A 55139-nucleotide genomic window follows, 5' to 3' on the forward strand; every position below is an offset into this window, starting at 1 on the left:
TATCTACTCCTACCTGACGGCCTCCGTCCCGCCCGATCTGCGCTACACCGATGACCACGCCGAGTTGCGGCGGCGATTCGGGCGATGGCATCAGCCGATCCCCGCGATGCTCGAAAGTGTCAGAAACGCGGAGATCCTGCGCCACGACATCTATCGGCTCCCGCCTCTTGATCGCTATGCCATCGGCCGTACCGTGCTGGTCGGCGACGCCGCCCACGCCATGACGCCGGACGTCGGCCAAGGCGGCGGGACCGCTCTCGAAGACGCTGTCGAACTCGCCGAGGTTCTCGATGAAATCGCAGACGTCGCTGCCGCGTTGGTTGCCTACGACCGCCGCAGACGCGGTCGCACGCAGGCGATAGCGCGCCAGTCAGCCTTGTTCGGTTCTGTCGCGCAATGGTCATTGCCGCCGTTGGCGATGTTGAGGAACGCCCTGCTCGGCCGGCTGCCGCCTGTGGTCCTGCTCCGCTCGTTGAAGCCGATGCTGAGTTGGCACACCTGACGTCGTCTCAGACTGCAACCTTGATCGCGCAGCCGCCATCAGTCTTGATCTGAGCTGTTGCCTGCAGCTTTGCTCCCGACGTCAGATCGAGTTTCGCGCCGCAGACCTGGCCGAGCGGCCCCAGGCCGTCCTCGCCCGTCGTTGGGCAGTCACCGGTACAAGGGCGGTGCCAGACGATCACGCGGTATACACCCGGCGGCAGCGCCCGGGTGACTGAGATTGGCTGGCCAGGGTAGGCCTGCTCCAGTAGTGGTTTGGCGGTCGTGTCCTCGATCCTCAAGTACCACAGGGTGTTAGGGGGCGCCTTGCCTTCCTGTGTGACTGTGACGGTTCCTGCGGCGACTGTCGCCAATGCGGCAGTGGGCGGCGCTGCCGAGGGGACCGGTTCGCTGGCGGCAGTGGTGGGCGACGAGAGGGGCGACCCGCCGCAGCCGCCCGTGAGGAGGACGGCTGCGGCGGAAAGCACCAGTGCGAGACGGTTCACTTCGCCCAGGTGATCATGGTGACAGTGCTGCCGGTCTTGATGGTCGTCACGCCTTTCGTCCCGGACGCGGCGGCGGCCTTGTCGGAGTGGGAGTAGATCGAGGCGAGCTGGTTGAAGTCGTGGCTGTTGGGGTGCTGGTTGGTGCCCCAGTTGTTGGTGTAGTCCATGCAGGTGCCGAGGTTGGGATTGTTGAAGTTCTCGTCCTGGTGTGCCAGACCGTAGGTGTGGCCGACTTCCTGGCACATCACGCCTTGCCGCTCGGCCGCGGGGGCGCCGGACTCGTAGGTGTCATTGAGCTTCACGCTGCCTCGGCTGATGTGACCGCCGGACAGATTGATGGACGCCAGACCGGCCCAGCCGTTGTTTCCGTAGGTGTAGTTGCAGACGCGGATCTGGCCGGTGGCCATCGGGCAGGAACTCCGGGTGCTGGTCGACGTGCTGCCCGCGACGACTCCGCTTTGGATGTAGGGGCTGGCGTTCCAGTCATCCTTGGCGACAGTGAGGTTGCCTGACCAGTTCGAGGTGACGCTGGAGATCAGCGGCGCCGTGACCTGGCCGCTCCGTGACCAGTGGTAGGTACCCCAGGAGTGGCTGGCCTGGGCGGGGAGTGCAGCCGCGGCGGCCGTGACGGCGAGCAGTGCCGCGGCAGGGATCGTGAGGATGCGAAGGAGTTTCATTGGGCGGTTCTCCTTTGGACGGTTCTCGCGATGGGCGGTGCGAGAGTGTCCAGGAAGTTACTACTAGCCAGCATAGTAGACCAGGGCGCAGTGCAAAGGTTCTCCCTAGAGATCAGCGGGACTGGCGAAGGAATGCCCTAATCCGCGGCGCGGTGCTGCCATCGGCGCGTCAGTGCCAGGCGCTGCTGGTGAAGTTGGCGTCTACTACGCCGCATCGTTGAGAAGGCCACTCGATGCCCGCGGCCGCCAACGATCCACAGGGCTGGGGAAAGGCCGTGACGATCGCTCTCGCCTTGCTCGCTACGTCGTTGCCATGTGCGCCGTCGGCGCCACAGTGTTGCTGTCAGTTGGTTGAGGACAGGAGTGATTGGCACGCGTCGCTGCAGCGCTGGCACGCCTCGCTGCAGATCCGGCAATGCTCGTGCATCTCGGCGTGATGCCGGCACTCGTCGCCGCACGCCGTACACGCCTGGATGCAGGCCTGGAGCAGGGCTCGGGTGACGTCAGCATCGTATGCGGTGTGGCGTGACAGCACGCGAGACGCGGTCGCGCAGATATCAGCGCAGTCGAGGTCGGTACGGATGCACTTGCGTAGCGGATCCACGTCCAGCTCCGAGAGACACGCATCCGCGCAGGCGGTACAGGCCTGGGTGCATTCGAGAAGGGCCTCGACCGCATCAGCCAGGAGAGTCCGGTCGAGGTTGATCGCTGCTGGGTAGGACTTGATCATTTCCCGTACGGACATGGCTCCTTCACCTCTCCAGTTGGTGGCAACATTCGGTACCCCGACGGAAAATTGGTATTCGTCAGCCGACACTGCCGCGCCGGGTACCGGCGCCGGCGCGCTTACTGCGCGCCTGCTGGTCTTGCCGCCGCCATCCGTAGCGGGTCAAACCCTGAGGCTTGAAGACCGACAAAATCAGGATGACCAGCAGCATCGACAAACCCCCGATGGAGTGCGGGAGCGTGCCGGGGAGTTGACGGGGATCGGCCGCGAATTGCGCTGTCTCACCGAGGTAGCGCACGGTCTGGGTCTCGATGAGCAACACCACTGTGGCGATCAAGGTCAGCAGGAACTTCACCAGCACCCAGTAGTGCCGCACCAGACCCCACGGCGTACCGAGCGCGTTAACGATCCCGATGACCACCGACGCAAGCGCGAGCGGCACGATGACATATCTAGCCACCAAAGCCATCGCCGAGTAGGCGCCGCGAACGGCATCGAGGTCCAGGCTCGTCACAGTGGTGACATCCAGCGCGAGGTACGCGACCACTGAGCCTAGCCAACCAACCGACGTGGCCACGTGAGCTGTAAGTACGACCTTCCGTAGCCTCGGGGGCATGGTCACCGGTCGGCCGGGCCGGCGTGACCATCCGTAGCTGATTGGACCGCTGTGACGCTGAACGGCGCGGCGCCGGTGTGCCGGCCAGGGCCGTGGCCGTCTCCTGCGCCGCTGAGCTTCAACGCGATGGCCGCAAGGATCAGGACAGCCACCACGATCGCCGAAATCTTCACCCAGCGCGGGGCCTTCGGTGGTCCGGCGGCAGGTCGACGGTGAGGCCCCGGAGAAGCGGCGCTGCCAGGGTCGGGGTGCCGGGTCGGTTCGGTCATCAGATCTCTCCAATTTTGCGAGACACTATGTCTGTATAGAATCATACTGTCGCTCACATGTCGTCCTGTATGCTTCAAGGGTGCCGAAGCTGTGGAGCGAGACGATCGATACCCATCGCCGTACCGTCCGGGACGCGATCCTGGAGGCCGGCTGGGCTCTGGTGAGCGAGCGCGGGCTGATGTCTGTGACGATGACGCAGATCGCGGAGAAGGCAGGTATCGGCCGCGCAACGTTGTACAAGTATTTCCCGGACGTCGAAACGGTTCTGGCCGCTCAGCACGAACGACATGTCGCCGCACATCTCGAACAACTCACAGCCCTTCGCGAGCAACCTGGTGGCCCAGCTCAGCGGCTCAAAGCGGTTCTCGAGCGCTACGCGCTCATCTGCTATCACCGCGAGAAACATGGCACCGAAGAATTCGCAGCTCTGCTGCACCGGGGGGAACACGTTGCCCACGCCGAGCAGCAACTGACCGCCCTGTTCGAGGAACTGCTGGTCGAAGCTGCCGCCAGTGGTGAGCTGCGAGACGACGTCCCCGCGGAGGAGCTCGCCAGCTACTGCCTGCACGCGCTGGCAGCTGCCGGCGGTCTCCCAACTGAACAGGCGGTCGCTCGACTTGTCTCGATCACGCTGACCGGGCTGGGCCTGTCTGTCTGACACTGCTGCCTGCCGATGAGTATCCGCGGTCGAGCTGGGCTTTCTACTGCAGTCGCCTTTTCCAGCGCGGCACGGCCAGGGAAAGGGCCGCGATGATGGTCGCGGCGGCGGCGATGCTGGTTCCGATCCACAGCGGTCCGCGGTCCACGGCGGCCCCGGCGACCGCACTGCCGGCCGCGAAGCCGAGCCAGTTGGCTGTCGTCAAGGCGGCGAAGGCCTGGGACTGTGCTTGGCGCGGCGTGTGGTGGGCGATGAGGAGCGCCTCGATGGCATCTGCTGGTCCGGTTGCTGCGCCGGCCAGGAACAGCAGCGCGATGGAGATCGCTTCGCCGGGACCGGTGCCGATGGCCACGATGAGAACGCCGTACAGCGCCAGCGCGATCGCGAGTTGTGCTGGCAGCGATCGGGGCAGGGCCAGGCCGCCGTAGGTGAAGCTGGCCAGTACTCCGCCGCAGGCTATGGCCGCAATGAACGGCCCAGGGTTGAGGTTGAGGTGAGCAGCCTGTGCTATGACGCTGACCTGTAGGGCACCGATGGCGACTGCGCTAAGGACCACGACGGCCAGTACGTGCAGCTGCCGACTGTCGAGGGTGGTACGGCGAGAACGCTCGCAGCGAGGGGTGTCCCGGTTGGTCGCGTCGAGGGAGCGGACGGCCGGGGCTGCGCGAAGCCACCAGACGCCCGCAAGCGCGACGACGGCCGTGATTGCTACAGCCAGGATCGGCTGGGTGACGGCGACGACGCCTCCGACGATCAGTGGACCGACGACGAAGACCATCTCGGCGAACAGCCCCGAGATGGAGAAGAGCGCCCGCCGGCTGTCCGGATCGTCGTACACCGCGAAGACCTTCTTCGCGATTGCCGACGCAGGCGGCGTGCAAGATCCGGCAGCTGCGGCGGTCGCGATGAGGACAAATGCGGGAGCGTCGACGAGCGTGGCAATGATGTAGCCGGCGAATGCGCTGAACTGTGCGGCGCTCGCGACACCGAGTGTCCACGAAGGGCCACGGTGATCGACGACGCGGCCCCAGACGGGGGCGGTGAGGGCCACCGCGACGGAGTAGGCGCCAACGACGGCGCCGGCGATGGTGTAGCTGCCGGTGCTGTGCGTGGTGCTGGTGAGTAGGGACAGGTTCACCATCCCGGCCAGCAAATAGCAGACCAGAACGGCGCCGACCACGCGAGCGACACCGGGAACGGCCAAGGCGGTGCGGTAGCTGGCCAGCACGTCATTGCCCGCTGGTCGGATGCACGACGGGCTTGATCAGCGTGCCTGCCAGTACCGCGGCCACGCCGGTCAACGCGGCGGCGACGAGCAGCGCCAGGCTCCAGCCGTCGGTGATTGACTGCTTGGATGCCGGGACGTTGGCTCCGGTGGCTGCTGCGCTGCTGATGGTCGTCAGGACCGCCAGACCGAGTGCTCCTCCGATCTGCTGCGCGGCGTTGAACAACGCAGAGGCGATGCCCGAGTCGGCGGGGCCGGCGCTGGACATCGCAGCTGTGGTCAGCGGGACGAATGTCAACCCCAGCCCGAGGCCGGCGACGACCAGACCAGGCAGCAGGGTAGCGACATAGCTGGACGCGGGATCGATCCTGACGAGCAGTGTCAGTCCGAGCGCCACCAATGCTGCTCCGGCCGCAGACAAGCGCCCTGGACTGACCCGGTCGGCCAGCGCTCCGGAGATCCGCGCGGCGACAGCGATCGCGACAGTCATCGGGACGAACGCCAACCCGACGTAGACCGGGTCCTTGCCCTGAATCGTGGACAGGAACAGGCTGACGAAGAAGAACAGTGCGTAGATAGCGACACCCAGGATCAGACCCACGACATCAGCAACGACGACGGTCCGGCTGCCGAGGATGCCGGCCGGAACGAGCGGCGCTCGGCGAGTGGCCTGCAGGATCACGAAAGCCGCCAGGAGTATGACCGCAGCGAACAGGACGAGCAGTGTCCCGGCCGTCCACCCGTGGTCGGCAGCTCTGGTCAGGCCGTAGACCAGGAGAACCAGACCGCCGGTGGCCGTCATCGCGCCGGCTACATCGATCCTCGAGGTGCGTGCTCCGCCGGACCGGGGCAGTACCAGGACGCCGAGCGTCACGACGACGGCCACGATCGGAACGTTGATCCACAGCACCCAGCGCCACGACATCGCCTCGGTTACGACCCCACCCAGCACAGAGCCCAGCGCTGTGCCGCCGGCCGTCACGCCGGCCCAGATGCCGAACGCCAGCACCCGGCCGCGACCCGGCGCGAACACATCCATCACCAGGGCCATCGCCGCCGGTGCCATCATCGCCGCGCCGGCACCTTGCACAGCCCGCGCACCGACCAGGACCAGTTCGTCTCCTGCGGCCCCACCGGCCAGCGATGCGAGACCGAACGCCAGCGCGCCGAGCAGGAACATCCGGCGGTGCCCGAACCGGTCCGCGACCCTGCCTCCGACAAGCAACAGCCCACCGAAAGCCAGCGTGTAGGCGGTGATCACCCACTGCAGTTGCGCATCGGTGAACCTCAGCCCGTCACGAATTGGGCCTAGCGCCACGTTGACGATCGTCGCGTCCACCACGATCAGCAGCTGACTACCTGCCAGCACGCCCAGCGCCACCGCCGCGCGTGCACCGATCCGGCCCGGCGCTGCCGCGCTCGCCACCGCATCCACTCCTCGCTTGTTCACTCAACGAGCGTAGAGCGAAGAACCTCTTTCGGTCAACGCGTGTAGAGTGAAGCTGTGGTGGAGGATGAACGGATCTCGCGCGCCGAGCGGCGCCGTCGCACGGAGGAAGCGATCGTGGCGGCTGCGCGCCGTCAATTCGGCGAGCTGGGCTATGAACGGACAAGTATCCGTGGGCTCGCTTCCGAAGCCGGGATCGATCCGGCGCTGGTGATGCAGCTGTTCGGCAACAAGGAACAGCTCTTCTCGACGGCCGCTACCTCAGGCATCGATCTCCAAGCACTGACCAGTGCCACCGCCGACAACCTGGCCGAGGCGGCCGCGGCACATCTGTTCGCCGATTTCGAGGATCCCGAACGGCGTACCGCGGCCGAAGCGCTTCTGCGTAGCTGCCTCACCCACCCCGCAGCGGCTGCCGCGCTGCGCGAACAAGTCATGGCGCCGGCGCAGTCAGCCGTGGCCGCGACGATCGGCGGCGACGACAGCGAACTCCGCGCCGCCGTGCTGAATGCCTGCACCCTGGGGGTGACGATCGCCCGGTACCTCCTGCGCGATCCCGTCCTCGCCGATGCCGACCGCCAGGATCTGGAACGGGTACTACGGCCCGCCCTGGAGGCCGTCATCGCAGCGAACTCCAGAAGCTGACCGTTTCGCCAGAGCCTGGCGACCAGGCGAGGAACTCGGCGATGCGCGCAGGTCCGTATCTCTGTCGCCGACTGGCAACCACTGGGCCTGACCTCCGGCCTAATCGATGAGGCGGGCGGTGTAGCCGGTGCTGGTGATTGCGTCGTGGATGGCGGATGGATTGATGCCCGTTGAGGCGATCTCGACGGTGGTGCGGCCGGTTCTTACGTCGGTGCTGGATGAGGTGACGCCGGCGACGTCCTCGACGGCGTCGTCGACGAGGAGTCCGCAGCTGGAGCAGTGCATTCCGGTGACTTCGAAGATCAGTTCAGCCATCACGGTCACGCCCCCTGAAAGGCGATGCGGCCGCCGTACATGCCCATTCCGCAGCTGTAGCTGAGGGTGCCCGGCTTCGGGGTCCCGAGGTCGATGGTGGCTTCGCCCGTCGGCTCCAGGACGAGTTGCTTGTCCAGGTCGGGGACGACGAACGATCGCACGCAGCCGCCGGTCTTGTTGGTGGCGACAACCAGGGTGGTGGGGATCCCGGCCTTGGCTGTGACGATTTCGGGCAGGTATCCGTTACTGCGGGCCTGGATGATGACGAGCTGGCGGCCGTCGGGCGCAGTACGGACAGCGTCTGCCGGTACTGTGCTCGCCGCCGCAGTGGTAGCGCCATCTGGCCACCAGCCGCCGAGCCGGATGCCGGAGGTCAGCGTCCAGAGCGCAACCGCGAGGATGACGACACCGGTAGCGATGCTGAGCCTGCCCTGCCACAGGCGTGCGGCGGAGCGCAGGACGACGCCGATGACGGCGAAGAGTGGCCCGGTGCCCAGGATGAATCCCGCCATCACGGCCGCGCCTGCAACTGGTGAACCGGAGGTGATCGCCACGAGCTCCATGCTCAAGGTGACGCCGCAGGGGATGAGGATGGTGAGGAATCCCAGGATGGCAGGGGCGGTGGCGCTGCTGGATTTTGCGGATCTGCGGACGCGCTTGCCCCACGCTGCCGGGGGATGCGGGACGAGGCGACGTACGGCGGAAACTCCTAGCAGGTCCAGCGCGAAAAGCACCATCAGGACGGCTGCCGCTATCAGCAGCAATGCCTGTACTTGAGGACTTGGCTGGATCGCAGCGCCCACGATGCCGAGTGCTGCGCCCGGCAGACTATGGGAGATGAGCTTCGCGCCGAGGAAGGCGCCTACGGGAGCGAACGGGCCGACGTGCCGGTGGTTCTCGTCGGACAAAGCGTCGTGGCGGCGAGTGACAGCACTGGCAAGCAGACCGCCTTGGACTGCGGCGCAGGAGGCGCCACCCGCGAGGAGACCGGTGGTGAGGCCCGTGAGGAACAAGGTCATGGAACTAGCCATCAAGCAGGATCCTTCTGTGTGCCGCGGGTACTGGTCGCCGCGGTGATATGGAACGAGGCAGGTGAGACAGCACCCACGAGGGATGCTGACTAACCTGCTAGGTCCGATTCACACAGAGCTGATGAATGTCGGGTGGTCTAGCCGCCGGCTGGTCAACACGAACAGGACACGTAGGGGCCACCAGCGTGGCGGTAGTCGCGTTGACGGAGAGATCTCCGAGCGGCGCAGACGCTGACCCGCCGTCCGGCGTGGCCGGGTGACACTGCTGGCTCGTGTCCATGCAGTGGCCGGTGGTCTCGCTTCCGTGATGATCGGCGAGGCCCATCGCCGGCTCGCCGTGCTGTTCCATCCCTGCCATCGTTGCCATTGGCGCCGAGGAGTCTTGGTGCGAGGGCGACCAGCCGATACCCGCAAAGCAGGCCAAGGTCAGTAGGCAGGCCACGACCGCCCAGCGAGCCTGAGCCGATACCCCCGCCGCCGACATACCTCAAATCGTAGATCAGCCGGATGCTCGGACCTCAACTGGTCCCGGTGAGAGGCGTCCGGAGGCGACCACCGCACGGGAGACATGCCACGGGAGGCGGTTGGCGAGCCGATCAGCTCACAGCGTTTGCGTCGGTGGCCGGGACGAGTTCGGCGATAAGGGCGCGGACCCTGGAGTCGATCTCGTCACGGATCGGCCGGACGGCGTCGATGCCCTGGCCCGCTGGGTCGTCGAGTTTCCAGTCGAGGTACCGCTTGCCGGGGAAGTAGGGGCATTCGTCGCCGCAGCCCATGGTGATGACGACGTCGGAGGCTTTGACGGCGTCGTCGGTCAGTGGCTTGGGGAACTCTTGGGAGATGTCGAGGCCGAGCTCTGCCATGGCTGCGACGACCGCTGGGTTGAGTTGGTCGGCGGGCTGGGAGCCGGCTGACCGTACGACGACGCGTCCGGCGGCGTGGTGGTCGAGCAGGGCAGCGGCCATTTGGGAGCGGCCGGCGTTATGGATGCAGACGAACAAGACCTCAGGCGTTGTCTCGGACATGGCGATTTCTCCTTGCGGGGAAGGTGGATCAGTTGACGGTGTCGGGGTAGAAGCGGCGCTTGGCCCACAGGGACACGTAGACCAGGGCGACCAGGACGGGAACCTCGATCAGTGGACCGACGACGCCGGCGAGGGCTTGGCCGGAGGTGACGCCGAAGGTGCCGATGGCAACGGCGATGGCGAGCTCGAAGTTGTTGCCCGCTGCGGTGAACGCGAGGGTTGCGGTCTTCGCGTAGCCGAGGCGCAGTTGGTGGCCGAGGGCAAACGAGCCTCCGAACATGATCACGAAGTAGGCCAGCAGTGGCAATGCGATCCGTACGACGTCGAGTGGTGCGCTGGTGATCGCGTCGCCTTGCAGTGCGAACAGCATGACGATGGTGAACAGCAGTCCGTACAGGGCGACCGGCCCGACCTTGGGCAGGAACCGTGACTCGTACCAGTCGCGGCCGCGCGTCTTCTCGCCGATCGTGCGCGTCAGGTAGCCGGCCAGCAGCGGAATGCCGAGGAACACCAGCACGCTCAGCGCGATGGCGCCGATCGAGAACTCCGCACTGGTGGTCTCCAGCCCCAGCCAGCCGGGCAGGGTTTGCAGGTAGAACCAGCCGAGTCCGGCGAAGGCGATGATCTGGAAGACGGAGTTGATGGCGACCAGTACGGCGGCCGCTTCGCGGTCTCCGCAGGACAGGTCGTTCCAGATCAGCACCATGGCAATGCATCTCGCCAGCCCCACGATGATCAGGCCGGTGCGGTATTCCGGCAGATCGGGCAGCAGCAGCCAGGCGAGCGCGAACATCAGTGCCGGGCCGAGCACCCAGTTCAGCACCAGGGAGGCGATCAGGAGTTTGCGGTCGCCGGTCACGCGACTGGTTTCGGTGTAACGGACCTTGGCCAGCACCGGGTACATCATCAGCAGCAGCCCGATCGCTATCGGCAGACTCACCGAACCGACCTTCACCGCGTCGAGCGCGTCGTCCAGACCGGGGATGATCCGGCCGAGGAGCAACCCGAGCGCCATGGCGGCAATGATCCAGACCGCCAGGTAGCGGTCGAGGAAGGACAGCTTCGCGACGACGGCGCTGTCGGTGGGCGTGGTGGCAGTGTCGGTCACGCGGTGACTCCCGGCTTCTGGTCGACGAGTTCGGCGAGCAGGGTCTGGACGCGGGTGTCGATGTCGTCGCGGATCCGCCGTATCGCAGCGGGGCTCTGTCCGGCGGGGTCGTCGATTGCCCAGTCGTAGTACCGCTTTCCTGGCAGGACCGGGCATGCGTCGCCGCAGCCCATCGTGACCACGACGTCGGCGGCGCGGACGACGTCGTCGGTCAGCGGCTTGGGGTAGGCCTGGTGAAGGTCGAGACCGAGCTCAGCCAGCGCGGCGGCGACCGGCGTCTCGATGTCTGCGGCGGGGTGAGACCCTGCCGACCGGACAGTCACAGCACCGGCAGCGTGGTGCGCCAGTAGAGCGGCAGCCATCTGGGAGCGCCCCGCGTTCGCGACACACAGGAACAGCACCTGCGGGACGGGGCTGGCGATCGCGCCCTTGGCGTGGGCCAGCGCCGCGAGCCGGTCGCTGGCAAAGTGTTCGGCCAGCGCCGAAAGGTGTCGGTGGACTCTGGCGGTGCGGTAGAGCGCGACGTAGGACTCGTGGACGACCCGGTCGACAGTCTCGGGACTGAAGATGCCGGTGTACTTGTCGGCGAGCCGCTCAGCGGCCCGACCGAGCACCATGTCGGTGTCGAGCAGTGCGAGTTCCTCAGCAGATGTGGGCATGACGGTTTCTCCCAGGTGAGGGCGGCGGTGAAACGAGGCAGCAGGCGGCGCTGTTGGGCTTAGCGGGCCAGCGCGGTGGTCTCAGGTACGGACAGCAGGGTGGAGATCCACTGCTGACGCTCCGGCAGCGGCCAGTAGTAGACCCACGTGCCGCGGCGCTCGCAGTCGACGAGCCCGGCCTCACGCAGTACCCGCAGGTGGTGAGAGATCGTCGGGCCCGACACGTTGAAGTGCGGGGTGATGTCGCAGACGCAGACCTCGGCGCCGGCCGAGGCGATGATCGACATCAGGCGCAGCCGGATCGGGTCCGACAGCGCCTTGAAGACCGCCGCACCCTCGGTCGCCGTGGCCTCGTCGAGAGCCGCGACCGAGATCGGCGTACAGCAGCCACCGCTGCGGCTGGTGGAGACGTCTTGTTTCGACATGTGTCTATCTTGACTTCTGTCTAAGCAAGATGCAAGGTGGGGATCGCTGTTTAGATGAAGATCAACTTAGTGCCCGGCCGGATGACCGGCCGTAGGCACGAGAGGGGCAGTCATGGTGAAGCTCATTCGGCGGCTCAGCCGTCGCGGGAGCGTGGAGTTCTGCGAGTCGTGCAGCGAGGTCTGTACCGCTGCGTGCCGCTCGCGAGCTCACCGCGACCGGATCCGCGCCAGCCACACCTACATCCAGTTCCCCCACTGACCGCCCGACGCGAAGGACACGATCATGGCTACCGAGACCACCCCCACGCCCGTCGGCGGCTTCGCCGGTGACCCGGCGCAAGCGTTCACACCCCCTTCGGCGGGCAGCTGCTGTGGAAGTTCCCCGACCGGGCAGGCCGCTGCCGAGTCCACCGGCGGCTGCTGCGGTACCGACACCGCGGTCGCTGCCGGCTCGTGCTGCGGATCCGAGCCGGCCACGGACAAGACGGCCTCTGGCGGGTGCTGCGGATGAGCACCGCGTCGCCCAGGCCGCTTGCGGCTGAGGCCGCCGCTGCCCGTGGCGGCGCTTCGGCCGAGGCCATGCTGGCCACGGTCCACGAACTCGCCTCCGACCACTACTCGGGCCGCCGGATCGGTACGCCGGGCGGCCAAGCCGCCGCGCTGTGGCTCGCCGAACAACTGCGCAGCCTGGGCGCCGCAGTCACCCTCGACAGCTTCGAGGCAAGTGGCGTGAAGGAACTGCAGGCAACGCCCACACTGACCGTCGGGCACCGGCAACTCGTCCATCGGCGCGACTTCGCTGAGCATCTCAGCTCTGCCGAAGTGACGGAACCGAGGTCAGGTCCGCTCTCGTCGGCCGACGCCGATTCGTGGCGCGGTGGCTGGATCGCTGTGACGGCGGCTGACGTGGAAACGGTGGCCAGAGCCGAGGCCGAGCAGGCCGCCGGCTTGCTGGTACGGCGCGGTGTCGACGAGGCGGGTTGGATGCCGAAGATGATCGCCGGTCCGCCGATGGGCCAGGTTGCGATCTTGTCGGTGCGCACCGAATTGCATGCCGAATTGGCCGGCAGCGCTGGTGCGATGGTGACGGCGTCAGCGCCGATGCGTACTGTCACCACGACCGGGACCAACGTGTGCGGCGTATTCGGTGAACCGCTGCCGGGCGGTGTTGCGGTGTTGCTGACGGCGCATTTCGATGGGGTGGGTGACGACCCGCTGCTGCGGCATCCTGCGGCGGGGGACAACGCCTCGGGCGTGGCTGTCGTTCTTGAAGCCGCTCGGTTGCTCTCGCCTCGCCTGTCGGGTGGCGTCGGGCTGGCGGTCGCGCTGCTCGACGGTGAAGAGGTCGGTGCCCGCGGTTCGGCGCATCACGCACCGCAGGTGGCTTCCGGCACGTACGTGATCAACGTCGACGGCGCAGCGCAGCTCGGTGCTGCTGCCGCGGTCGAGGCGGGTGGACCGGCTGAGCCTTTACTGGCTGCCGTTGACCAGGCAGGCCGTCTGACCGGTGTACCGCTGCAAGCCGGTGCGATGGCCTCGGACAACCGCCGCTACGCAGCCGTCGGCTTGCCCGCGATCGGTATCGGCATGGGAATGCCCGGTTATCAAACGACCGCCGAGACCCCCGACCGGGTCGAAGGGCGCACCCTCCTCGCCGCGACAGATCTCGTCACGGCGACCGTGAATCAACTCGTCAAAAACTCTGCACAGCTTGGAGAAACACCATGAGCGTCACAGCTTCCGACCTTCCGGTCGTGGTCATCGGTGCGGGCCCGATCGGCCTGGCCGCTGCCGCGCACCTGGCCGAACGCGGCCTCGACTTCGTCGTCCTCGAGTCCGGCCCGAGCGTCGCCGCCGCGATCGACGAATGGCGGCACGTGAAGCTGTTCAGTCCGTGGCGCTACGACATCGACAGTGCCGCCCGCCGGCTCCTCGAGCAAGCCGGTGGTTGGACCGAACCGAACCCCGGCACCCTGCCTACCGGCGGCGACCTGATCGACTCCTACCTCGCGCCGCTGGTCAAGACTCCGCAGCTGAGCGACAAGATCCGCTACAACTCGCCGGTCGAGGCGGTGACCCGGGTCGGGTTCGACCGGATCCGCACCGCAGGTCGCGAAGACGCGCCATTCCTCGTCCGCCTGGCGGACGGCTCCGAGCTGCTCGCCGCGGCCGTGGTCGACGCGGCCGGCACTTGGCGGCGCCCCAACGTGCTCGGCGGTTCGGGCATCCCGGCCCGCGGGGAGGCCGCTGCTGCGGCTCACATCTCCCGCGCGCTGCCCGACGTGCTGGGGCGTGACCGCGAGCGGTTCGCAGGCCGTCGTACGGCGGTCGTCGGGGCCGGTCACTCGGCCGCGACCACGCTGTTGGATCTCGGTGAGCTGGCCGAGCAGGTCCCGGGTACGGAGATCGTGTGGGTGGTGCGTGGTGCGGACCAGGCTCGCACGTACGGCGGTGGTGACGCCGACGAACTGCCTGCCCGCGGGGCCCTCGGCTCCCGTGTGCACGACCTCGTTCAGGCCGGCCGGGTCGAGCTCGTCAGCAGCTTCCGGATCGAGGCCATCGAACAGGCCGGTGATGGCCGCGTCGAGCTGGTCGCCGGTGAGCGGCGCGTCCTCGCGGACACAGTCGTGAACTCGACCGGGTTCCGCCCCGACCACGATGTCGTCGGCGAGCTGCGCCTGGACCTCGACCCGGTCCTCGGATCCACCCGCGCACTCGCACCACTGATCGACCCCAACCAGCATTCTTGCGGAACAGTCCCTCCGCACGGTGTCGACGAGCTCGCGCACCCCGAGCCGGGCTACTACGCCGTGGGCGCGAAGTCCTACGGCCGTGCGCCGACGTTCCTGCTGGCCACGGGCTACGAGCAGGCCCGCTCCGTGGTCGCCGGCCTGGCCGGCGACTGGGACGCGGCCCGCGACGTACAGCTCGACCTGCCAGAGACTGGCGTCTGCTCCTCCAACCTTGCCGACAGCTCGTCCAGCGACGATGCCGCCGGAGGATGCTGCGGCCCGGCACCTCAGGTAGTCGCGCTCTCCGCCCCGGCGGGCCGTGGTCTCGCTACCGGTATCGCCGGTGGCCTGCTCACCGTCATCGACACCAAGCCCGCCACCGACTCGGGCTGCTGCAGTTGATCGAACCCGCTACGGCCGTCACCTCCAGCCCGGCCAGGGCAGGGGGTGGAGGCCGTTCCGGTGTGCCACGCCGCCTGGTCGCAGCGCTGGCCGTGACGCAGACAGTCGGGTACGGCGTCCTGTACTACGCGTTCAGCGCGCTGCTCGGCCCGATGAGCCGCGACCTGGGCATCTCCACCGCGACCGCGGCCGGCGCGCTCACCACCGCCGTACTCGTCACCGGGTTGATGTCGGTACCGGTCGGGCGGTGGCTCGATGCTCGCGGCGGTCACGCGCTGATGACGACGGGTGCTTCGGTCGGCGCCGCCGCTGTCGTGGCCTGGTCGCAGGTGCAGACCGTGGCGCAGCTGTACGTCGTGTTCGCGGTCATCGGTGCCGCATCGGCGACGGTGCTGTACGAACCGGCCTTCGCCGTCGTCATCGCGGTCACCGCGCCGGCATCCCGCACCCGTGCACTCCTAGGAATCACCCTGGTCGCCGGATTTGCCAGCTCGATCTTCATCCCGCTCGCCGGTCAGTTGCTCGAGGCCACCACTTGGCGCCGCACCTTGCTGATCCTCGCCGCCGGGTACGCGGCTCTCGCGATCCCGTTGCACGCGGTCGCACTCCGCCGTACCGGCCCACGCCACCGCACTCCGGTTCCGAAGCGAACAAGAGCCTCAGCGCTGCGTGACACCGGATTCTGGTTACTCGCGGCCGGGTTCGTGTTGCACTCCGCAGCGCTCGCCACCATTGCCGTGCACCTCGTGCTCTACCTGATCAGCCTCGGCCACCCGCCTGCGGTCGCCGCAACGCTGGCCGGGCTACTCGGTCTGTTGTCGGTGACGGGCCGGATCGTGACGAGCTTGTCACTGTGTTGGTTGCCGATGGCCACCATTGCCGGGATCGTGCTCGTCGTCCAAGGCGCCGCGATTTCGCTGCTGCCGTTCACCGGCAAGCACCTGGCCGGCGCAATCGCTTGTCTGGTCCTGTTCGGGCTCGGCTTCGGCGTCGCCTCGATCGCCACCCCAGCGATCCTGCTCGACCGCTACGGCTCCCACGGCTACGCCACCACCGCAGGAACCCTGGCCACCCCCGTCATCATCGCCAAAGCCTGCGCACCGCTCGTCGGCGCCGTCCTGGCGGGCGTCGCCGGATACCGCCCCGTCATCCTCACCGTCGCCGCCGCTTGTATCGCAGCAGGCCTGTTCATCGCGGCATCTCGACGCGTACCGTCGCCGAACCGTGCCTAGCCGCGCCGCAACTGTCGCGCCAAAGCACGCATGACGAATCGGGCATCGCGATGTACCCCGCGCAACGTGTTCGACGAGAACGACCGCTGGAACTCCACCCCCAGGTAAGCCAGCCGGGGATGCGTCGTCGACATCCCGCGCCGGTGCAACGGCAATCCGTCCGCGGTCAGCGCGCCCAGATCGCGCAGGTACGGAAGGTGCGGGCGGTAGCCGGTCGCGAACAGAACCGCGTCGACCGGTTTATGCTCACCGCCGGGCCACACGACCCCGTCGGCGTCGTACGCGGTGAACATGTCACTCCGCGGCAGCTCACCGGACTCGATCGCAGCCTGGTAGATCCCGGTATCCAGCACCGGCGTACCGCTGAACAACCGCGCCAGCACTGCCGGTGGGAGCAGGTCGAGCCTCAGCCAGTCCAGCCAGAAGTGGATGTCGCGTCCGCCACGAACCTGCGGCAGGAATTGCACCGGAGCCCTGGTCGCCAGCGTCACATCCGCCACGGCCGCAAGCTCGTAGGCGACCTGAACCGCGGAGTTGCCGCCACCGACCACCACGACCCGCCTGCCTTCGTATGGCTGCGCCGATCGGTAATCCGCCACGTGCAGCGCTTCACCGCCGAACGACTCCTGACCTGGGATCACCGGCACCAGTGGGTTGCCGAACGAGCCCGACGCGGCAATCACAGCCGCCGCCTGCACGGTCTCACCACCGGCCAGGTGTACGTCGAGTCCGTCGCGGGACTGCGTGACGCCGGCAACCGTCGTACCGGTCCGAATCTCTGCATCCAGGCTCGCGCCGCACTTGTCCAGATGCTCCGCGACCTCATCGCGCACCGGATACCGATCCGGATCGCCACCAATCGGCATCCCCGGGAAGCCGCTGAAGCGAGCAGGTGAGAACAACGTCAACGAGTCGTAGTACAACGGCCACGACCCGACCGTGCGCTCACCCGCCTCCAGCACCAACGGCCGCAACCCGGCGTCCAACGCCGCCCGAGCCCCAGCTAGGCCCGACTGCCCGGCGCCCACGATCACCACTGATTCAGAGGTAAGAGACATGCAGCAAACGTACCATTATATTCTAATATGGTGGTACGTAGGTATGACGCTAGGCTGGACGCAACGGGAGGAGTGAGCGATGGCTGCACGCAGCAAAAGTGAAGCGCAGTCCTGTGCTGCGACCGAGCCAGTCGAGCTGGCTGCCGCGACTCACGACTTCCTCAAGGCGCTGGCCAGCCCCACCCGGCAACGCATCATGCTGCTGTTCGCCCGCGGCGCCGAACTTTCGGTCAATGAAGTCGCCGAGCATGCCGGCGTCAGTCAGTCGGCAGCCTCTCAGCAACTCGACCTCCTCCGCCGCGGAGGAATCGTCACCTCCCGGCGCGACGGCAAGGCTGTCCTGTATCGCGCAGACAAGCAAGGAAGTGCTGCAGCGCTAGCGGACCTCCAGGCCTATCTCCAGAGCTGCTGCTGACAGTAGTGCCCTGACATCCCGCTTGACGGGGTCAGCGAAGCAAGCCGTCCCGTCTCAGCTCAAGCCTTGAACCGCCCGGCATGCCGTGGCGCTCGGGGCCGGTTCCTCGGCCCGGGCCAGTTCTAGCGCTACCAGCGCGAGGAGATAGGGACCCAGCTTGGCCACGATCTCAGTGTTGCTCTAGGCAAGCTTCGGCCTGACGCGCGAGCGTGTCAGGCCGATTGTGCCGCTGAATCGCTGCCTGCTTCGGGTAGGTCGCGGTCGAGGTGGTCGGCGTGGAACAGTGCCTGGTCGAGCAGACCCTTCACGTGATCGTCGGCGGCCGAGTAGTACACGAAAGTGCCTTCCCGGCGGCCTTTCACCAGGCCGGCCAGGCGAAGCTTGGCCAGGTGTTGACTCACCGCGGCCGGGGCGGCGCCGGCGAGCTCGGCCAGGCACGCTACCGACGACTCGCCCTGCAGTAGCGCCCATAGCACCTTGATCCGGGTCGGGTCGGCCATTAGCCGGAACGACTCAGCGGCCAGGTGGACCTGCTCTTCGTTCGGCATCTCGAAGTTCTCGATCGACGAGTGCATCCGCCCATACTACGACCCATCCGCTTACTTGCGTATATGCATGTGTGCGCAGGTAGCATGTGCAGGTGACCCTAGACATCAGAGCCGCAGCGGTCGGCGGCGAGACCTCGGTTTCAGCTCGGACAGCGATCGGGGGCGGTTGGTGGCGCAGCGCCTGGACGCTGCCCGAGGTGCGCTGGGCGAGCGCCGCGACGGTCTTGTTCCTGGCCGGGCTGGTCGTCGACCTGGCCGGCGGACCGACGTGGGTCTACTGGTCGCTGTTCTTGGCCTGCTACGTTGCGGGCGGTTGGGAACCGGGCTGGGCCGGGCTACAGGAGCTGCGGAACAGGCGACTCGACGTCGACCTGCTGATGGTCGCGGCAGCGATCGGCGCCGCGTCGATCGGGCAAATCCTGGACGGCGGTCTGCTGATCGTGATCTTCGCGACCTCCGGCGCGTTGGAGGCGGTCGCGACCAAACGCACCGAGGATTCCGTACGTGGACTGCTCAACATCGCACCCGACACCGCCACCCGCGTCGCAACCGCAGATGCCGTCGGGGCAGTGGAAGAGACCGTCCGGGTCGCCGACCTGGCCGTCGGCGACGTCGTGCTGGTGAGGCCAGGCGAGCGGATCGGTGCCGACGGGACCGTGCTCGAGGGTGCCAGCGAGGTCGACCAGGCCACCATCACCGGCGAGCCATTGCCGGTCGACAAAGCCAGCGGCGACGAGGTGTTCGCCGGTACGCTCAACGGCACCGGCGCGCTGCGGATCCGGGTCGACCGCCCGGCCGCGGAGTCGGTGGTCGCCCGGATCGCCGGACTGGTCGAGGAAGCCGCCCGGACCAAGGCCAAGACACAGTTGTTCATCGAGAAGATCGAGCAGCGGTACTCGATCGGCATGATCACCGCGACCGTCGCCCTGTTCGTGAGCCCGCTGCTGTTCGGGCAACCGGTCACACCGACACTGCTGCGGGCAATGACGTTCATGATCGTCGCCTCACCCTGCGCCGTCGTCCTCGCAACCATGCCGCCGCTCTTGGCCGCGATCGCCACCGCCGGCCGCCACGGCGTGCTGGTGAAGTCGGCGGTGGTCATGGAGCAACTCGGCGCGACCACGCAGGTCGCGATCGACAAGACCGGGACCTTGACCGCGGCACACCTCACCTCGCCGAGATCCGGCTCCTCGAGAACGTCCCGTTCACCCGCGACGAAGTGCTTGCGATCGCCGCCTCGGCCGAGCACCCCAGCGAGCATCCGCTCGCAGCCGCAGTCGTGTCAGCCGCCCGCGCAGCCGGACTCACCCTGACACCCGTCGAGGCGTTCATTGCGGCCGCAGGCCTCGGCGTCACCGCCACGATCGACGGCCGGCAGGTACAGATCGGCGCCCCAGTGTCACTCCTGATCGGACGGGTCGGACAGGTTCAGGCGGCCCGCTCGACGGTCGCCGAGGTGCAAGGGGCAGGAGCGACCGCGGTCGTTGTCCTGATCGACGGCAAACCGATCGCAGTCCTCGGCATCGTCGACCAGCTCCGCCCCGAAGCGGCCGCAGCCGTCGAGCAACTGACCCAGCTGACAGGCAAGTCGCCGGTGCTGCTCACCGGCGACAACGCCACGACCGCCGCTCAGATCGCCGCAGCGGCAGGCATCACGAGCATCCATGCCGAACTGATGCCCGACGGCAAGGTCACCGCAGTCCGCGAACTCCAAGCTGCCGGCGAACGCGTCATGGTCGTTGGCGACGGCATCAACGACGCGCCAGCCTTGGCCGCAGCGCACGTCGGCATCGCCCTGGGCGGTGCCGGATCCGACCTGACCCTGCAGACCGCCGACGCGGTCATCGTCCGCGACGACCTGAACGCCATCCCCGCTGTGATCGCGCTATCGCGCCGGGCACGCCGGGTCGTGACCGCGAATCTGGTCATCGCGGCAGGCTTCATCACCGTTCTGGTGATCTGGGACCTCGTCGGGCACCTGCCGCTGCCACTGGGCGTCGCCGGACACGAAGGCTCCACCGTCGTCGTCGGCCTCAATGGACTGCGGCTGCTCCGCGACGCCGCCTGGAACCAAGCGCGTGCCGCCAGTGAGCAATGACGTTCAGCTCTCGTCCCACGGCCTCACACACTTCGCTTGGCCGATGTTCGTCTGACGAGGCACCCGCCAGTCAGTAAGAACCTCGGGAAAGCTGCGGCCGCCCGAAGGGGTGAGCTGATCTGAGATGGTCAGGCGAGGAATTCGGTGATGCGCTCCGTCCATGTCGCCACGTCGGCGGCGGTGGCGGAGACGTGGAGTTCGGCGTTGGGCAGCTGGTCGCGAAGCTTATGGGCGGTGGAGACGGGGTGGAGCGGGTCGGTGTCCCACGCGAGGATCAGCGTCGGCTGGGTGATTGTTGCGACCCTGTCTTGTGCGGGGAGGTCGGATCGGCTGATGCCTGTGAAGACGCTGGCGAGTAGTTCGTCGTCGATTGCCGGTGTGAGTTCGAACTTGGGGTAGTCGTCGAAGATGGGTAGTGGGTCCGCGGCGGCCCATTGCTCTCGCCAAGCTGCGGGGCCTTGTGACTCGATCGTGGCGGCGATGTCGGAGTAGACGTGCTGGGCGAGTGGTGCGTCGTCCCAGGCGGCGGGCGGGATCATGAGCACGAGGCGCCGGAACAGGTCCGGTTGGGCGATCGTGGCGCGCAGGGCGGTGTCTGCTCCCAGGGACGATCCAGTGAAGTCGATCGGCTCGTCGATGCCGATCGCATCGACCAGTGCCAGCAGGTCTTGGCCGAAGTTGTCGAAGGTGTAGTCGGCGGCGATCGGTCGGCCGGTGGATTCGCCGTGGCCGCGGGCGTCGTAGGTGAGCAGGCGCCTGCCGTCACCCAGGGCGTCGAGGTCGAGCAGATCGAGGCGCCGCACAGCATCGCGGCTCAAGGGCACGCCGTGCGCATAGGCCAGGGGCGACCCGGTCCCGGAGTACTGGTAGGCGATCGTTGCGCCGTCGCGGTCGAAGTAGCTGTCGGTGGGCATCTCTCGTCTCCTCGCAAAGGCAGGTGATCTGGTGCGCCCCGGCCCGGCTGCGCGAGCCGGGCCGGAGCAGGTAGTGCAGTTCAGGCGTGGGCCAGTTGGTAGCCGGCGCCCTCGATGGCGGCGCGGACCTCGTCGTCGGCCGGCGGGGTGCTGCTGTGAACGGTGACCGTGCCGGCGGCGACGTCGACATCGACGGAGGTGACGCCGTCGAGCTTGCCGATGCTGGTGCTGACCCGGCCGGCGCACCCGCTGCACGTCATACCGGCGACGTGGTAGGTCGCGGCGGTCGTCGCCTCAGCGGTTGATGGTGCGGACTCGATGTTGACGGTGCCGCAGTTGCAGTCGGTGCACATGATGTTCCTTTCCTGAATCAAGTGGTCGGGGGTCAGCTGTCCGGGGTCAGGCGGACGCGGCGCAGGAGCTGGGCGTTGGCGGCGACGACGATGGTCGAGGCCGACATCAGTACGGCGCCGATGGCAGGGCTGAGCGTGATACCGGCCCAGGCCAGCACGCCGGCCGCGAGCGGGATCGCGACGACGTTGTAGCCGGCGGCCCAGGCGAGGTTCTGGATCATCTTGCGGTACGACGCCTTGGACAGCCGGATGATGCCGGTGACACCACGCGGATCGGAGGAGGCCAGCACGACGCCGGCCGATTCGATGGCGACGTCGGTGCCGGCGCCGATCGCGATACCGACGTCGGCGCGGGCCAGCGCGGGTGCGTCGTTGACGCCGTCGCCGACCATCGCCACGGTCAGGCCGCGGGCCTGCAGTTCGAGGACTGCTTTGTCCTTGTCGGCGGGCAGGACTTCGGCGAAGACCTCGTCGACGCCGTCGCGGAAACCGAGGTCGGCCGCGACGGCCCGGGCGACCGGTTCGGCATCGCCGGTAATCATGACGATCTTGCTGATACCGATCGCGCGGAGCTGCTCTACGGCCTCGCGGGCCTCCGGTCGTACTTCGTCCTCCAGCGCGATCGCGCCGGTCGCCACCGACGTGGATCCCCCGACGTGCAGGAGGTAAAGCACTGCGGCTCCCCGGCCGGACCACTCTTCGGCCCGGTCCCGCAGAACGCTCGGTACGGTGGCGTCGAGCTCGCGCAGGAGTGCGGGCCCGCCAACTGCATACGTCGTGCCGTCGATCGTGGCCTGGACGCCTCGGCCGGTGAGCGACTTGAATTCACTTGCCTTGGCACGGTCCCCGCGCTGGTCGGCGGCCGTGACGATCGCGCGGGCCAGTGGGTGCTCGCTGTCCGCCTCGACAGCACCGGCAATCCGCAGTACTGCCTGCTCGTCGATGCTGTCTCCGGCGACGCCGGTGACGACGTGTTCTCCCTTGGTCAAGGTGCCTGTCTTGTCGAACAGCACCGCGTTCACGGTGCGCATCCGCTCCAGTGCCAGCCGGTCCTTGACCAGGATGCCCGCCTTCGCGGCGACCGCGGTAGACAGTGCGATCACCAGCGGGATGGCCAGCCCGAGGGCATGGGGGCAAGCGATCACCAGAACGGTGACCGTACGCACGACGGCCTCGTTGAGAGTGCCGAAGACCGACCAGGCGATGAAGGTGATCAGGGCTGCGGCGGTGGCGATGTAGAACAGCATCGCGGCGAACCGGTCGGCCAGGACTTGGGCGCGTCCGCTGGACTGCTGTGCCTCGGAGACCAGTCGCTGGATACCCGCGAGCGCTGTGTCCTCGCCGACGGCGTCGACCCGGACCCGGATCGCGGAATCGGTCGCAACTGTCCCCGCGACCACCCGGTCGCCGGACGACTTGGCGACAGGTCGGGACTCGCCGGTGATCATCGATTCGTCAAGCTCCGCTGCGCCCTCGACGATTTCGCCATCGGCCGGCACCCGGGCACCGGACCTCACCAGAACGACATCGCCGATGCGGAGATCGGAGACCGGGACGGTCTCGACGCCGTCGTCGGTGACCCGGTCGGCGTCATCGGGCAACAGCGCGGCCAGCGCCGCCAGCGCCCCTTGGGCCTGGCCGATGGCCTTCATCTCCTGCCAGTGACCCAGCAGCATGATCGTGACGAGCGCGGCCAGCTCCCACCAGAAGTCCAGGTCGAACAAGCCGAGACTGGTGGCCAGCGACGCGACGTACGCAACGGTGATCGCCATCGAGATCAGCAGCATCATGCCCGGCGCACGGTCGCGCGCCTCGCGGACGCCGCCGACCAGGAACGGCCACCCGCCGTACAAGAACACGAACGTGCCCAGCACCGGCCCGACCCAGCTCATGGCGGGGAAGTCCAGCGAGTACCCGAACCAGTCCATCACCATGTGGCTGGTCGCCACGATCGGCAACGTCAGCAGCAGGCTGAGCCAGAACTTCCGGCGGAAGGCCTCCGGGTCGTGACCCGCGTGCTTGTCATGTCCTCCGTGACCACCATGATCGCCGTGTGTCGGCGATGCGGTGTGTCCGGATGGGTGTGGGCCGCCAGGGGCAGCCGCGGAGACATGGTCATGATGGTCGGCGTGATGCTGGCCGCCGTGTGGGTCGGTCGGCTGGGACTTGCTGGCCCGGGCCATGATGGATCCTCTCGAATGAACTCGCTCGTTGTCAGTTGCTGGCGCGGCCGGGCAGGTGCCGTGTGGCCCAGCCTGGCAGCTCGTGGAGGGTTTGGTCAGCCGGCCACCCCGGTGGATGCGTGCAGGCGAACGTCGGCTCGGGCGAGGACGGCGAGCAGGAATCCCGCGAGCATGGTGAGGACAATGACACCGGCCCACATCTCCACGCCCCATCTCAGATCACCCCCCAATGCCAGGCCGATCAGCTGGCCGCCCCACACCGCGCCGGGTACGCCGACCGCCAGTGTCGTCGCCGCGGAACGGGCTCGCAGCAGCAGTTCGAGGATCAGACTCGCGACCACCGCGGCGATTGCCGGCACGGCCCAGCGCATCTCGGACAAAGCCGCGGATGGGACAGCGACAAAAGCCACCACTAGCGCGACCGTTCCACCCGGCAGCCGCCCCCGGCTGCGGGCCAGCAGCAGCGGTACCACGATCAGCGCCGTTCCGAGCAGATAACCGGCCAGTCCGACGGTGGCCGGCAGTTCCGCTTGCAGGTGGCCCGGCGCTCCTTCGGGAATGGAAGTCAGAGGCATCGTGGCGGTGGGCTGGGTGAACACCGACAAGTAGCTCAGGAAGAACCCCGCCAGCGCCGTCACCGTGGCCAGCGATACGACCGCAGGCCAAGCGTCAGTCAATCGGCGCGGCAAGGCCCCGGAGCGCTGGAGCGTGGCACGCAGCGGGCTCGACAGCAACAAGGTGCCACCAACCAGCAGCACCAGGTGGGTGGGGCTGACCAAAGCATCAACGCCGGCCTCGATGCCGAACACCAGATGCCACAGCATGTCGGCGACACCGCCGATAGCAAACACCGCAACCCCCGCCACACCGTGCCGGTACCCGGCCGGGATCGCGTCGCGCCAGCCCCGGCCCGCCTGCTTGCGCCGCCACGTCATCCAGGCCAGCCACACCGTCAAAGCGGTGAAACCGCTGTACAAGACCCCGTGCCATGGGGTGAAGAAACCGTCCAGGCCTCCGACGTTCAAATGCGCCCAGCCGTCGGCATACACGCCGCTGATCAGCCAGACGCCCAGCAGCGCGGCGATGCCGTCCTCGGCGCCGCTGGATCGCTGCTCCGTGCTCACGGGGGCCCCGGCGCGATTGGTCTGTGCGTCCATCCCACTCACCTCCACTTAGTCAAATACCCCCTGGGGGTATCTCCATAAATATACGGCCTAGGGGTATGTGTCAAGGGGGAGGGCTGCTAGTCAGAGGACGTGCCCAGTGGAGGGCACGGCAGAGCGCTGCCCCCGGATTCTCGGTTGGAGCGGTTCATCGCAAGGCGGAGTGGCAGGAGGTCCACCGAGGTGATCCACCTCGCGATCAGCGGGTTGGCTAAGCTCCCGAGAAGCCGGCAGCGTGCCGGCCCAAGCGCATCGGGTCAGTCCTGAAGCCACCGGCGAAGCGGTGGCCGCTGTCCCTGGTTGACCGCTTCGCCGAACTTCGGAAAGTCAGGTCAGTCCGCAGTAGTCCATGCCGGCGGCGATCAGCGCGGGGACGGCGGCGATGACCGCCGGCGCGACCAGGACGCCCGCGACCAGGCCGGCGAGGGTGCTGTGCATCCCGCGGCGCAGCGGGAACTGTCTCCCGGTGAGCCGTCGAAGGCGCAGCTCAGTGGCTTCGCCGCCCAGCGCGAGCGCAGCGGCCGGTGGGGCGGCATCGGCCAGCAGGAGGATGGCGTTGGCCACGCTCGATGGACGGTGACGCCGGCAGGCCCGGTCGTCGGCTGCGAGTTCCACCAGGCGACGGACCTGGACATGACCCCAGGTGAAAACCGGGACGCCGGGAAACGCGCGCGCCAGTCCTTGCGAGATCGCGACCAGCAGGTGGTGGCGACCGGCCAAATGGGCTTGCTCGTGGGCCAGCACCGCGGCCAGTTCGGTGCGGCTGAGCAAGCCCAGTGCGGCGCTGGTCACCACGACGCGATGGCCGCGGCCGGGAAGGCAGAACGCCGACGGCGCGGGGTGCTCGAGGACGAGGATGTCGAACTCGGGGTCATGGCAGGCGACGAGTCCGAGGATCTGACGCTGGCGACGGCGCTGCCGCGCGGCACGGCGCAGGATTGTCGTGACGCCCCACCCGGCTCTGGCCGCCACAGCGACCATCACAACTAGGGCGAGTGTCGTGGTGGCTGCACCGCCGGGTGTCGCGTAAGCAGCCTGCAGGTTCGTCACGCAGACATGGAATATGTCGGCCAGATCGGTGCTGACCAGGTGCAGCCGCACCGATAGTGCCGCGGCGCCGAACAGCACCGATGACAACACCGACGCCGCCAGCGCATGCCAGGTCGCGATCGCCAGCCGCGGCGCGCGGGCCGGCCATTCCGCTGCGCGCAACAGCCATGCTCCACCGGTCGCCATCACGACCGCGTACCCGAACAGCGTCACGGCGATGATCATCGCGGCCGCCCCTTGGAGCGGCCGGGCTTTTTGTCGCCCAGCAGCGTGCGCAGTCGTGATGCCTCGTTGGCCGGCATCTGCTCGACGAACTGCAACATCGCGGCCACCGGATCCCCGCTGTCGGCCAGCGCCTCTCCCATCAGCTCGGCGGCGTACTCGGCGCGGCTGCGTGTCGGCCAGTACCGGTGTGCGCGGCCTTCGCGCTCGCGGGCGAGGAACCCTTTGCTGTGCAGGTTGTCCATCACGGTCAGGACCGTGGTGTAGGCCAGCGGGCGGGTGGCCTGCAGGTGGTCCAGGACGGTCCGCACCGTGGCCGGGGTGTCCAGGGCCCACAGGTGGTTCATCACGACTGCTTCCAGATCACCGAATCCGCGCATGGCTCATTCTCCCCTGATTCGGGTTGAAGCGCCTGCAGTACCGTGAATGAGCGGTCATGCCGGCGTCCAGGTCGCTCCGGAGTCGCCGCTGGCGTGCAGCCGGGCGAGGTCGGCGCTCAAGGTGGCGGCCAGCAGCCGGCCCTGCCCGTCGAACGCGGCGGCCACGGTACCAGCGGGCGCGCTGATCTTCTTCCATGACCGGCCGGCGTCGGTACTGGTCCTCAACCCGTCGGCGCCCACAGCAGCCATCCGGGCATGGTCACGCGGATCCCAGGCCACCGACATCGCACCGCGGGGACCTCCCAGAGACAGCCAGTTCCGGCCACCGTCGCGAGTCTCGACCACATCGCCTCCCATATCAGGTGCGATCGCGTGGTTGGAGTTGACGGGATCGACCAGGATCGTGCCCATGAATGACCGTCCGACCACGCTGCGCTGGGTGAACGTCTTGCCGGCGTCGGTCGAGACGAATAGCCCCGCCTGCGGCGAGGCGAGATAGATCGTCGACGCACTGCCACCGAGGGAGTGGACATCGGTCATGGGCAGATCGACCGGTGCGGCCGCGAAGGTGACTCCCTTATCGGTCGAGATGTACAGGCCCTCGTGGCCACCGACGAAGATCCGGCCGGCAACACTGGCCCAGGCCATCGCATCCTTGCCGTCCAACCCGCGCACGGCCGTCCATGCGCCAGCGCCGTCGCTGTAGGCCGCGCCGGCGTGTCCGCTGACGAAGCGGCGATCCCCGTCCACCATCACCGCATGCAGGTCGCCGCCCACCCGCGGCTGACCGGCCGCCACCGCCGCGGGCCCCGTAGCAGGATCGTCGCCACGGACGCGCCACAACGCGCCACCGGCCACGACCACGCCGACCGTCAGCAACACCGCCAGCAGTGGGAAGAAGCCGCGCCCGGGGCCGGTGGGCTCGATCGTGAGCGACCGCGCCGCAGAGGTCTGTTTGCCCATGACCCTTGGCTCTCCTGTCGACAGGGTGATGTCACCTACTAACAACTATCGTGCATAGTAGATGTCGTGCAGTCCCCAACCAATAGAGGTTCTTCGGTGAACAAGTTCAGTGACGGTGCCGCCGGGGCGATGGCCGAGCCGGTCATCGTGACACCGTGTGCTCGGCTGGGCCGGAACGGATGAGGGCTGGCCGCGGTCGGATCCTGGTTGTTCGGGCGGTGTTCCTGGCAGGGCTGCTGGGCCTGGGATTGTTCGCGAGCGCGGAGGCCGGCTGGTTCACCCACGGTGAACTGGATCGGCCCACCGAGATGACCGGCAGCGCGGGCGTCGACACAGGCCTCACCCGCTACGCGCCTGATCGGCCGGCTGCGCCGCGACTGAAGGGGACAACCCTGGACGGTGCGTCGTTCGACTTGGCAACCTTGCGCGGCAAGGTCGTGGTGATCAACACGTGGGGGTCGTGGTGCAGTCCGTGCCGTGCCGAGGCGGACGACCTGGCACGAGTGGCCCGGGAAACCGCGTCCGGGCCGGTCCGTTTTGTGGGGATCGACACCCGCGACAACTCTGCGGCTGCCCAAGCGTTCGTCCGGTCGTTCGACATCACGTATCCCAGCGTCGTGGACACCGACGGGCAGGTGCTGCTGGCGTTCAGAAGGGTCCTGCCGGTCAACGCGGTCCCCGCCACCTTGATCCTGGACCGCGACGGGCGGGTCGCCGCGCGGGTGATCGGCCGGGTCGACCATTCGACGCTTCGCGGTCTGGTCGACGACGTCGTCGCCGAGCAGCAGGCCTTGGCTGTGGCGCCGGCGGCTGGGGAACAGCGGTGACATTGGCTCTGGAAGCGGTCCATGACGTGGATTGCATCGAGTCGCCAGCGGTGGCATGACCCACATTTCCGTACACGCCGATTCCTAGCCGGAAGGCCTCCAGTGTTCCAGCAACGCGCTGCGCCCAAGCGCGCCGCAGGCCGTCGCGCCGACCGCAAACCAGCAGAAGGCGTCGCTCGCACTGCCAGGCACCGGCTGGCGCGCCGGACAAGACCCGGCAACGCCTCGTTGATCGGTCTGGCCGCTGCGCTTGCCGCCGCTGCGGGTACCGCCGGGCTGGGGCACCACTTGGTGGGTCCTTCGAGATCGGCCAACGCGGCCGTGGATCTGGCTGGGCTCAGCGCCGCTCGCGGCGACGATCAGCTCACGGCGCTGGTCACGGCGCGCATCAATCGCCGCCAACTGGCCACCAGGGATGGATCCCGGGGCGAACTCAGCCAGTCTTCAGGCCCCAGCGAGCAGGTCATCGCCGCGCTGGCCGCTGCCAGAGCCGCGAAGCTCGACATCGCCCGGTCGCAGATCGCCCGGCGAGCAGCTGCGCTGGCCGCAGCCAAGACCGCCGCGGCACGGGCCCACGACCAAGCAGAGAAGAAAGCTCGAGCCGCCGGTACCGCGGTAGAGATGCCGGTCTCCGGCTACCGCATCACCGCGGTCTTCGGTCAAGGCGGTAGCCGGTGGGCCCGCAATCACACCGGCACCGATTTCGCTGCACCGACCGGCACCCGGGTCGGCGCCGTCATGCAAGGCGTCGTCATCTCGGCAGGCCAGGCCGGGCCCTACGGCAACCAGATCAAGATCCGCCACGCCGACGGCACCGAAACCTGGTACAACCACCTATCCAAAATCATTGTCACTGTCGGTGAACGGGTCGACGCCGGAGAGCAGATCGGCGCTGTCGGGTCCACCGGCAACTCCACCGGACCACACCTGCACCTGGAGATCCGGCCCGGCGGTGCAGGTCCGGTCGACCCGATGCGTTGGCTGCGTGCCCACGGACTCAGCCCCTGACTCCTCCCGACATCAACCAGATTGGTGTCGACGAGCCGGATCTGGCATCCACTCGAGTTGCCTGGGAGGTGGCCCGCGGGAGAGGCCAAAGACCGGGCTTGGCTCGGCGAAGTCGCCGCGCTGGAAGACTCGCTCAAACACCTGCGGCAGCGACGCGTCGAGGCGACGCGGCAACTGCCGGCACGATCGCCGGACACAGCACGCGGATCTGCGATGCTGCCCCTGATCGACGGCCAGGACAACACTCGCTGAGGAAGGCAACCACGTGGGGGAAACGAATCCGGTCGCCTCTATAAGAGAGGGCCGGGCATGAATCTCGGCATCATCGGTCAGGCCGCCGGATTGTTCGCCGTCACCAACATCGACGACATCGTCGTCCTTGCGCTGTTCTTCGCCCAAGGCGCCGGGCACCGCGGCACGACACGCTCCATCACCATCGGCCAGTTCCTCGGGTTCATAGCCATTCTCACCGTCGCTGTCGCCGCAGCCTTCGGTGCGACGTTCCTTCCCGACCAGGCCATCCCCTACCTCGGCCTGCTGCCGCTGGCGCTCGGGATCAAGGCCGCGATCCAGGCCTGGCGGCATCGCAACGACGCCGACGACGACAACCCGGCCAAGACCAGCGCGCCCGCCGCCGCGGCCGTGGCGACCGTGACATTCGCCAACGGCGGCGACAACATCGGCGTCTACGTCCCCGTCTTCGCCACCGCGGGCATCGGCGGCATGATCGTCTACGTCGTCGTCTTCTTGATCTTGGTCGCCGTCTGGATCGCCGCCGGTCGCTACTTCGCCACCCGACCCGCGATCGCCAAGGCACTGTCGCGGTGGGGCCACATCCTGCTTCCCGTCGTCCTCATCGGCATCGGCCTGCTCATCCTCATCGAAGGCGAGGCCTTCGGTCTCTAGCAAGACGCACCCGGCCTTGTCGCGGAGCCAGCGTCGACGTCGTGCAGCACCCGACAGGGCGGTGAGTGATTTGTCGTGGCGGTTGCGGCCGGCTTCGGCGCGCAGCGCGGCGACGGAGTCGTCGGCGACGATCTCCCAGTCCAGGAAGAAGCTGGGTGCGCGCTGGTCGAGGAACAAGAACCTGGCGACGTTGAACGGGGGCCGTTCGCGGTCCAGGATCCCGTCGTACAGGGCATAGGCGGAGTTGTTGGCGGCGAGGATGCCGTTGCGGACGTAGGCCGGCGTGGCGAGCGAGTCGAGGATCCGCAGGACACCGGGGCGCACCTTGGACACTGCGGTACGGCGGGAGCCGCGGACAGGGCCGGTCGAGGCCCGGGCGAGGTCGAACAGGTGGGCTCGTTCGGCGTCGTCGAGGCGCAGGGCCCCCGCGAGGGCCTCGAGGACCTGTTCGGAGACTCCGGCGAGGTTGCCGCGCTGTGCCTGGTGAGGCGGCTCCAGGGCTGCTGGTCTGAACTCCGGAACCTAGTAACCCTGACCTCGCGCGGGATCCCGGCTCCACGTCACCGCCGGTGCCCGCCGTTGTCTTCGCCAAGCACAACAAAGCGTGGTCAGCGTGGTGAGCGCGGCAGCTTGCGGGTCTCGATCAGCTGGACGGCGACGTCACGCAGTTTGGTGTTGGTGTCTTGGGAGTAGCGGCGCAGGATCGCGAAGGCGCGGTCGCCGTCGACGTCGTAGCGCTCCATCAGGATCCCCATGGCCTGGCCGACGAGTTTCCGGGCGTCCACGGCGGCCGCCATGTGTTCTTCGTGCCGGGCGGGTGCCACCGCGATGGAGGCGTGCCGGGCGAGGATGTGGGCGATGGCTTCTTCGTCCGGGCCAAACGCATCAGGGTGGATCGAGTACAGGCCCAGGACGCCGACTGATCCGGCTGAGGTGTTGAGCGGTACGTCGAGGACGCTGCGAACCTCCAGTTCGCGGACGGCGGCGGCCCACTTGGGCCAGCGGTCGTCGGTGGTGGTGTCGCGCACCAGCACGATGGAGCGGTGGCGCATGGACTCGGTGAGGGGTCCGGTCGCGCCGTTGGCCTGGAGTTGGTAGATCTCGGCAACGACGGGGTCGGTGACGGCCGGGATCTCCAGCTGGCCGCCCCTGAGCTTCAGCGCGACGCCGGCGTGGGAGCAGCCGAGGGCTTGCAGAGCGAAGTCGACGACGGTCTGGACAGTTTCTTCGAGGCCTGTGGAGTCGTGGAGGTCTACCGCGAGGCGGGCGAACGACTCGGGGGCATCGCCGCCGGACAGGTCAAGTGTGGGCATCCCGGGCTCCTCGGGGGTTGTGAACCCGGGCACCAGGGATTGGCCGTCGTGATCCATGCCGCAATCGTCTCCCAGCACCCCTGCGGACCGCATCCGTGCGCGGCGGTGAGAAGTGCGCTGTCTCACAGTGAGTAATGGATTGGCTTCGTTGGGGTACCGATGCGGCGTGGACGGGCTGGTGAGGCGACCCGCGAAGTGTTGCCGCGATTCCAGTTCGTTTGGTCAGGCCGACCGGCCCGGCCGCGTCGACGAGAGGAAGACCGATGGTGCTGCTCGATCTCCAGGGTTTGACCGTGCAGGGCGAGACGCTGGGCGTGCGGGAGGCCTCGACCAGCGGGCTCAGTCTGCTGCTGTGCGACGAGTTCTCGATCGCCGACTGACGTTTCTTCACACTGCCGGTGCCTGCGAGGTCATGCAGGCACCGGCAGTGCTGTGCTCTTGTCCCACATACCCCGCCCCCGGCATTCTGTCTGGGCGGTTGACTTGACTTGTTCAGTAGAGGAGTCCATCCCACTTCAGCTCGAATCTTGCTCCGCCGGCATGCCGTGCTCGCCGGGCAGCTGCTCGACTGCCCGGCAAGTTCGAGCGCGACCGGCCCGGCCAGGTCAGGCGACAAAGTTGCCCACAGCCACAGTGTCACCCCGGCTGCGCAGTCTGTTCGCGCTCAGCTGTGTGACAACGAGGCATCACTCCGGGCGGTGGTCAGGCGGCCGCGGTGCGTGCGGAGGTCTGCTGAGCGAGCCAGGAGGCGTCGTGCTGGACGAATCCGAGCAGGGCGGAGCCGGTGGTGTGTTGCCATGGCCGGCCGATCGTGAACAGGCCTGGTACAGCGTCGACGACTCCTCGGTGTTGCAGCAGCCGCCCGCGGTCGTCGAGCGCTTGGGGGATGCGGATCCAGGTATCGTCGATCCGGAAACCCGTGGCCCACACCACCGCGTCGACGTCGCTGCGCGAGCCGTCGGCGAACGTCACCGACCGCCCGGCTGTTGAGGTGACGCGCGGCCGGAAGGTGACGCCCAGTCTGCGCAGCCCGGGGCGGGTCGAGCCGATCACCGTGCCGTCGTTGGCGGCCATCAGCCGCCCGAGCCGTGACTGCGCGCTCACCCGCAACAGCCCGAGTTTGTCCTGCCACCAGAACACGTCTCGCCCGAGAGGTCGTTGCGGGATGCAGGCGTTACGGCGTCCCTCGGCCAGATCGACGGTTCGCCCCGCCTGGGCGAGCTCGGCAGCGATCTGGAAGCCGGAGTTAGCGCCGCCGACCACCAGCACCCGACCCGAGGGCACCTGCTCGGGGTTGCGGTAGGCCGCGGTGTGGATCTGCGGCACCTCCGGCGCCAGCCCGTCAGCAACCGGCGGAACGTACGGCGTCGAGAACGGCCCGGTCGCGACCACCACCTGCCGGGCCTGGAACGTCCCGGCAGGGCTGTCGGCCTTGAACGCGGCGCCGGCACGGCGCAGGCCCGTGACGCGGGCGTTCAACTTGATCGGCAGGCCGAAGCGTTCGGCATAGGTGGCGAGATAGCCAGCGACCTCGTCACGACCGGCATAGGTATCGACCGGGGCGGGGAACGCCATCCCGGGCAGCGCGGCGTATTGAGCAGGGGTGAACAGGTTCAGCGAGTCCCACCGCGACCGCCACACGTGCCCCACGGCTGAGCCGGCATCCAGGATCACGAAATCGAGGCCGGCTCGCTGCAGGCAATAGCCCATGGCAAGCCCTGCCTGGCCGCCGCCGATGACCAATACATCGCGGCGGATCGGAACACTGGGCTCCTCGACCATGCCCCGACTCTGCCAGCCGAACCGGTCAAAATCGCTCTGGCCGCCCTAGCCTTGTCGAAACGGCGGCATCTCGTTCGTCATGCCATCAACAGCCGCCAAACGGGCGGAGCCCCAGTATCAGCGGGAAGGAGCCGGCGATGACTGCCATCGTGAACCAGATCGAGGTCGCTGCACCTGCGGCGGAGGTGTTCGGCTACGTCACCGACCCGGCACGGTTCCCGGAGTGGCAGGCCAACGTGGTCGGCGGTCGCATGGATCACGAGACGACCATCGGGGCGATCTGCAGCACCACTCGCCGCATCGGCGGCCGTGAACGCGACGTCACCTCCACAGTGACCAAGTACGACCCGCCCACGAGCTGGGCCGTCCACGGCATCGATGGACCCATCAGAGCCACGGTCGATGTCGCTGTCGAGCCACTGCCTGGCGCCGACCGGACTCGCCTCACCATCAGCCTCGACTTCGAAGGCCACGGCATCGGCAAACTCCTCGTTCCGCTCCTTGTGCGCCCTCAATCTCGCAAAGAGATGCAGCGCAACATGACCCGGCTGAAAGCACGACTCGAGGCCTGACCGGCTCGTCACACAACTACTCGGATTCATCACCGAAGACAGGAGTTCCTGTGGAGCTGAGCATCAACTGGTGGGCCGTCGTGGTCTCGATTGTGGCCGGAATGGCGATCGCCTGGCTCTGGTACAGCGACTGGGGACTGCTCGGCCCCACCTGGCGCAAGCTGACCGGCGTGACCAAAGAGAAGTCCGCAAAGGGCGGCAACAGCCCCTTCGCGATCCTTGCGCTATCGATCATCGCAACCGGTGTCACTCTGGCCGTCGCCTGTTCCATCGCAGAGGGCTTCTTCGGCGATGACTCCGTATGGCTGGCCCTGGCCGTGGGCGTCGTCGCCTGGCTCGGGTTCTCGCTCTCGACTCTGGCCCAGCACAACGGCTTCGAGCAAAAGCCCGCACGGCTCACCGCGATCAACAGCGCCTACCAGTTGGTCCTGTTCCTAGGCATGGCTACCCCGATCGGATTGCTCCAGCAGTAAAGGGCGACAGTAGCTCGTATCGGCCCCGCAGGTTCGGGGCTGGCGACGAGCTGCCAGGCACGGGCCAGCACCCTTGACTCTGTAGCTGAGCACAGGGTCGAGGATGGTTGTATGCGAACCAGTGAGCTGGCAGGCCGCGCCGGGGTCAACACCGAGACGCTGCGCTACTACGAGCGCCGAGGACTGCTCGTCGAGCCGCCCCGCACACCGGGCGGCTACCGTGACTACCCACCCAGCACGGTCGAACTGCTGCGGTTCATCAAACGCGCCCAGGAACTCGGCTTCACCCTCGTCGAGATCGAGGAACTCCTCCATCTCGACAACGGCGGCCCGGACGCCTGCGATGCCGCGCGGGCGCTGGCCGAACACCGCCGCGCAGACCTCGCCGAGCGGATCCGTGACCTGCAACGGATGCTCGATTCGCTGGCCGACCTGGTCGCGACCTGCGACCTGCCCCGCGCCGACCGCAACTGCGCGCTGCTTGAAGCGATCGACCACCGCCCGGAGGCGACCCGATGAGACTCGAAGTCCTGCACGTGCCCGACTGCCCAAACCTGGCACCGATGCTGCAACGCCTCGCAGACGTCACCGATCTGCCCGTCACCACCCGGCTGATCGAGACCGACACCGACGCCGCCCGCTACGGCATGGCCGGCTCGCCCACCCTGCTGATCGACGGCACTGACCCGTTCGCCGCCGACGGGGAGTGCGGGTGCGGGCTGTCATGCCGGCTCTACCGCGACGAGACCGGCCGGATCGTGCCAGCTCCCTCCGTCGACCAGCTCCTTGCAGCGATCACAGCCGCCGGCGCCACTGCCGCCGCTACGCCAGGCGACGTTCTGAGCGCGTGGCGGACTCGCGCCGTGCCGATGGATCCGGTCGAGAAGGCCGTGCACCAGATGATCCTGCGTGGCTTCGCGGCCCGAGGTGTTCCGCCCAACGACGCGGATCTGGACCAGGCAGTGGCCAGCAGCGGCAGAGCACCGGCTGACGTGCTGAGCGCACTGCACGAGGTCGACGCGATCCGGCTTGATGCCGACGGCCAGGTCGCGGTCGCGTACCCGTTCTCGGCCTCCCCGACCCGGCACCGTGTCCACATCGCCCCTCCCAACCCCGCCGGCGTCGGTGTCGACGTCTACGCGATGTGCGCGATCGACGCACTCGGCATCGCGCCAATGCTCGGCCGAAACACCCGAGTCGAGTCCGTCGACATCACCACCGGCCGGCCCATCTCTGTCGCCAGCACGGGCGGGCGCACTACGTGGCAGCCCGCAGGCGCCGTCGTGTTCATCGGCGCCGATGCCGGCGGCGGACCGTCAGCCGACTGCTGCTGCGACTATCTCAACTTCTTCACCGACCACGCCGCGGCACAAGTCTGGACCAGCAGCCACCCCGGTGTTCCCGGACAGATCCTCAACCCGGCCGAAGCTGGAGACCTCGCCACTCACCTGTTCTGGCCGCTCCTCGCGTCCTGACACCGACCCGGTCAGGGCAGGTACTTGTCGATCCGGCGCAGCACTCGCCCCACGACTGGCAGCTCGTGCCATCCCCTGCCGACCACCCTGCCGCGCACGCGTCGCACCACGGCGCGCGCACGCGCCCCTCGCGAGGGGCGGAGCTCGTCCTCCCGCTCGGCAGCCCTGCGCTGCAGATACTTCGCGCAACCTACGCAGACCCCGACCTCCGGGTGAGCTCCCAGCCGCACCAGGTCACGATCATCAAACTCGCCACCGCAGCACCAACACACCGGCACCGACGGCTGGAACGTCTCCTCCGCAACGGTCATACCGCCATCATCAGCCCATCTAGACCCGACCGCACCCGGTCATCCAGCGAACCCCTCCCGTGCCAGCCAGCCATCGAGAAAGACACCGCCTTTGGCCGGGGCTACCGTGGAGCTACCCCCAACTGTGCCGAATCCGTTCTCGCGGACTCTGCACCGACGGTGCCCTGGACGCATCGCGGCCGGGACACCCAGTTGCTCGAGACCCCAATGCGCCCCGCCTTGACGAGTTCAGTGAAGTTCCCCATGCCTTTTCCCCTCAAGTCTGGCGCCAGGCCTCGGGGATCAGTCTCGACGCTTGCGGAACACGAGCAGTTCAGTGAGCCCACCGCTGAGGGGCTCGAAGTGGCTGCCGACAAGATCGAGGCCCCGGCGATCCAGCAACTCAACAGTCCAACTGCGCGGCGTCACCATGTAGATGACAGCGTTCCCGGCGACCCAAGTCTTCGTCGCCTGCTCATCCAGGCAGCTCTCCGTCACGATGTCGAATGCGACGATCCCGCCTGGACGGACCACTCGGGCCATCTCCTCCAGATACCCGACAGTCGTCACGAACGGGATGTAGACGAAGAGCTTGTGCGCTTGCACAAGATCGACCGAGCTCGTCGCCGTCGCCGAGAGGGTGTGACCGTCAGCCGGACGCTCCACCAGGTTGGGAAGCTTTCGAAGGTAGGGAAGCCAGTCCGAGGCCGTCTCGTAGATCTCGTACGCCGAGGGCCGCAACGCCTCGATGACCTTCTCGGCATACCGTCCTGACCCTGGACCGATCTCGCACACCCGATCCACCTCGTTGCCTAAAGCACTCATCTGCAGTAGCGCCTGGACTGCCGCAGCCGTCACCTGCGGCTCGGCACTGTACTGATCGAGGTAGTCACCTACGGACAGGCCCGCGCGCTTCGCGGCCGCGATGGTCTGCTTGGCCGGTAAGAAGGCCTGGATTGCCCTATCGGTTGTGCGGGCACGGATCATCTGCACGCCCAACGGTCGCAGAACAGTGTTGATACCTTGACGCATCACGCTGGCAACCGCCATGTCGCTCCCCCCGGACCACCATGGCCCGTCTCGATTCCACACCAACTACTATGCTGGATAGTAGTTGGGGGTCTGTGTTCGGAACAAGGCCTTCGGGTTCTTGGCGGGTGATGTCTGGCCGGCACATTCGACGTTGTGGCCGGATCGGCATTGGGCTGTGACGACGGGGTCGGGCGCGGGATGGCTATCGTGGAGCTTGATGAACATTCGGAGCGGGCGGGGAACGTCGGGGTTTATGCGGGCCCTGGTGCTGTTCGGTGTGCTCGCCGGTGTGTTCGCGATGCATGCCTTGACGATGAATCACGATCCGGCCATGGCCGGCAGTGCCGCCGCGATGCCCCCCTCCGGTGCGGGGCACATGTCTGCGGCGGCCGGAGTCGCTGCAGTTGCCGACGACGGTGGACCGTTATCCGGTCACGTCGGTATGTCTGACGGGTCGGCAGCCGACATGGCGGCGGTGACTGAGCTCGCGTCGGCTTCGAATGCGCTGGTCTCTGCCCACTCCACTGCCGGCAACCATGGGATGAGCGGTGTCTGTGTGGCCGTTCTCGCGGCGTCGCTCGCGCTCGTGGGGGTGGCGTTGATGTTGTGCTGGCTGCGGTCGGCCCGGTCCGTGCCCCGGGCGTGGCAGGTGCTGCCGCTGCAGTTGTCGCCGCTGCCCGGGCGTTCCCCGCCTTGGCTGGCGCCATCGCTGTCGAAGCTCTGCGTACTGCGGACCTAGGCCCACCGGCCTGCGGGTGACCGCACGCTGCGGCGTGCCGTCTGCTCGCTTCCACATACCCAGATCTCTTCAGGCAGTCGATGGAAGGAACAACTCCTATGAAGCACATCACCCGTGTCCACGTTGCGGCGACACTCACATTGGCGGCAGGGCTGGCCCTGGCTGGTTGTGGCAACAGCGACAACACCCAGCCGGGCGGTTCGGCAAGTTCATCTTCGATGCCGGGGATGAATCACGAGACGATGGCACCGACCACGGCGGCCACGCTGACCGCGCCGGTGGACCACAACGACAGTGATGTCGAGTTCGCTACTGGCATGATCCCGCATCACCGCCAGGCCGTGGAGATGGCCGACATGGCGCTGAAGCAGGCCAAGAGCGCGTCGGTGAAGCAGTTGGCGACGGCGATCAAGGCTGCGCAGGGTCCGGAGATCCAGCAGATGTCGGGCTGGCTCACCGGATGGGTCAAGCCGGTCCCGAGCCCGGGCATGGGCCACTCGATGCCGGGCGGCGGCATGATGACCGAGCAGGAGATGACTGATCTCGGCAAGGCCAGCGGGGCGGCGTTCGACCGGATGTGGGTGCAGATGATGATCAAGCATCACCAGGGCGCGGTCGCGATGGCCAAGACCGAACAGGCCTCCGGGCAGAGCGCGAAGGCGATCGAGTTGGCCAAGACGATCGAGGCGGCTCAGGCCGCCGAGATCGCCACGATGCAGAAACTTCTCACCCAGCTCCCGTAACTAGCGGCAGGGTGCCGCCCAGTAGGCCTATGAGGCCGAGGTGACGGAATGGCTGGCGGAGGTGAGGCGTCCGGTCCGGTGCAGCGCGATGATCATCACTGCGCTGAGGGCGCCGAGAGTGGTGAGGGCCAGCCACGGCAGCCCGGGCAGCCCATGATCGCGGGCGGTGTCGAGGGCTGCTCCGGTGAGTAGGTTGCCTGCGGTGATCCCGATACCGCAGATGGTGTTGTAGATGCCGTAATGGGTGGCGACCAGGCGTCCACCGGCAAGATTGACGATGGTGTCCATCTCGAACGGGAACGCGAGCATCGTGCCGATGGCCAGCAAGACCGCGGCGGCCAGCGACGGCGTCACCGCCAACGCCCACAAGGCAGCCTGGCTGTTCGGCCGGGGCAGTGCGGCGGTGGCCAGCAACGGGAGGAAGGCCACTGCCATGGTCGCAACACCCAACGCCAATGCGTACCCGGCAGGAATTCTGGCCCGGCACCAGGCGGTGAGCTTGGTCTGTGCAAGCACGGTAACCAGGCCAGAGGCAACGAACAGTGACGCGACACCAAGGGTCGCTCCGCTGCCGTCGCCGCCGATGCGCCGTACCTCGAGCGGGAGCGCGAGATAGACCTGGAAGGACAGCACGTAGGAACAGATCATCGCGATGGCGAACAGCAGGAACGGGCGGTTCGCGATGACAACACGCCACTGCGCCAGGATGCCCTCGCTGCTGCGGGTGTCAGCCTGTTGCGGTGGCAGCGCCCGGATCTGGATGACTGACAGTACGGCGAACACTGTGGCAGCCACGGCGCAGGTGAGCCGGAAACTGGCACCGGTGAGCGCCAGCCCGACCAATGGACCAGCGAGGATGCCGGCTTGGTAGAAGACGTTGAACAGCGCGAATGCCTCGACGCGCCGCGGTCCCGCGTCGACGGCGAGGTAGGCCCGCACGGCAGGGTTGAACAAGGCGCCGGCCAGGCCGGTCGCTGCGGAGGCGATGACCAGGGCGGGGACGGATTCCACCATGGCAAGCATCGCGAAACCGAAGGTCCGCAACACGCAGCCCGCCACGATGAGCGGTTTGTAGCCGAACCGGTCGGCCAGCGCGCCACCGAGTGCGAACAGACCCTGCTGCGAAAGGTTCCTGACTCCGAGGACCAGACCGACCAGCCAGGCCGCCAGGCCCAGGGTTCCGGCCAGATGCTGGGCCAGGTAGGGCATCAGCATGTAGAAGCCGAGATTGATGGTGAACTGGTTGAGCAGCAGCAGCCGGGTCACCTTCGGCATACCTTGGTACTGGGTGATTAGTTGTTTCATCGGCCGGCCACCGCCCCCGCAGGTTCGGCGCCGCGACGGGCAGTCGGAGTTGTTTCGGCGCGCGGGTCGATGACCGTGTCGCACCGGGTCCAGCGATGCGGGACCGCGGACGTGGGATGGGCGAGCTCATCGGGATGGAGCGCTGGTGCGGCGCCGATCAGGCTGTGTCTGGTGCAGTAGTCGTCGCTGAAAATGGTGTCCCAGTAGCGTTGTGGCCCGTCGGGGAAGACTGCGGCGATCCGGGTCCCGACAGGTGACGTGCGCGCGATCCAGTCGGCGACCAGACCGACTGCACCGACGCTCCAGCCACCAGTGGTGCCGGCGTTCGCCGCTAGCCGGCGACAGGCCCAGACCGCCTCGCTGGGGGCGACCCAATGGATCTCGGTGAAGGTGGAGTAGTCGACGTTGCCGGGGTAGATGCTGCTGCCCAGTCCTCGCATCAACCGGGTGCCCGCGGGCTGGCCGAAGATGGTGGACCGGATCGAGTCGACCCCGATGACCGACAGGTCCGGGCAGTGTTCGCGCAGGACACGCGACACTCCAGCGGAGTGGCCGCCCGTGCCGACGCTGGCGACCAAGACGTCGATGCGGCCGACCTGGGCGAGCAGCTCGGTGGCCAGTCCCGCGTAGGCGTCGACGTTATCGATGTTGTGGTACTGGTCAGGGCACCACGCCGAAGGGGTGGTGCTGAGGAGTTGCTGGACCCGGTCGCGGCGGGCCTGCTGCCAGCCGCCGACCGGATCCGGGGCCTCGACCATGTCGACGGTGGCGCCGTAGGCGCGCAGCATGTGGACCACCAGAGGCTCCATGCCGGGATCGGTCACAACGGTGACGGGGTGCCCGTATACGATGCCGGCCAGCGCCAGACCGAGTCCCAACGTTCCGCTGCTGGACTCGATGATGTGGCCGCCGGGCGGTAAATCACCGCGGTCGCGGGCGCAGCGGACCATGTGGAGCGCGGGGCGATCCTTCATTCCGCCGGGATTGTGGCCTTCCAGCTTGGCCCAGTAGCCGTGCGCCGTCCCGGTGTCGTGGAGAACGTCGCCGATCCACAGCGTGGGGGTGTTCCCGACGATGCCAGCCGGGGTGCGCCAGGCGACGCCCGCTGACACTGCCGCCGCTCCGGTGGCGGGTTCTGGGTTTTGGGCGCGCCGAGGCGCCATCGTGGTGCTGTCCATGTCGTGCTGTCCCTTCGAGGCCCCTCGCGTCTGGCGCGGCAGGGGGAAACCACTGACAAAGGTCTCGAGGCCGGCGCTAGGGCCGGCGAAGGACGGCTATATGCGCAGCAGCGAGAACTGCGCGACCGGCGACCGTGGCGTTCGGGAAGTAGACCTGCCACAGGAGGTGGCAGGATGTGCGTCGAGGACAGCCAGCCACGGCCGTGGCATCGATGTGGCCGGCAGCGGTCCAGGAGAATCACCGGCCTGGGCGAGAACCGCATCGACCAGCCCGGTAACGGCGCAGTGGTCGCCGGACTCGCCCGATGCGTGGCCGACGGCCGGCTCGTCCAGCTCGTGGGCCACCGCGATCGAGTGATGACTGTGGTGGTCTGCTTCTGCGTAGCACCAGAGGCCGCCCCCCAGCATCAGAGCCAGCGCTGCGACAAGAGAAACCGCAAGCCAGCGCCGGCTACCGCTCCCCAGATCGGTCACACGATGCATCCTAGCGAACTCTTTGAGTAATCAAAGAGTGCCGATCAGAACGACAAGGCCGGGTGCGAGATCACCACCGATCTACTATGTTGATTAGTAGTTAGGCGTTAGTCGGGTTCATCGCAAGGGATCTGCCGGCGCGCTGTACGCATCAGGGAAGGACCCGTACGTGAGCAGCATCACCCGCCGGTCCGTCCTGCTTGCCGGACTTGGCGTCACGGGGGCTGGCGTACTCGGCGGCTGCAGCAAGCCCAGCAGCAGCACCGCTGCCGCTTCTCCTTCGCTGCTCAGCCCTTCCGGCGCCGAGGTCGAAACGGTCGACGGTGCTCGCGCGAGCTCTGGCAAGGAAACCCACCTTGTTCTGACCGCGGCACCTGCCACTGTTGACCTAGGCGCCGGCGTCATCGCCAAGACTTGGGCCTTCGACCATCGCACGCCGGGCGAGGCGATCCGGATCTCGGCAGGAGACACGCTCGTGGCAGGGCTGGCGAACGGGCTTCCTGACCAGACCGCAACGTCGATCCATTGGCATGGTGTTGCCCTGCGCAACGACATGGACGGTGTCCCGCCGGCTACCCAGGCGGTCGTGCCGGCCGGTGAGTCGTTCACCTATCGGTTCGTTGCCACAGATCCAGGGACCTACTTCTTCCATCCGCACGTCGGTACGCAGTTGGACCGCGGCCTGTATGCACCCCTGGTCATCGAGGACCCGAAAGAGCCCATGTCCTACGACGGCGAGTGGATCGTCGTCCTGGACGACTGGATGGACGGGGTTAGCGGGACACCCGATGAGGTCCTTGCCGAACTCAAGCAGGGCATGGGCGGGATGGGCGGTATGTCGATGCGCTTCATGCTCGGTAGCGCAGACAGTGAGCTACTCGGCGGCGATGCCGGCGACGTGAAATACCCCCACCACCTGGTCAACGGCCGCGTCCCCGCCGATCCGGCCGTCTTCAACGGTAAGCCCGGATCGAGGGTCCGGCTGAGGATCATCAACGCAGGCTCGGACACGGCCTACCGGGTCGCACTGGCAGCACACAAGCTGACCATCACGCACACCGACGGCTATCCAGTTCAGCACCAGCAGGTCGACGCGCTGCTGATCGGCATGGGCGAGCGCTACGACGTGCTGGTCACCCTCGGTGACGGTGTCTTCTCGCTGGTGGCGCTGGCCGAAGGAAAGAACCAGACAGGTCGGGCACTGGTGCGCACCAGTACAGGACGTGCCCCAGCAACAGACGTTCGCCCAGCCGAGCTGAACCGCCAGATCCTGACCGCCTCCCAGCTCAACGCCGCCGATCAGGTCCGCCTCGCCGCCTCGAGCGTCGACGTCACGCATCAGGTCAAGATCACCGGCGGTATGGATGCCTACGACTGGTCGATCAACGGCAGCCGGTTTGACATGTCCCATCCGACTGCTGCGCCCCTGCTGGTCCGCCACGGCCAGCGGGTGCGGCTGGACTTCGTCAACGACACCACCATGTGGCACCCGATGCACCTGCACGGCCACACTTATCAGCTCGGCGATGCCGGCCCTCGCAAGGACACCGCGATCGTGCTGCCCAAAACGACCCTGACGGTTTTCTTCGACGCAGACAATCCGGGCCAATGGTTGCTGCACTGCCACAACGCTTACCACGCGGAGGCCGGGATGATGGCGCTGGTGGGCTACCAGCAATGACGACCACCGCCTGGAACGGCGCCAGTGGATCTCGTCGGGCACTGGACATGGTGATCTAGGATGACGCCCATGTCGAAGGCCGTCGCACAGTCGTCGCGGCGCGGTTCGCGCTGGCGCGCGACCGGTGTGTTGTGTGCCCTGATTTTCGGCATCATCGGGCTTTACAGCCTGGAGTCGCACTGCTCCGAGTCTGGTTCAGACAGTGGTTCTCATGCCGCTGTGCAGGTGGCGCATCACGCCGACAGCGATGTACATGCCGCCGCATCTCGCACCGGTGACTGGATGGAGCAGGCAGATCCCCTGGGGGACGGTGACCTGATGGCCTGCGCATTGTTTGCAGGCCTGGTGGCGCTGCTCCTCGCGGCGATCCGTGCCCGCCGGCGGAGTGGAAGCTGGCTGGTACCTGCGGTCCGCGGTCGGCTGAGGCATCCGCGGCAGGTGCGCGTGGTGTCAGTGTCTGTGAGGGCGATCTCGCCGCTGAGGTGCTGAGGAGCAGGGCACGTTTCGACGCCCGCACGCTCAACACACCACTCAGGAGTTCCCCATGCGCACCTCGTGCGCGCTGCGCTGTGTCGTCGTTGCCGCCACAGCTGCGCTAGCTGTCGTCCTGGCAGGCTGCGCGGACATCGGAGCCGATTCCGGTGAGACTTCACACCTGCCCGTCAACCCAGCCGATATCGCCTTCGCGCAGCGGATGATCGCCCAGCACCGCCAGGCAGTCGACATGTCCGCTCTTGCTGCAACCCGCAGCAAGAACCCGGCAGTGACCCAGTTGGCAAGCACGATCGGCCGCGCTCACACCGAGGCCGTCGGTGAACTTGACGGCCTTCTCAAGGCCTGGGGCCAAAGGGGAGAGCCAACACCGGCGGTAGCGAATCCCGGCCCAGCCGACACTACTCCGCTCGTCACCGCGGCCGGGGCGATCAAGGAAGCCGATCTCGCACGCCTGCGGTCATCGTCGGGTGTGGTGTTCGACCGGCTGCTGCTGAGCTTCTTGATCGATCATCACAGCGAAGACGTTTCGATCGCCCGCCTCCAGCAGGAGGCTGGGCAAAACCTCCGAGCCCGTGTGGTCGCCGACCGTATCGAAGCTGACCACGCCGTGGAGCTCAGCGAAATGCGGAAGCTGCTCAGTTCTCTCGGCACCGCGCCGCGCTGAACCACCTGACTCGCAAAACAGCACTTGCCCCTGCCTGAGCCTGCGGAAGATCACGCGACCAAGGCAGACGTCAAACTTTGAGAAGGGACCTGCCAGAACATGTCGAACGGTTGGAGGCGTCATCCTGCACGGGTGGCACTGCCTCTCATCACTGCTGTCGTCGTCGCGGCTGCTCTGGGGCTCGTCGGGGGTTCGGCCGCGGCAGAACCAAAGCCGACCCTCGCTGAGGCACGGCAAACAGTGGCGACCCTCCAGCATCAGGCCGAGGAAGCCGGTGAGGCAGCGAACGACCTGACCGGGCAAATCGCCACCGCTCGTCGCAAGGTCGCCGCACTCACTGAAGGCGCCGGCCGCCAGGAGCGTGTCGTCCAGGAGATCGGTCGCCGGATCGGCTTACTGGCTGTGGCGAACTATCAGCGGTCCCAGATGACGACCACCGCCCAGCTGCTCCTTTCGAGCGACCCCGACCAGTTCCTGAAACAAGCTTCGACAGCACAGGCGTATGCCGGCCAGCAGACGGCAGTTTTGCGCCGGTACCAGAACGCCAGCGGCAAACTTGCCGATCTACGCAGCATCGAGCGTTCAGAGCTGCAAGCTTTGGCGGCTGTGCAGGCCAAGCAGAACGAGCTCAAGGCAAAGATCGCCTCGAACCTGGCGGCGGCTGACAAAGTGCTGGCCAAACTCACCGACGCCGAACGCGATCGGCTCGCAGCCGAGGATGCCGCCGAGGTGCAGCGAGAGAAAGACGAGGCCGAGGCTGAGCGACGCCGTACCAGCCGCGACAGCCAGCGCACTGCCGGACCGGACGTACCAGCATCGGGAAGGGCGAAGATCGCCGTCGCTTATGCCTTGAACCAGATCGGTGACCCGTACTTGTGGGCAGCTGCGGGCCCAGATGCCTTCGACTGTTCCGGGTTGACGCTGTCGGCATGGGGCAAGGCCGGGATCTCGTTGTCGCACTCGTCCACGGCCCAGTACAACGAAGGACGCCGCGTGAGCCGCGCCGACCTGATGCCCGGGGACTTGTTGTTCTACTTCACACCCATCTCCCACGTGAGCATGTACATCGGCAACGGGAAGGCAGTCCACGCAAGCCGCCCTGGCAAGCCTGTCCAGATCGACCCCGCATTCGGGCAGATGCCGTACGTCGGCGCTGTCCGGCCTGGCTGAATCCGCAGCCGGGTGTTCCCTCCTGGAGGAGGTCCAGGAGGGAACACCCGGCGAGCCGGTAACAACCTCAGTGGCGCGGTGTGGTCCCCTCGGTGAGGGGCCGGAACCGACGCAGTCGCAGGCTGTTGCTGACGACGAAGACCGAACTGAACGCCATTGCCGCACCGGCAAGCATCGGGTTCAGCAAGCCGGCTGCCGCTAGCGGTAGAGCGGCGACGTTGTAGGCGAAGGCCCAGAACAGATTGCCCTTGATCGTGCCCAGGGTGCGGCGCGACAGCCGGATGGCGTCCGGCGCGGCGCGCAGGTCTCCGCTGACCAGCGTGAGGTCGGCGGCTTCGATGGCGACGTCGGTTCCGGTGCCCATGGCCAGGCCGAGATCGGCCTGGGCCAGTGCCGGTGCGTCGTTCACGCCGTCGCCGACCATGGCGACGGTTCGCCCCTCGGTTTGCAGCCTGCGAACGACATCGACCTTGTCCTTCGGGAGCACCTCGGCGATGACCTCGTCAATGCCCACCTCCGCGGCGACCGAGCGGGCCACTGCAGCGTTGTCGCCAGTGAGCAGCACGGGCGTCAAGCCAAGGGCGCGCAGCTGCCGGATGGCCTCAGCCGACGTCGGCTTCACGGTATCGGCGACGACGATGATGCCGCGCGCCGCACCGTCCCAACCAACCGCGACGGCGGTGCCTCCCGCTGCTTCGGCCTTCGCCTTCGCATCTGCCAGCTCGGCGGGAAGGTACTGCGACCACTCTTCCAGCAGCCGCGGGCGCCCGACCAGAACCGCGTGCGAGTTGTCGTCCACCAGGACCACGCCTTGTACGCCGAGGCCCTCGAGGTTGGCGAACCCTTCCACTGCTGGTAGTGGGCCAGTCCTCTCAACGGCGGCGGTGGCAATGGCCTGGGCAATCGGGTGCTCGGACGCGTGCTCCAGAGCTCCGGCCAGACGCAGTACCTGGTCGGCGTCCTCGCCGGTGGCGGGAATGACCTCGGTGAGGGCCATCTTTCCGGTGGTGACGGTGCCGGTCTTGTCCAGTACGACGGTGTCGATCCGGCGGGTGGATTCGAGCACCTCCGGCCCTTTGATCAAGATGCCGAGTTGCGCGCCACGGCCGGTGCCGACCATGAGGGCTGTCGGGGTCGCCAGTCCGAGGGCGCAGGGGCAGGCGATGATCAGGACCGCCACCGCCGCGGTGAAGGCGGCCGCGAGACCTGAGCCCGTTCCGATCCAGAATCCAAGGGTGCCGATAGCCAGGGCGATCACGATCGGGACGAACACTCCTGAGACGCGATCGGCGAGCCGCTGCACCTGAGCCTTGCCGGTCTGTGCAGCCTCGACGAGCCTGGCCATCTGGGCCAGTTGGGTGTCAGCCCCGATCCGGGTGGCCCGGACGACGATTCGGCCGCCGGCATTGATGGTGGCGCCGGTGACTGGGTCACCTGGCCCGACCTCGACCGGTACTGATTCGCCGGTGAGCATCGACGCGTCGACCGCGGACGAGCCTTCCTCGATCACTCCGTCGGTGGCGATCTTCTCTCCTGGACGAACGACGAACAGGTCCCCGGTGGCGAGTTGGTCGGTGGCGATCCGCTCCTCTTGGCCGTTTCGTAGTACGGAGACCTCTTTGGCTCCGAGCTCCAGCAGCGCTCGCAGGGCTGCTCCGGCACGGCGCTTGGAGCGAGCCTCGAAGTAGCGGCCGGCGAGGATGAAGGTGGTGACCCCGGCGGCTGCCTCGAGGTAGATGTTGCCCGCGCCGTCGCTGCGTCCGATGGAGAGCTCGAACGGGTGGGTCATGCCGGGTTCGCCCGCGGTGCCGAAGAACAGTGCGTACAGCGACCAGCCGAGCGCGGCGAGCGTGCCGACTGAGATCAAGGTGTCCATCGTCGACGCGCCGTGGCGCAGGTTGGTGAAGGCGGCCTTGTGGAATGGCCAGGCACCCCACGCCACTACCGGCGCAGCGAGCGTCAGTGAGAGCCACTGCCACGAGGTGAACTGCAGCGCGGGGATCATCGCCATCGCGATGACTGGCACGGTCAGCGCTAGCGAGATCAGCAGCCGTTGCCGCAGCGATCGAGTCGGGTCGATCTCATCGGCGCCGGCGTCGGTCGTCTTCTCACTGGCCGGTGCCGGAGGGGTTGCGCTGTAGCCGGTCTTCTCGACCTCGGCCACCAGGTCGGCGACGCCGATGTCGCCGGTGAACCGGACCAGCGCCTTCTCGGTCGCGTAGTTGACCGACGCGGTGACGCCTTCGAGCTTGTTCAGCTTCTTCTCGATCCGCGACGCGCACGAGGCGCAGGTCATGCCGCCGATCGCCAACTCGATCTTCTCCTCGCCGCCAAGCGGCGGGGCCGAGGTGTTACCGACGGAACTCATGATGGAGATCTCCTTACTATCTAGTGACTCGTGCTGGAGCGGGGGATTGAGCTGCTCAGCTGTGGCCGCCGTCGTGCCCGTGGCCAGCGGTGGTGGGGGCAGTGGGGGGCGGCGTTGTGGTGGATGGCACAGGTGAAGGTGTCGCGATACCGCCGGTGGCGGTAGTGACGGTGAACTCGGCGGTCCGGACTTTTCCGTTGTGTTTGAAGTCCAGGTAGAGCCGGTAGCTGCCGGTGCTCGGTGTGGTGGCGTAAAAGGTGATGTCGGGTCCGGGGTTGGTCTTGCCGTCGCCGGGTGCCCCTGCGGGGTGCACGTGGAGGTAGGCGAGGTCGCCATCCCGTAGCGCGACCAGATGGCCGTAGGCACCTAGGTACGGCTGCAGATCGGTGATTGGCTTGCCGTCCTTGGCGATCGACAGCTTGAGTTCTGATTCGCGGCCGGGTTCGAGACCGCCGGTCAGGATGACCGTGTAGCCGTCGACCTGGGCGGTGTTGCTCTGGGGCGGGAGCGGCTTCGGGTCGGAGCTGCCGGGTACTGCGAGGTCTGCGCCGAGGGTGAGATTCTCGCCGCCTGCTGGGACGAAGTCGGCGAACACCCGCCACTGCCCGGAGGTCAGTGCCACCGGAACGCTCCAGTTCCCGCTGCCGTCCAGTTTCGGGTGGAGGTGCTGGAAGCCGGACAGATCGCGGCGCACCGCGATCAGGTGCAAGTCCTTGTCGTGGCTGCGGTCGTAGGCGGTCACAGGCCGGCCGTCGGGGCCTAGTACAGAGAATCGAAGTTGAGTTGCGGGTCCCGCCGGCAGTTGGTCGTTCGCGAGCGTCAGCGTGAAGCCTTTGTCGGAGATCATCAGTCCTCCAGGGAGCTTTTCGGTGCCGGCGGTGGTCGCCGCCGATGGTGGGTGGTGCACCTCTTGTTCGGCCGGGTCCACCGGCCCGACGAGGGTGCCAATGCCGACCGCGCCGCCGAACACTACGGCCAGGCCGGCGACAAAGGTCGCGATCTTGGTGGGGGTCTTCATGGTCAGTCCTCGTCAGGTCGGTGGTTGGTCGAGATTCGGGCGGCCGGTCAGGCGTCGGCGAGCTGGTAGCCCGCCTCTTCGACTGCCGCCTGTACTGCGTCGCGGCCGACCGGCCGGTCGCTGGTCACCGTCACAGAGCCGCTCGCCAGGTCGACATCGACGGCACTGACGCCGTCGATCCGGCTGACCTCGCTCGTGACGGAGCTGACGCAGTGGCCGCACGTCATCCCGGTCACTGAGAAGACGGTGGCTTCCGCGGCGGTACGGGTGCCGGTCGTGGTCACGGAATTGGTGGCGTCAGCGGTGCCGCAACTGCAGGCGTTGCACATGTCGGGGTTCCTTTCGATCGGTTGACGCGATGGAACCTATACCCCCTAAGGGTATCTTTCAAGTCCCGTCTTCAGCGGGCTCGGCATCCGCGCTGAGGGCCCAATAAGTCTGTGAGGGAACGGAGACTTCGGGGCGGCCATCCCGAGCGTGGCCGGGCACCCGACGGATCGCAAATACCGATACCCCCTAGCGGTATGGGATCTGGCCTGCTAAGTTCCATCTCGATCCCGGTACCCCCAGGGGGTATCAGAAAGGAATGGTTGTCATGAGTACTTCAGCTGGAGTCACCCGCTCGGGGTCTCGCCGCTGGTGGGCGCTGGGCCTGATCGCCGCGGCGCAGTTCATGGTCATCATGGACACGTCGATCATCGGAGTCGCGCTACCAGAGATACGGGCTGACCTGGGCTTCACTCCACAGACGTTGTCCTGGGTGTTCAACGCCTACGTGGTCGCCTTCGGCGGCCTGCTGCTCCTCGGTGGGCGGCTGTCCGACCTCTTCGGAGCACGCCGGATCTTCTCGGCCGGCTGGATCGTGCTGCTGGTGGGATCAGTTCTCGCCGGTGCAGCCAACGGTGTCGGCCTGGAGCTGACTGGCCGGGCGGTCCAGGGTGTTGGCGCGGCTCTGATCGCTCCATCAGCGCTGACATTGCTGATGATGCTGTTCGGTTCTGAGCCCAAGGAGCTCACCAAGGCCCTGGCCCTCTATGGCGCCGCCGCACCGGCAGGCGGTACGGCGGGAGTGTTTCTCGGTGGCGTGATCACCGAGTACGCGAGCTGGCCATGGGTGTTCTACCTGAACATCCCGATCGCGATCGCTGTCTTGCTGGCCACTCCGGCTCTGATGCCGGCCGCGGCAGCTCAGCGTGGCAGCGTCGATCTCGTCGGGGCCTTGACGGCTACGGGTGGAATCGGTGCGGCCGTGTACGCGATCGTTCGCGCGCCGGAAGCGGGTTGGGCGAGCGGCGAGACGTTGCTGGTCGGAGCGGCGGCCATCGCGCTCCTGGTTGCCTTCGTGGTGGTCCAGGCCCGTCGATCCGAACCGCTGATGCGGCTGGCGATCTTCCGCGCACCGAACCTGGCCGCGGCCAATGTCGCCCAGTTGCTGCTGGGAGCGGCGTGGGTACCAATGTGGTTCTTCCTGAACCTCTACCTGCAACAGGTCCTCGGCCTGAGCGCGTTCCCGAGTGGCTCGGCGTTGTTGCCGATGACAACGTTCATCATGCTCGGCATGATCGTTGCCGCGCCGCGCTTCATCGCCCGCTTCGGTCCCAAGCGGACGCTGGTGACCGGAATGACCGTCCTCACCGCAGGCCTCGCGGCACTGTCCCTGGTCCGCTCGGACGGATCGTTCTGGGTCGACGTCCTCCCGGCGTCGCTGATCGCCGCGGCCGGAATGTCGCTCGCCTTCATCCCCAGCCTCGGCATCGCCCTCTCCTCCGCACGACCGGAAGAAGGCGGCCTAGCCTCAGGAATCGTCAACACCAGCTACCAGATCGGCTCAGCCCTCGGCCTCGCCGCCATGACAGCAGTCGCCGCAGCAGCCGGCGCCGACCAACTGGGCGACACCGGTGCACTGACCGACGGCTACTCGGCCGCCTTCCTCGGAGCCGCCGCCCTCGCCGCAGTCGGCGCAATCCTCGCCGCCGTGACGGTGCGCATCGCCAAGCCCGCCATCAACAAGGAGACCGCGGATGTGCTGAACTGAGCCCCACGCGTTGTATCCAACAAGCTCATCAATGACAGCGATCGTGCCGGCCAGACCCACGCAGTACAGGGTCGGCCGGCGTTCGTCGTTGGGAGGCCCGATGCATCGCTCGTGCGAGTGCCTGGCTGCCTCAGGCAGCAGAGGCCGCAGTAGTCCATTCCGGCGACGACCAGGCCTGGCGCGGCCACCAACACCACTGGTGCCATCGGTACTGCGCCCACGAACGCGCAGAGGAGTCTGCGCGTGCTTCGGCGCATCGGTGGTCGGCGACCGGCTGTGGTCGAGACGCTGCCACCAGCCGAGCGAGCTCAAGCATGCCGCAATCCCAGAGGCGTTGTCGTTGGCCCCGGGTGAGCCCGGAACAGTGTCCAGATGTGCACCGACCATAAGACGAGGCTGAATGGGTCGCCGCCATTGCGACCGGATCTGCCTTCGGCGGAGTGGGTTCAGACTGCCCCACTTGGCCTGGTCGGATTTCAGATCAGGCGCCGGACGTGTCGTCGCGCGGTTCTGGCGAGCATGGTGATCTCGCTGATGCGCAGGACACGGGCCGAGAGGGCGAACAGTACGAGGAACCCGAGCGACCCAGCGGCCACAGCAAGCAGTGACGCCGAGGAACCATGGCCGATCCAGGCCGCGGATACTCGACCGATGGCGTAAGCCGCGGCCGCAGGGACGAGGCTCGCGAGTAGAAGCCGAGTGTGGTGGCCTATGGCGTCGCGGGTTCCGAAGTCACCGATCCGCGCGCGTAGTTGCCGGGCTGTGATCGCCAGTCCAACGGCGTAGGCGATCCCGTATGCGGCAGCCATGCCGGTGACTGCCCAGCGAGGAGGCAGCGTCGCGAAGGCGGCGATCGACAGCCAACCGTGGACACACGTCGTCGCGACCGCGATCGCCAAGGGTGTCTTCGTGTCGTGCAACGCGTAGAACACCCTCACCAGAAGGTACTGCATCGAGAACGGGATCAGGCCGAGCGCGAACGCCATCAGCATGTACCCAATCGCCAGGGTGTCCTGGAGAGTCACATTGCCTCGCAGGAATGCCGCCGTTGCGATCTGAGGGCCGAGAGCGAGGAACAACATAGCCGTCGGCACGATCACAGTGGCGCTGATACGTACGGCGTACGCCACGTCAGCGCGGACCGTCGCGAAGTCATGGTCGGCGGCTGAGTTACTCAGTCTTGGCATCAGCGCGGTCAGCATCGACACGGTGACAACGCCTTGCGGAATGAGCCAGAGCAGGTACGCATTGCTGTAGGCGGTGTAGCCGACGCCGTACGGGATGCCTTGCCTGTCAGCAGCCACGGAGACGTTCGTGGAGAGCAAGGTGACGACCCAATATCCGATCTGGTTGACGACGACGACCAGCACAGTCCAGACGGCCAGCCCCGCGATCTGGCGTAGGTCCTTGTCACGCCAGCGCACTCGAGGTCGCCATTTGAAGCCGGTCGCGCGGAGTGCGGGTATCAGGATCAGAGCCTGCACGATCACGCCTGCCGTGGTCCCGGCACCCAGGAGCCGGATTTCCGGGGTGCCGAGTTCCGCGGCGGTGTTGCTGTCGCTCGCGACCACGAGATAGATGCACACGGTGCCGATGACCACGAGATTGTTCACGACCGGGGCCCACATCATCGGGCCGAATCGCCCGCGGACGTTGAGCAGTTGCCCGAGCATCGTGAAGAGTCCGTAGAAGAAGATCTGCGGCAGGAAGAAGCGGGCGAAGGTGATGGTGAGCGTTCGCTGAGCGCCGGTGAAGTCTGAGTAGAGGTCGACGATCTGGGGAGCCAGCAGCCACGAGGCGACGGTGATCGTCAACAGGAAGAGCAGGGCTGCGTTCAAGAGCCGGTTGGCGAACTCGGCGCCGTGGTCGGGATCCCGCCGGGCGGCGGCGGTGAGCTGCGGGACGAAGACCGCGTTGAGTGCACCGCCCAGAAGCAGGATGTAGAGAATTGTCGGCATGGTGTTGGCCACGTTGTAGGCATCAGCGAGCAGCGCCGTACCAAGTGCCGCGACGAGGGCCGCGTTCCGCGCGAAGCCGGTGATCCTGGACACGATCGTCCCTGCCGCCATCACGGCGCTCGAGCGCAGCAGCGGCGGGCCGTCTGTCGTCGTCATGCGAGCCGCCGGGAAGCCAGGTACAAGTTGAAGGCGTGGTATAGGGAGCGATTGAGCGGGTAGTCCCACTCGCCGAGCAGTTCGACAGCTCGTCCGCCAGTGCCGACCTTCCATCGGAGAAGTCCACTGCGACGATCTGTTGCGTCCAAGGTGGTGTTGAAGCCTCGCATGTCGTAGATGACGCAACCGGCGCTGTGGGCGTCGCGGATCATCTGCCACTGCACTGCGTGGCTCGGGCACAGCTCTCGGCGGTGGCTGGCCGACGCCCCCAGGTGGTACCAAGCGCGGTCTCCGACAACGTTCATCGTGTGTGCGGCCAGGGTCTCGCCGCTGTGGCGCGCGAGGTACAGCGCCATCCTCCTTGGATGTTCAGCGCGCAGCGCGTCGTACTGGCGTTGGTAGTAGCCAAGGGACCTGCCTAGGTCGAAGCCGTCGCGTTCTTGGGTGACCTTGAGAAGCGCATAGAAGGCAGGCAGGTCTTCATCGTTCCCGATGGAAACCTGGACTCTCTCGCGCTCGGCTCTCCTGATGCTTCGGCGCCACTGCTGGCTGAATCCTCGCCAGATGTCGTCGAGCGAACGATCCGCCAGGGGGAGTTCGAAGATGACGGCCGGCTGTACGGAGGTGCGGGTCAGCCGGCCGTCATTGCGCCATCCGAGGGACCGTAACTGCTGTGCCGCCGCAGCCCCGGTCTTGTTCACCTCATCGGGCGGGACATCACTCAGGTCGAGGACCTCGTCACTACGCAGCGCCGACTTGAGGGTGGGCGCGTTCCATCGATGCAGGTCGACCGCAGGTCCCATCCTGACCGCGAAGACTCGCCGTTTGCGAAGATGCGCGACCAGCGGATCGAGCCACCGGGAAAGGTTGTCATCGCTCCAGTCGATCAGTGGGCCTTCGGGCAGGTAGGCGAATTGGTGTCCGGTCGCTCGAACGGTGCGGTAGAGCACGAGAGCCGATCCCACGAGCGATCCGGTCCCGTCGGCCCACCCGATCGTTTCGGATTGCCATCCGGGCTTCACCTGCGCCCAGGACGGGCACTGTAGGAAGCTGGCACTCGGCAGGGTCAGGATGTAGTCGGCGTGCAACTCAGGGGTGATGGTCAGGACCTCGAACGGATCCTGCTTCGGTCGCGGCTGCGGCGAAAAATGCCGCGATGACAGACGGTGCGAGATGTGGCTGGCCATGGGAGTACTCCTTGAAAGGCTTCAGGCGTGGCCAGCCACAGGCTTTGCTTGGCGTCGCTGGGACGCGTCGCCTGCCGCGGTGAGTCTGGCCACAAATGGAATCGGAGAAGCCCTGGCTGCGACGACTACCGCGCCGACGGTTCTTCCTGGGCCTTCAGGGCCTCTCAGGAAGAAAGCAGCTGCGACGCAGCCAGGCCGCTTCCGAAAGGGGAGCGGGATCCATTGGTCGGCCTACAGCAAGAGTCGTGACGAAAGGGCCAGTCGTGGGACTGGCTGAGGGCGTGCGGCTCTCGCCCAGAAGGCAGGAAAGGCAGGCAGCGCAGGAAGGATCCAGTGTCGTGATGGCAGAGCTCGCAGCGCAAGGGCGAGCAGAAGTCCGAAGGCCATCGCGATCAGGAATACCAAGCAGGCCCCGGGCATCGGATGAGGCTCGTGGCCCACGGTGCTACCCGAAATGTCGCCGGCTGCAGGCGGCCCGAACCTATTGCCGTCGGTGAGCCGATTCTCACCGGGCCCGGCCCGAAGGTCCGGCACTGATTCGAGCGTCGAGGTACAACCATGCAGGTAGGTCCCAACCGAACCGGACCGACTGTCGGAATGCGGCGAACTATGGGTGATCAATGTCAGGAGACCCACGGCCACAGCGAACGCGATGATCACCGGAAGACCGGCGATCGCGCGACTCACCTTGTCCATGCGTCCCTCTCAGAGTCGGCCGTGCCTCAGACGTCATCTACTAAGAAGCATAGTAGGTGAAGCGGGT

General features: G+C 67.1%; 57 protein-coding genes and 1 pseudogene (1 of these 58 cut by a window edge). 24 read left to right on the top strand and 34 right to left on the bottom strand.

Going from position 1 to position 55139, the window contains the following annotated elements:
• A protein-coding gene (locus ABD255_RS33755; RefSeq protein ID WP_051084608.1) for an FAD-dependent monooxygenase crosses the window boundary here: on the top strand, positions 1-502 show its 3' end. It extends 668 nt beyond the left edge of the window; the window shows 502 of its 1170 coding nt (coding positions 669-1170); its start codon lies off the left edge, out of view; it ends in the stop codon at positions 500-502.
• A gap of 7 nt (positions 503-509) precedes the next feature.
• On the opposite strand, the gene ABD255_RS33760 is transcribed toward ABD255_RS33755, so the two are convergent.
• The 5 genes from ABD255_RS33760 to ABD255_RS33780 form a co-directional block, all read right to left on the bottom strand.
• Positions 510-782 (bottom strand): hypothetical protein, encoded by a 273-nt coding sequence (locus ABD255_RS33760; RefSeq protein WP_157630307.1) that lies wholly within the window; start codon positions 780-782, stop codon positions 510-512.
• 200 nt (positions 783-982) lie between these two features.
• Positions 983-1663: a hypothetical protein gene (locus ABD255_RS33765; protein WP_020385328.1), complete on the bottom strand. Its 681-nt coding sequence runs from the start codon at positions 1661-1663 to the stop codon at positions 983-985.
• Between the two features lie 343 nt (positions 1664-2006).
• Entirely contained in the window at positions 2007-2408 is a 402-nt protein-coding gene (locus ABD255_RS33770) for a four-helix bundle copper-binding protein (protein WP_020385329.1), read from the bottom strand.
• A 61-nt stretch (positions 2409-2469) separates the two neighbouring features.
• Positions 2470-2937 carry a DUF2269 domain-containing protein gene (locus ABD255_RS33775; protein ID WP_202806427.1) on the bottom strand — a complete coding sequence of 156 codons (468 nt, stop codon included), beginning with the start codon at positions 2935-2937 and terminating at the stop codon, positions 2470-2472.
• Positions 2938-3008: 71 nt separating this feature from the next.
• Positions 3009-3179 (bottom strand): hypothetical protein, encoded by a 171-nt coding sequence (locus ABD255_RS33780; protein ID WP_020385331.1) that lies wholly within the window; start codon positions 3177-3179, stop codon positions 3009-3011.
• A 176-nt stretch (positions 3180-3355) separates the two neighbouring features.
• Here ABD255_RS33780 and ABD255_RS33785 point away from each other — a divergent pair, with 176 nt between their 5' ends.
• Positions 3356-3934 carry a TetR/AcrR family transcriptional regulator gene (locus ABD255_RS33785; protein ID WP_020385332.1) on the top strand — a complete coding sequence of 193 codons (579 nt, stop codon included), beginning with the start codon at positions 3356-3358 and terminating at the stop codon, positions 3932-3934.
• A 43-nt stretch (positions 3935-3977) separates the two neighbouring features.
• Here ABD255_RS33785 and ABD255_RS33790 read toward each other — a convergent pair whose 3' ends face one another.
• Both ABD255_RS33790 and ABD255_RS33795 read right to left on the bottom strand, forming a co-directional pair.
• Positions 3978-5162, bottom strand: coding sequence for an MFS transporter (locus ABD255_RS33790; protein WP_020385333.1), 1185 nt, complete (start codon positions 5160-5162; stop codon positions 3978-3980).
• A gap of 1 nt (position 5163) precedes the next feature.
• Complete coding sequence (locus ABD255_RS33795) at positions 5164-6609, bottom strand: DHA2 family efflux MFS transporter permease subunit (RefSeq protein ID WP_157630309.1); 1446 nt, start codon at positions 6607-6609, stop codon at positions 5164-5166.
• Positions 6610-6663: 54 nt separating this feature from the next.
• Here ABD255_RS33795 and ABD255_RS33800 point away from each other — a divergent pair, with 54 nt between their 5' ends.
• Complete coding sequence (locus ABD255_RS33800; RefSeq protein WP_157630310.1) at positions 6664-7251, top strand: TetR/AcrR family transcriptional regulator; 588 nt, start codon at positions 6664-6666, stop codon at positions 7249-7251.
• A gap of 99 nt (positions 7252-7350) precedes the next feature.
• Here the strand turns inward: ABD255_RS33800 and ABD255_RS33805 are convergent, their stop codons facing one another.
• From ABD255_RS33805 to ABD255_RS33830, 6 genes are all read right to left on the bottom strand, one after another.
• Positions 7351-7566, bottom strand: a complete 216-nt coding sequence (locus ABD255_RS33805; protein ID WP_040453978.1) for a heavy-metal-associated domain-containing protein — start codon at positions 7564-7566, stop codon at positions 7351-7353.
• A gap of 5 nt (positions 7567-7571) precedes the next feature.
• Positions 7572-8597, bottom strand: coding sequence for an urease accessory protein UreH domain-containing protein (locus ABD255_RS33810; RefSeq protein ID WP_344220877.1), 1026 nt, complete (start codon positions 8595-8597; stop codon positions 7572-7574).
• A 596-nt stretch (positions 8598-9193) separates the two neighbouring features.
• Entirely contained in the window at positions 9194-9622 is a 429-nt protein-coding gene (locus ABD255_RS33815) for an arsenate reductase ArsC (RefSeq protein ID WP_020385338.1), read from the bottom strand.
• A gap of 28 nt (positions 9623-9650) precedes the next feature.
• Positions 9651-10730: an ACR3 family arsenite efflux transporter gene (gene arsB, locus ABD255_RS33820; RefSeq protein WP_020385339.1), complete on the bottom strand. Its 1080-nt coding sequence runs from the start codon at positions 10728-10730 to the stop codon at positions 9651-9653.
• A complete protein-coding gene (locus tag ABD255_RS33825; RefSeq protein WP_020385340.1) occupies positions 10727-11389 on the bottom strand; it encodes an arsenate reductase/protein-tyrosine-phosphatase family protein in 663 nt (220 codons plus the stop codon). The genes arsB and ABD255_RS33825 overlap by 4 nt, the downstream gene beginning before the upstream one ends.
• 59 nt (positions 11390-11448) lie before the next feature.
• On the bottom strand, positions 11449-11814 hold the full coding sequence (locus tag ABD255_RS33830; protein ID WP_020385341.1) for an ArsR/SmtB family transcription factor: 366 nt from the start codon (positions 11812-11814) through the stop codon (positions 11449-11451).
• Between the two features lie 579 nt (positions 11815-12393).
• Between ABD255_RS33830 and ABD255_RS33835 the strand changes: the two genes are divergently transcribed.
• The 3 genes from ABD255_RS33835 to ABD255_RS33845 all read left to right on the top strand — a co-directional run bounded on the left by ABD255_RS33835 (position 12394) and on the right by ABD255_RS33845 (position 16180).
• Positions 12394-13542 carry a M28 family metallopeptidase gene (locus ABD255_RS33835; RefSeq protein WP_344220878.1) on the top strand — a complete coding sequence of 383 codons (1149 nt, stop codon included), beginning with the start codon at positions 12394-12396 and terminating at the stop codon, positions 13540-13542.
• Positions 13539-14948, top strand: coding sequence for an FAD-dependent oxidoreductase (locus tag ABD255_RS33840; protein ID WP_020385345.1), 1410 nt, complete (start codon positions 13539-13541; stop codon positions 14946-14948). Before ABD255_RS33835 ends, ABD255_RS33840 begins: the two co-directional genes overlap by 4 nt.
• Before the next feature lie 62 nt (positions 14949-15010).
• Positions 15011-16180 (top strand): MFS transporter, encoded by a 1170-nt coding sequence (locus tag ABD255_RS33845; protein ID WP_020385346.1) that lies wholly within the window; start codon positions 15011-15013, stop codon positions 16178-16180.
• Here ABD255_RS33845 and ABD255_RS33850 read toward each other — a convergent pair.
• Entirely contained in the window at positions 16177-17238 is a 1062-nt protein-coding gene (locus ABD255_RS33850; RefSeq protein ID WP_040453893.1) for a flavin-containing monooxygenase, read from the bottom strand. The genes ABD255_RS33845 and ABD255_RS33850 overlap by 4 nt on opposite strands.
• A gap of 79 nt (positions 17239-17317) precedes the next feature.
• Here ABD255_RS33850 and ABD255_RS33855 point away from each other — a divergent pair, with 79 nt between their 5' ends.
• Positions 17318-17653, top strand: a complete 336-nt coding sequence (locus ABD255_RS33855; RefSeq protein ID WP_020385348.1) for an ArsR/SmtB family transcription factor — start codon at positions 17318-17320, stop codon at positions 17651-17653.
• A gap of 212 nt (positions 17654-17865) precedes the next feature.
• On the opposite strand, the gene ABD255_RS33860 is transcribed toward ABD255_RS33855, so the two are convergent.
• The gene (locus ABD255_RS33860) at positions 17866-18228 is read right to left on the bottom strand and encodes an ArsR/SmtB family transcription factor (protein WP_020385349.1); all 363 of its coding nucleotides are present in this window, start codon (positions 18226-18228) and stop codon (positions 17866-17868) included.
• A 65-nt stretch (positions 18229-18293) separates the two neighbouring features.
• Between ABD255_RS33860 and ABD255_RS33865 the strand changes: the two genes are divergently transcribed.
• Both ABD255_RS33865 and ABD255_RS33870 read left to right on the top strand, forming a co-directional pair.
• Positions 18294-19514, top strand: coding sequence for an HAD-IC family P-type ATPase (locus ABD255_RS33865; protein WP_344220879.1), 1221 nt, complete (start codon positions 18294-18296; stop codon positions 19512-19514).
• On the top strand, positions 19421-20299 hold the full coding sequence (locus ABD255_RS33870; RefSeq protein WP_344220880.1) for an HAD-IC family P-type ATPase: 879 nt from the start codon (positions 19421-19423) through the stop codon (positions 20297-20299). The genes ABD255_RS33865 and ABD255_RS33870 overlap by 94 nt, the downstream gene beginning before the upstream one ends.
• A 128-nt stretch (positions 20300-20427) precedes the next feature.
• On the opposite strand, the gene ABD255_RS33875 is transcribed toward ABD255_RS33870, so the two are convergent.
• The 7 genes from ABD255_RS33875 to ABD255_RS33905 form a co-directional block, all read right to left on the bottom strand.
• Complete coding sequence (locus ABD255_RS33875) at positions 20428-21213, bottom strand: alpha/beta fold hydrolase (RefSeq protein WP_020385351.1); 786 nt, start codon at positions 21211-21213, stop codon at positions 20428-20430.
• A gap of 80 nt (positions 21214-21293) precedes the next feature.
• The gene (locus ABD255_RS33880) at positions 21294-21566 is read right to left on the bottom strand and encodes a heavy-metal-associated domain-containing protein (protein ID WP_020385352.1); all 273 of its coding nucleotides are present in this window, start codon (positions 21564-21566) and stop codon (positions 21294-21296) included.
• Between the two features lie 32 nt (positions 21567-21598).
• A complete protein-coding gene (locus tag ABD255_RS33885; RefSeq protein ID WP_020385353.1) occupies positions 21599-23749 on the bottom strand; it encodes a heavy metal translocating P-type ATPase in 2151 nt (716 codons plus the stop codon).
• Positions 23750-23844: 95 nt separating this feature from the next.
• Complete coding sequence (locus tag ABD255_RS33890) at positions 23845-24906, bottom strand: hypothetical protein (RefSeq protein ID WP_020385354.1); 1062 nt, start codon at positions 24904-24906, stop codon at positions 23845-23847.
• A gap of 333 nt (positions 24907-25239) precedes the next feature.
• Complete coding sequence (locus ABD255_RS33895) at positions 25240-26187, bottom strand: M56 family metallopeptidase (RefSeq protein WP_020385355.1); 948 nt, start codon at positions 26185-26187, stop codon at positions 25240-25242.
• The gene (locus ABD255_RS33900) at positions 26184-26564 is read right to left on the bottom strand and encodes a BlaI/MecI/CopY family transcriptional regulator (RefSeq protein WP_020385356.1); all 381 of its coding nucleotides are present in this window, start codon (positions 26562-26564) and stop codon (positions 26184-26186) included. Before ABD255_RS33900 ends, ABD255_RS33895 begins: the two co-directional genes overlap by 4 nt.
• Before the next feature lie 54 nt (positions 26565-26618).
• Positions 26619-27527 (bottom strand): WD40/YVTN/BNR-like repeat-containing protein, encoded by a 909-nt coding sequence (locus ABD255_RS33905; RefSeq protein ID WP_020385357.1) that lies wholly within the window; start codon positions 27525-27527, stop codon positions 26619-26621.
• Positions 27528-27706: 179 nt separating this feature from the next.
• On the opposite strand from ABD255_RS33905, the gene ABD255_RS33910 reads away from it, so the two are divergent.
• From ABD255_RS33910 to ABD255_RS33920, 3 genes are all read left to right on the top strand, one after another.
• Positions 27707-28354: a redoxin domain-containing protein gene (locus tag ABD255_RS33910; protein ID WP_157630313.1), complete on the top strand. Its 648-nt coding sequence runs from the start codon at positions 27707-27709 to the stop codon at positions 28352-28354.
• A gap of 291 nt (positions 28355-28645) precedes the next feature.
• Positions 28646-29362: a M23 family metallopeptidase gene (locus ABD255_RS33915; protein WP_344220882.1), complete on the top strand. Its 717-nt coding sequence runs from the start codon at positions 28646-28648 to the stop codon at positions 29360-29362.
• Between the two features lie 309 nt (positions 29363-29671).
• Positions 29672-30268: a cadmium resistance transporter gene (locus ABD255_RS33920; protein ID WP_020385361.1), complete on the top strand. Its 597-nt coding sequence runs from the start codon at positions 29672-29674 to the stop codon at positions 30266-30268.
• A gap of 48 nt (positions 30269-30316) precedes the next feature.
• Here the strand turns inward: ABD255_RS33920 and ABD255_RS43915 are convergent.
• Positions 30317-30601: pseudogene (locus ABD255_RS43915) on the bottom strand (MmyB family transcriptional regulator); the annotation flags it as partial.
• 275 nt (positions 30602-30876) lie between these two features.
• Positions 30877-31581, bottom strand: a complete 705-nt coding sequence (locus ABD255_RS33925; RefSeq protein WP_040453988.1) for a GAF and ANTAR domain-containing protein — start codon at positions 31579-31581, stop codon at positions 30877-30879.
• Between the two features lie 263 nt (positions 31582-31844).
• On the opposite strand from ABD255_RS33925, the gene ABD255_RS33930 reads away from it, so the two are divergent.
• The gene (locus ABD255_RS33930) at positions 31845-31961 is read left to right on the top strand and encodes a SapB/AmfS family lanthipeptide (RefSeq protein WP_020385363.1); all 117 of its coding nucleotides are present in this window, start codon (positions 31845-31847) and stop codon (positions 31959-31961) included.
• Positions 31962-32283: 322 nt separating this feature from the next.
• On the opposite strand, the gene ABD255_RS33935 is transcribed toward ABD255_RS33930, so the two are convergent.
• On the bottom strand, positions 32284-33363 hold the full coding sequence (locus tag ABD255_RS33935) for a flavin-containing monooxygenase (RefSeq protein WP_020385364.1): 1080 nt from the start codon (positions 33361-33363) through the stop codon (positions 32284-32286).
• A gap of 137 nt (positions 33364-33500) precedes the next feature.
• Between ABD255_RS33935 and ABD255_RS33940 the strand changes: the two genes are divergently transcribed.
• The 4 genes from ABD255_RS33940 to ABD255_RS33955 all read left to right on the top strand — a co-directional run bounded on the left by ABD255_RS33940 (position 33501) and on the right by ABD255_RS33955 (position 35883).
• On the top strand, positions 33501-33935 hold the full coding sequence (locus ABD255_RS33940) for an SRPBCC family protein (RefSeq protein ID WP_020385365.1): 435 nt from the start codon (positions 33501-33503) through the stop codon (positions 33933-33935).
• 50 nt (positions 33936-33985) lie between these two features.
• Positions 33986-34408, top strand: coding sequence for a DUF1761 domain-containing protein (locus tag ABD255_RS33945; RefSeq protein WP_020385366.1), 423 nt, complete (start codon positions 33986-33988; stop codon positions 34406-34408).
• Between the two features lie 111 nt (positions 34409-34519).
• The gene (locus tag ABD255_RS33950; RefSeq protein ID WP_020385367.1) at positions 34520-34927 is read left to right on the top strand and encodes a MerR family transcriptional regulator; all 408 of its coding nucleotides are present in this window, start codon (positions 34520-34522) and stop codon (positions 34925-34927) included.
• On the top strand, positions 34924-35883 hold the full coding sequence (locus ABD255_RS33955) for an alkylmercury lyase family protein (RefSeq protein WP_020385368.1): 960 nt from the start codon (positions 34924-34926) through the stop codon (positions 35881-35883). Before ABD255_RS33950 ends, ABD255_RS33955 begins: the two co-directional genes overlap by 4 nt.
• 593 nt (positions 35884-36476) lie before the next feature.
• Here the strand turns inward: ABD255_RS33955 and ABD255_RS33960 are convergent.
• Positions 36477-37223: a methyltransferase domain-containing protein gene (locus ABD255_RS33960; protein WP_020385370.1), complete on the bottom strand. Its 747-nt coding sequence runs from the start codon at positions 37221-37223 to the stop codon at positions 36477-36479.
• Positions 37224-37458: 235 nt separating this feature from the next.
• On the opposite strand from ABD255_RS33960, the gene ABD255_RS33965 reads away from it, so the two are divergent.
• On the top strand, positions 37459-37944 hold the full coding sequence (locus ABD255_RS33965; RefSeq protein ID WP_020385371.1) for a hypothetical protein: 486 nt from the start codon (positions 37459-37461) through the stop codon (positions 37942-37944).
• Between the two features lie 227 nt (positions 37945-38171).
• Complete coding sequence (locus ABD255_RS33970; protein ID WP_237744840.1) at positions 38172-38687, top strand: DUF305 domain-containing protein; 516 nt, start codon at positions 38172-38174, stop codon at positions 38685-38687.
• Between the two features lie 27 nt (positions 38688-38714).
• Here the strand turns inward: ABD255_RS33970 and ABD255_RS33975 are convergent, their stop codons facing one another.
• The 3 genes from ABD255_RS33975 to ABD255_RS33985 all read right to left on the bottom strand — a co-directional run bounded on the left by ABD255_RS33975 (position 38715) and on the right by ABD255_RS33985 (position 41644).
• Complete coding sequence (locus ABD255_RS33975; RefSeq protein WP_026162512.1) at positions 38715-39992, bottom strand: MFS transporter; 1278 nt, start codon at positions 39990-39992, stop codon at positions 38715-38717.
• Positions 39989-41170 carry a PLP-dependent cysteine synthase family protein gene (locus ABD255_RS33980; protein WP_040453895.1) on the bottom strand — a complete coding sequence of 394 codons (1182 nt, stop codon included), beginning with the start codon at positions 41168-41170 and terminating at the stop codon, positions 39989-39991. Before ABD255_RS33980 ends, ABD255_RS33975 begins: the two co-directional genes overlap by 4 nt.
• Positions 41171-41266: 96 nt before the next feature.
• Complete coding sequence (locus ABD255_RS33985) at positions 41267-41644, bottom strand: hypothetical protein (protein ID WP_020385375.1); 378 nt, start codon at positions 41642-41644, stop codon at positions 41267-41269.
• Between the two features lie 169 nt (positions 41645-41813).
• On the opposite strand from ABD255_RS33985, the gene ABD255_RS33990 reads away from it, so the two are divergent.
• From ABD255_RS33990 to ABD255_RS34005, 4 genes are all read left to right on the top strand, one after another.
• Positions 41814-43325 carry a multicopper oxidase family protein gene (locus ABD255_RS33990; protein WP_020385376.1) on the top strand — a complete coding sequence of 504 codons (1512 nt, stop codon included), beginning with the start codon at positions 41814-41816 and terminating at the stop codon, positions 43323-43325.
• Positions 43326-43394: 69 nt separating this feature from the next.
• Positions 43395-43814 carry a hypothetical protein gene (locus ABD255_RS33995; RefSeq protein WP_020385377.1) on the top strand — a complete coding sequence of 140 codons (420 nt, stop codon included), beginning with the start codon at positions 43395-43397 and terminating at the stop codon, positions 43812-43814.
• A gap of 55 nt (positions 43815-43869) precedes the next feature.
• The gene (locus tag ABD255_RS34000) at positions 43870-44484 is read left to right on the top strand and encodes a DUF305 domain-containing protein (RefSeq protein WP_020385378.1); all 615 of its coding nucleotides are present in this window, start codon (positions 43870-43872) and stop codon (positions 44482-44484) included.
• Positions 44485-44724: 240 nt separating this feature from the next.
• Positions 44725-45654 carry a C40 family peptidase gene (locus tag ABD255_RS34005; RefSeq protein ID WP_344220883.1) on the top strand — a complete coding sequence of 310 codons (930 nt, stop codon included), beginning with the start codon at positions 44725-44727 and terminating at the stop codon, positions 45652-45654.
• Positions 45655-45721: 67 nt separating this feature from the next.
• Here ABD255_RS34005 and ABD255_RS34010 read toward each other — a convergent pair whose 3' ends face one another.
• The 3 genes from ABD255_RS34010 to ABD255_RS34020 are packed head-to-tail and all read right to left on the bottom strand — an operon-like array spanning position 45722 to position 49369.
• The gene (locus tag ABD255_RS34010; RefSeq protein ID WP_020385380.1) at positions 45722-48022 is read right to left on the bottom strand and encodes a heavy metal translocating P-type ATPase; all 2301 of its coding nucleotides are present in this window, start codon (positions 48020-48022) and stop codon (positions 45722-45724) included.
• A gap of 55 nt (positions 48023-48077) precedes the next feature.
• A complete protein-coding gene (locus ABD255_RS34015; protein WP_020385381.1) occupies positions 48078-49040 on the bottom strand; it encodes a hypothetical protein in 963 nt (320 codons plus the stop codon).
• 47 nt (positions 49041-49087) lie between these two features.
• Entirely contained in the window at positions 49088-49369 is a 282-nt protein-coding gene (locus ABD255_RS34020) for a heavy-metal-associated domain-containing protein (protein ID WP_020385382.1), read from the bottom strand.
• Positions 49370-49635: 266 nt separating this feature from the next.
• On the opposite strand from ABD255_RS34020, the gene ABD255_RS34025 reads away from it, so the two are divergent.
• Complete coding sequence (locus tag ABD255_RS34025; protein ID WP_020385383.1) at positions 49636-51075, top strand: MFS transporter; 1440 nt, start codon at positions 49636-49638, stop codon at positions 51073-51075.
• 476 nt (positions 51076-51551) lie between these two features.
• On the opposite strand, the gene murJ is transcribed toward ABD255_RS34025, so the two are convergent.
• Both murJ and ABD255_RS34035 read right to left on the bottom strand, forming a co-directional pair.
• Positions 51552-53189 (bottom strand): murein biosynthesis integral membrane protein MurJ, encoded by a 1638-nt coding sequence (gene murJ, locus ABD255_RS34030; protein ID WP_020385384.1) that lies wholly within the window; start codon positions 53187-53189, stop codon positions 51552-51554.
• Complete coding sequence (locus ABD255_RS34035) at positions 53186-54376, bottom strand: lipid II:glycine glycyltransferase FemX (RefSeq protein ID WP_020385385.1); 1191 nt, start codon at positions 54374-54376, stop codon at positions 53186-53188. The genes murJ and ABD255_RS34035 overlap by 4 nt, the downstream gene beginning before the upstream one ends.
• Positions 54377-55139 lie beyond the last annotated feature (763 nt).

This window comes from Kribbella sancticallisti, from assembly GCF_039530625.1.
GTDB lineage: Bacteria > Actinomycetota > Actinomycetes > Propionibacteriales > Kribbellaceae > Kribbella > Kribbella sancticallisti.

What these genes read in the sequence shown, in the direction of transcription:
- ABD255_RS33765 (WP_020385328.1), bottom strand. Translation starts at nt 1,663, where the DNA reads ATGAAACTCCTTCGCATCCTCACGATCCCTGCCGCGGCACTGCTCGCC.
- ABD255_RS33770 (WP_020385329.1), bottom strand. Translation starts at nt 2,408, where the DNA reads ATGTCCGTACGGGAAATGATCAAGTCCTACCCAGCAGCGATCAACCTC.
- ABD255_RS33805 (WP_040453978.1), bottom strand. Translation starts at nt 7,566, where the DNA reads ATGGCTGAACTGATCTTCGAAGTCACCGGAATGCACTGCTCCAGCTGC.
- ABD255_RS33810 (WP_344220877.1), bottom strand. Translation starts at nt 8,597, where the DNA reads ATGGCTAGTTCCATGACCTTGTTCCTCACGGGCCTCACCACCGGTCTC.
- ABD255_RS33815 (WP_020385338.1), bottom strand. Translation starts at nt 9,622, where the DNA reads ATGTCCGAGACAACGCCTGAGGTCTTGTTCGTCTGCATCCATAACGCC.
- ABD255_RS33825 (WP_020385340.1), bottom strand. Translation starts at nt 11,389, where the DNA reads ATGCCCACATCTGCTGAGGAACTCGCACTGCTCGACACCGACATGGTG.
- ABD255_RS33830 (WP_020385341.1), bottom strand. Translation starts at nt 11,814, where the DNA reads ATGTCGAAACAAGACGTCTCCACCAGCCGCAGCGGTGGCTGCTGTACG.
- ABD255_RS33835 (WP_344220878.1), top strand. Translation starts at nt 12,394, where the DNA reads ATGCTGGCCACGGTCCACGAACTCGCCTCCGACCACTACTCGGGCCGC.
- ABD255_RS33840 (WP_020385345.1), top strand. Translation starts at nt 13,539, where the DNA reads ATGAGCGTCACAGCTTCCGACCTTCCGGTCGTGGTCATCGGTGCGGGC.
- ABD255_RS33850 (WP_040453893.1), bottom strand. Translation starts at nt 17,238, where the DNA reads ATGTCTCTTACCTCTGAATCAGTGGTGATCGTGGGCGCCGGGCAGTCG.
- ABD255_RS33855 (WP_020385348.1), top strand. Translation starts at nt 17,318, where the DNA reads ATGGCTGCACGCAGCAAAAGTGAAGCGCAGTCCTGTGCTGCGACCGAG.
- ABD255_RS33860 (WP_020385349.1), bottom strand. Translation starts at nt 18,228, where the DNA reads ATGCACTCGTCGATCGAGAACTTCGAGATGCCGAACGAAGAGCAGGTC.
- ABD255_RS33875 (WP_020385351.1), bottom strand. Translation starts at nt 21,213, where the DNA reads ATGCCCACCGACAGCTACTTCGACCGCGACGGCGCAACGATCGCCTAC.
- ABD255_RS33880 (WP_020385352.1), bottom strand. Translation starts at nt 21,566, where the DNA reads ATGTGCACCGACTGCAACTGCGGCACCGTCAACATCGAGTCCGCACCA.
- ABD255_RS33885 (WP_020385353.1), bottom strand. Translation starts at nt 23,749, where the DNA reads ATGGCCCGGGCCAGCAAGTCCCAGCCGACCGACCCACACGGCGGCCAG.
- ABD255_RS33890 (WP_020385354.1), bottom strand. Translation starts at nt 24,906, where the DNA reads ATGGACGCACAGACCAATCGCGCCGGGGCCCCCGTGAGCACGGAGCAG.
- ABD255_RS33895 (WP_020385355.1), bottom strand. Translation starts at nt 26,187, where the DNA reads ATGATCATCGCCGTGACGCTGTTCGGGTACGCGGTCGTGATGGCGACC.
- ABD255_RS33900 (WP_020385356.1), bottom strand. Translation starts at nt 26,564, where the DNA reads ATGCGCGGATTCGGTGATCTGGAAGCAGTCGTGATGAACCACCTGTGG.
- ABD255_RS33905 (WP_020385357.1), bottom strand. Translation starts at nt 27,527, where the DNA reads ATGGGCAAACAGACCTCTGCGGCGCGGTCGCTCACGATCGAGCCCACC.
- ABD255_RS33910 (WP_157630313.1), top strand. Translation starts at nt 27,707, where the DNA reads ATGAGGGCTGGCCGCGGTCGGATCCTGGTTGTTCGGGCGGTGTTCCTG.
- ABD255_RS33920 (WP_020385361.1), top strand. Translation starts at nt 29,672, where the DNA reads ATGAATCTCGGCATCATCGGTCAGGCCGCCGGATTGTTCGCCGTCACC.
- ABD255_RS33925 (WP_040453988.1), bottom strand. Translation starts at nt 31,581, where the DNA reads ATGCCCACACTTGACCTGTCCGGCGGCGATGCCCCCGAGTCGTTCGCC.
- ABD255_RS33930 (WP_020385363.1), top strand. Translation starts at nt 31,845, where the DNA reads ATGGTGCTGCTCGATCTCCAGGGTTTGACCGTGCAGGGCGAGACGCTG.
- ABD255_RS33935 (WP_020385364.1), bottom strand. Translation starts at nt 33,363, where the DNA reads ATGGTCGAGGAGCCCAGTGTTCCGATCCGCCGCGATGTATTGGTCATC.
- ABD255_RS33940 (WP_020385365.1), top strand. Translation starts at nt 33,501, where the DNA reads ATGACTGCCATCGTGAACCAGATCGAGGTCGCTGCACCTGCGGCGGAG.
- ABD255_RS33950 (WP_020385367.1), top strand. Translation starts at nt 34,520, where the DNA reads ATGCGAACCAGTGAGCTGGCAGGCCGCGCCGGGGTCAACACCGAGACG.
- ABD255_RS33955 (WP_020385368.1), top strand. Translation starts at nt 34,924, where the DNA reads ATGAGACTCGAAGTCCTGCACGTGCCCGACTGCCCAAACCTGGCACCG.
- ABD255_RS33960 (WP_020385370.1), bottom strand. Translation starts at nt 37,223, where the DNA reads ATGGCGGTTGCCAGCGTGATGCGTCAAGGTATCAACACTGTTCTGCGA.
- ABD255_RS33965 (WP_020385371.1), top strand. Translation starts at nt 37,459, where the DNA reads ATGCGGGCCCTGGTGCTGTTCGGTGTGCTCGCCGGTGTGTTCGCGATG.
- ABD255_RS33970 (WP_237744840.1), top strand. Translation starts at nt 38,172, where the DNA reads ATGAATCACGAGACGATGGCACCGACCACGGCGGCCACGCTGACCGCG.
- ABD255_RS33975 (WP_026162512.1), bottom strand. Translation starts at nt 39,992, where the DNA reads ATGAAACAACTAATCACCCAGTACCAAGGTATGCCGAAGGTGACCCGG.
- ABD255_RS33980 (WP_040453895.1), bottom strand. Translation starts at nt 41,170, where the DNA reads ATGGACAGCACCACGATGGCGCCTCGGCGCGCCCAAAACCCAGAACCC.
- ABD255_RS33995 (WP_020385377.1), top strand. Translation starts at nt 43,395, where the DNA reads ATGTCGAAGGCCGTCGCACAGTCGTCGCGGCGCGGTTCGCGCTGGCGC.
- ABD255_RS34000 (WP_020385378.1), top strand. Translation starts at nt 43,870, where the DNA reads ATGCGCACCTCGTGCGCGCTGCGCTGTGTCGTCGTTGCCGCCACAGCT.
- ABD255_RS34010 (WP_020385380.1), bottom strand. Translation starts at nt 48,022, where the DNA reads ATGAGTTCCGTCGGTAACACCTCGGCCCCGCCGCTTGGCGGCGAGGAG.
- ABD255_RS34015 (WP_020385381.1), bottom strand. Translation starts at nt 49,040, where the DNA reads ATGAAGACCCCCACCAAGATCGCGACCTTTGTCGCCGGCCTGGCCGTA.
- ABD255_RS34020 (WP_020385382.1), bottom strand. Translation starts at nt 49,369, where the DNA reads ATGTGCAACGCCTGCAGTTGCGGCACCGCTGACGCCACCAATTCCGTG.
- ABD255_RS34025 (WP_020385383.1), top strand. Translation starts at nt 49,636, where the DNA reads ATGAGTACTTCAGCTGGAGTCACCCGCTCGGGGTCTCGCCGCTGGTGG.
- murJ (WP_020385384.1), bottom strand. Translation starts at nt 53,189, where the DNA reads ATGACGACGACAGACGGCCCGCCGCTGCTGCGCTCGAGCGCCGTGATG.
- ABD255_RS34035 (WP_020385385.1), bottom strand. Translation starts at nt 54,376, where the DNA reads ATGGCCAGCCACATCTCGCACCGTCTGTCATCGCGGCATTTTTCGCCG.